This is a genomic window from [Clostridium] clostridioforme AGR2157 (assembly GCF_000424325.1).
Lineage (GTDB): Bacteria > Bacillota > Clostridia > Lachnospirales > Lachnospiraceae > Enterocloster > Enterocloster clostridioformis_A.
In genome coordinates, this window is record NZ_AUJR01000022.1 from 1 (window position 1) to 57,671 (window position 57,671).

The 57,671-nt window shown below is 48.7% G+C and carries 51 protein-coding genes, 1 pseudogene and 1 riboswitch; of the genes and pseudogenes, 18 read left to right on the forward strand and 34 right to left on the reverse strand.

Features of this window, described 5'->3' with window-relative positions; all coding sequences use genetic code 11:
- Window positions 1-399 precede the first annotated feature (399 nt).
- The 7 genes and pseudogenes from G614_RS0110950 to G614_RS27285 all read left to right on the forward strand — a co-directional run bounded on the left by G614_RS0110950 (window position 400) and on the right by G614_RS27285 (window position 4,092).
- Window positions 400-1,296, forward strand: a complete 897-nt coding sequence (locus tag G614_RS0110950) for a helix-turn-helix transcriptional regulator (protein ID WP_027641968.1) — start codon at window positions 400-402, stop codon at window positions 1,294-1,296.
- A 68-nt stretch (window positions 1,297-1,364) separates the two neighbouring features.
- Window positions 1,365-1,826: a GyrI-like domain-containing protein gene (locus G614_RS0110955; protein ID WP_027641969.1), complete on the forward strand. Its 462-nt coding sequence runs from the start codon at window positions 1,365-1,367 to the stop codon at window positions 1,824-1,826.
- A 35-nt stretch (window positions 1,827-1,861) separates the two neighbouring features.
- On the forward strand, window positions 1,862-2,404 hold the full coding sequence (locus tag G614_RS0110960) for a ClbS/DfsB family four-helix bundle protein (protein WP_002585575.1): 543 nt from the start codon (window positions 1,862-1,864) through the stop codon (window positions 2,402-2,404).
- A 12-nt stretch (window positions 2,405-2,416) separates the two neighbouring features.
- Entirely contained in the window at window positions 2,417-3,301 is an 885-nt protein-coding gene (locus G614_RS0110965; RefSeq protein ID WP_027641970.1) for an SPL family radical SAM protein, read from the forward strand.
- Between the two features lie 2 nt (window positions 3,302-3,303).
- A pseudogene (locus tag G614_RS29900) lies at window positions 3,304-3,402 on the forward strand (cysteine-rich KTR domain-containing protein); the annotation flags it as partial.
- A 243-nt stretch (window positions 3,403-3,645) separates the two neighbouring features.
- Window positions 3,646-3,879 (forward strand): tyrosine-protein phosphatase, encoded by a 234-nt coding sequence (locus G614_RS27280; protein ID WP_242828061.1) that lies wholly within the window; start codon window positions 3,646-3,648, stop codon window positions 3,877-3,879.
- Window positions 3,880-4,092, forward strand: coding sequence for a hypothetical protein (locus tag G614_RS27285; RefSeq protein ID WP_044917616.1), 213 nt, complete (start codon window positions 3,880-3,882; stop codon window positions 4,090-4,092). It begins immediately after the preceding gene.
- 70 nt (window positions 4,093-4,162) lie between these two features.
- On the opposite strand, the gene G614_RS0110980 is transcribed toward G614_RS27285, so the two are convergent.
- From G614_RS0110980 to metG, 14 genes are all read right to left on the reverse strand, one after another.
- Complete coding sequence (locus G614_RS0110980; protein ID WP_002595809.1) at window positions 4,163-5,014, reverse strand: Cof-type HAD-IIB family hydrolase; 852 nt, start codon at window positions 5,012-5,014, stop codon at window positions 4,163-4,165.
- A 28-nt stretch (window positions 5,015-5,042) separates the two neighbouring features.
- Entirely contained in the window at window positions 5,043-5,783 is a 741-nt protein-coding gene (locus G614_RS0110985) for a glycerophosphodiester phosphodiesterase (protein ID WP_027641971.1), read from the reverse strand.
- Window positions 5,784-5,811: 28 nt separating this feature from the next.
- Window positions 5,812-7,257, reverse strand: a complete 1,446-nt coding sequence (locus G614_RS0110990; protein ID WP_027641972.1) for an ABC transporter substrate-binding protein — start codon at window positions 7,255-7,257, stop codon at window positions 5,812-5,814.
- Between the two features lie 67 nt (window positions 7,258-7,324).
- Window positions 7,325-8,236 carry a carbohydrate ABC transporter permease gene (locus G614_RS0110995; RefSeq protein WP_002585570.1) on the reverse strand — a complete coding sequence of 304 codons (912 nt, stop codon included), beginning with the start codon at window positions 8,234-8,236 and terminating at the stop codon, window positions 7,325-7,327.
- Window positions 8,236-9,102: a carbohydrate ABC transporter permease gene (locus G614_RS0111000; protein ID WP_027641973.1), complete on the reverse strand. Its 867-nt coding sequence runs from the start codon at window positions 9,100-9,102 to the stop codon at window positions 8,236-8,238. The genes G614_RS0110995 and G614_RS0111000 overlap by 1 nt, the downstream gene beginning before the upstream one ends.
- 9 nt (window positions 9,103-9,111) lie before the next feature.
- Window positions 9,112-10,251 carry an ABC transporter ATP-binding protein gene (locus G614_RS0111005; RefSeq protein ID WP_027641974.1) on the reverse strand — a complete coding sequence of 380 codons (1,140 nt, stop codon included), beginning with the start codon at window positions 10,249-10,251 and terminating at the stop codon, window positions 9,112-9,114.
- Between the two features lie 277 nt (window positions 10,252-10,528).
- Window positions 10,529-11,014, reverse strand: a complete 486-nt coding sequence (locus tag G614_RS0111010; RefSeq protein WP_027641975.1) for a hypothetical protein — start codon at window positions 11,012-11,014, stop codon at window positions 10,529-10,531.
- Between the two features lie 270 nt (window positions 11,015-11,284).
- The gene (locus G614_RS0111015; protein ID WP_027641976.1) at window positions 11,285-11,683 is read right to left on the reverse strand and encodes a zinc-ribbon domain-containing protein; all 399 of its coding nucleotides are present in this window, start codon (window positions 11,681-11,683) and stop codon (window positions 11,285-11,287) included.
- Window positions 11,684-11,770: 87 nt separating this feature from the next.
- Window positions 11,771-13,555, reverse strand: coding sequence for an oleate hydratase (locus tag G614_RS0111020; RefSeq protein ID WP_027641977.1), 1,785 nt, complete (start codon window positions 13,553-13,555; stop codon window positions 11,771-11,773).
- Between the two features lie 137 nt (window positions 13,556-13,692).
- Complete coding sequence (rsmA, locus tag G614_RS0111025) at window positions 13,693-14,571, reverse strand: 16S rRNA (adenine(1518)-N(6)/adenine(1519)-N(6))-dimethyltransferase RsmA (RefSeq protein ID WP_027641978.1); 879 nt, start codon at window positions 14,569-14,571, stop codon at window positions 13,693-13,695.
- Window positions 14,572-14,742: 171 nt separating this feature from the next.
- Window positions 14,743-15,507: a TatD family hydrolase gene (locus G614_RS0111030; protein WP_027641979.1), complete on the reverse strand. Its 765-nt coding sequence runs from the start codon at window positions 15,505-15,507 to the stop codon at window positions 14,743-14,745.
- A gap of 4 nt (window positions 15,508-15,511) precedes the next feature.
- Window positions 15,512-16,285, reverse strand: a complete 774-nt coding sequence (locus tag G614_RS0111035) for a TraX family protein (protein WP_027641980.1) — start codon at window positions 16,283-16,285, stop codon at window positions 15,512-15,514.
- Window positions 16,286-16,440: 155 nt separating this feature from the next.
- Window positions 16,441-17,859 carry a glycosyltransferase family 4 protein gene (locus G614_RS0111040; protein ID WP_027641981.1) on the reverse strand — a complete coding sequence of 473 codons (1,419 nt, stop codon included), beginning with the start codon at window positions 17,857-17,859 and terminating at the stop codon, window positions 16,441-16,443.
- 239 nt (window positions 17,860-18,098) lie between these two features.
- The gene (gene metG / locus G614_RS0111045; RefSeq protein ID WP_027641982.1) at window positions 18,099-20,096 is read right to left on the reverse strand and encodes a methionine--tRNA ligase; all 1,998 of its coding nucleotides are present in this window, start codon (window positions 20,094-20,096) and stop codon (window positions 18,099-18,101) included.
- Window positions 20,097-20,371: 275 nt separating this feature from the next.
- Between metG and G614_RS27290 the strand changes: the two genes are divergently transcribed.
- Entirely contained in the window at window positions 20,372-22,270 is a 1,899-nt protein-coding gene (locus G614_RS27290) for a DUF885 domain-containing protein (RefSeq protein WP_044917601.1), read from the forward strand.
- Between the two features lie 78 nt (window positions 22,271-22,348).
- Here the strand turns inward: G614_RS27290 and spoVT are convergent, their stop codons facing one another.
- Both spoVT and hydE read right to left on the reverse strand, forming a co-directional pair.
- Entirely contained in the window at window positions 22,349-22,897 is a 549-nt protein-coding gene (gene spoVT, locus G614_RS0111055) for a stage V sporulation protein T (protein WP_027641983.1), read from the reverse strand.
- Between the two features lie 107 nt (window positions 22,898-23,004).
- A complete protein-coding gene (gene hydE / locus G614_RS0111060) occupies window positions 23,005-24,078 on the reverse strand; it encodes a [FeFe] hydrogenase H-cluster radical SAM maturase HydE (protein WP_027641984.1) in 1,074 nt (357 codons plus the stop codon).
- Between the two features lie 392 nt (window positions 24,079-24,470).
- Between hydE and G614_RS0111065 the strand changes: the two genes are divergently transcribed.
- Together G614_RS0111065 and G614_RS0111070 are read left to right on the forward strand one after the other, a co-directional pair.
- Window positions 24,471-24,722, forward strand: a complete 252-nt coding sequence (locus tag G614_RS0111065; RefSeq protein ID WP_027641985.1) for a TM1266 family iron-only hydrogenase system putative regulator — start codon at window positions 24,471-24,473, stop codon at window positions 24,720-24,722.
- Between the two features lie 17 nt (window positions 24,723-24,739).
- Entirely contained in the window at window positions 24,740-25,057 is a 318-nt protein-coding gene (locus G614_RS0111070) for a DUF1622 domain-containing protein (protein ID WP_027641986.1), read from the forward strand.
- A 22-nt stretch (window positions 25,058-25,079) separates the two neighbouring features.
- Here the strand turns inward: G614_RS0111070 and G614_RS27295 are convergent, their stop codons facing one another.
- The 4 genes from G614_RS27295 to G614_RS0111090 form a co-directional block, all read right to left on the reverse strand.
- On the reverse strand, window positions 25,080-25,940 hold the full coding sequence (locus G614_RS27295) for an MBL fold metallo-hydrolase (RefSeq protein ID WP_044917603.1): 861 nt from the start codon (window positions 25,938-25,940) through the stop codon (window positions 25,080-25,082).
- Window positions 25,941-27,446, reverse strand: coding sequence for a tripartite tricarboxylate transporter permease (locus G614_RS0111080; RefSeq protein ID WP_027641987.1), 1,506 nt, complete (start codon window positions 27,444-27,446; stop codon window positions 25,941-25,943).
- A 12-nt stretch (window positions 27,447-27,458) separates the two neighbouring features.
- Window positions 27,459-27,923: a tripartite tricarboxylate transporter TctB family protein gene (locus G614_RS29905; RefSeq protein WP_080664500.1), complete on the reverse strand. Its 465-nt coding sequence runs from the start codon at window positions 27,921-27,923 to the stop codon at window positions 27,459-27,461.
- 78 nt (window positions 27,924-28,001) lie between these two features.
- Window positions 28,002-28,994, reverse strand: coding sequence for a Bug family tripartite tricarboxylate transporter substrate binding protein (locus G614_RS0111090; RefSeq protein ID WP_027641988.1), 993 nt, complete (start codon window positions 28,992-28,994; stop codon window positions 28,002-28,004).
- Window positions 28,995-29,150: 156 nt separating this feature from the next.
- On the opposite strand from G614_RS0111090, the gene G614_RS0111095 reads away from it, so the two are divergent.
- Complete coding sequence (locus tag G614_RS0111095; protein WP_027641989.1) at window positions 29,151-30,065, forward strand: LysR family transcriptional regulator; 915 nt, start codon at window positions 29,151-29,153, stop codon at window positions 30,063-30,065.
- 145 nt (window positions 30,066-30,210) lie between these two features.
- Here the strand turns inward: G614_RS0111095 and mfd are convergent, their stop codons facing one another.
- The 3 genes from mfd to G614_RS0111110 form a co-directional block, all read right to left on the reverse strand.
- Complete coding sequence (gene mfd, locus G614_RS0111100) at window positions 30,211-33,813, reverse strand: transcription-repair coupling factor (RefSeq protein WP_027641990.1); 3,603 nt, start codon at window positions 33,811-33,813, stop codon at window positions 30,211-30,213.
- 19 nt (window positions 33,814-33,832) lie between these two features.
- Window positions 33,833-34,480 (reverse strand): aminoacyl-tRNA hydrolase, encoded by a 648-nt coding sequence (gene pth / locus G614_RS0111105; protein ID WP_027641991.1) that lies wholly within the window; start codon window positions 34,478-34,480, stop codon window positions 33,833-33,835.
- Between the two features lie 229 nt (window positions 34,481-34,709).
- Window positions 34,710-35,423, reverse strand: a complete 714-nt coding sequence (locus tag G614_RS0111110) for a biosynthetic peptidoglycan transglycosylase (protein ID WP_027641992.1) — start codon at window positions 35,421-35,423, stop codon at window positions 34,710-34,712.
- Between the two features lie 238 nt (window positions 35,424-35,661).
- A riboswitch (purine riboswitch) is annotated at window positions 35,662-35,757 on the forward strand.
- Between the two features lie 118 nt (window positions 35,758-35,875).
- Between G614_RS0111110 and G614_RS0111115 the strand changes: the two genes are divergently transcribed.
- Window positions 35,876-37,285, forward strand: coding sequence for an NAD(P)/FAD-dependent oxidoreductase (locus G614_RS0111115; protein ID WP_027641993.1), 1,410 nt, complete (start codon window positions 35,876-35,878; stop codon window positions 37,283-37,285).
- Window positions 37,286-37,474: 189 nt separating this feature from the next.
- Here G614_RS0111115 and spoVG read toward each other — a convergent pair whose 3' ends face one another.
- From spoVG to G614_RS0111130, 3 genes are all read right to left on the reverse strand, one after another.
- Entirely contained in the window at window positions 37,475-37,762 is a 288-nt protein-coding gene (gene spoVG, locus G614_RS0111120; RefSeq protein ID WP_027641994.1) for a septation regulator SpoVG, read from the reverse strand.
- A 77-nt stretch (window positions 37,763-37,839) separates the two neighbouring features.
- Window positions 37,840-38,961, reverse strand: coding sequence for a glucose-1-phosphate adenylyltransferase subunit GlgD (glgD, locus tag G614_RS0111125; RefSeq protein ID WP_027641995.1), 1,122 nt, complete (start codon window positions 38,959-38,961; stop codon window positions 37,840-37,842).
- Window positions 38,958-40,232, reverse strand: coding sequence for a glucose-1-phosphate adenylyltransferase (locus G614_RS0111130; protein WP_027641996.1), 1,275 nt, complete (start codon window positions 40,230-40,232; stop codon window positions 38,958-38,960). The genes glgD and G614_RS0111130 overlap by 4 nt, the downstream gene beginning before the upstream one ends.
- A 421-nt stretch (window positions 40,233-40,653) precedes the next feature.
- Here G614_RS0111130 and asnS point away from each other — a divergent pair, with 421 nt between their 5' ends.
- The 3 genes from asnS (at window position 40,654) to G614_RS0111145 (ending at window position 45,154) form a co-directional block, all read left to right on the forward strand.
- Complete coding sequence (gene asnS / locus G614_RS0111135) at window positions 40,654-42,045, forward strand: asparagine--tRNA ligase (RefSeq protein WP_027641997.1); 1,392 nt, start codon at window positions 40,654-40,656, stop codon at window positions 42,043-42,045.
- A 168-nt stretch (window positions 42,046-42,213) separates the two neighbouring features.
- Entirely contained in the window at window positions 42,214-43,284 is a 1,071-nt protein-coding gene (locus tag G614_RS0111140) for a metallophosphoesterase family protein (RefSeq protein ID WP_027641998.1), read from the forward strand.
- 4 nt (window positions 43,285-43,288) lie between these two features.
- Window positions 43,289-45,154: an ATP-binding protein gene (locus G614_RS0111145; RefSeq protein ID WP_027641999.1), complete on the forward strand. Its 1,866-nt coding sequence runs from the start codon at window positions 43,289-43,291 to the stop codon at window positions 45,152-45,154.
- Window positions 45,155-45,201: 47 nt separating this feature from the next.
- Here the strand turns inward: G614_RS0111145 and G614_RS0111150 are convergent, their stop codons facing one another.
- From G614_RS0111150 to G614_RS0111180, 6 genes are all read right to left on the reverse strand, one after another.
- Window positions 45,202-45,702, reverse strand: a complete 501-nt coding sequence (locus G614_RS0111150; RefSeq protein ID WP_027642000.1) for a TRAP transporter small permease — start codon at window positions 45,700-45,702, stop codon at window positions 45,202-45,204.
- A gap of 13 nt (window positions 45,703-45,715) precedes the next feature.
- Entirely contained in the window at window positions 45,716-46,282 is a 567-nt protein-coding gene (locus G614_RS27305) for a cyclase family protein (RefSeq protein ID WP_278245987.1), read from the reverse strand.
- 30 nt (window positions 46,283-46,312) lie between these two features.
- Window positions 46,313-47,341 carry a DctP family TRAP transporter solute-binding subunit gene (locus tag G614_RS0111160; protein WP_027642001.1) on the reverse strand — a complete coding sequence of 343 codons (1,029 nt, stop codon included), beginning with the start codon at window positions 47,339-47,341 and terminating at the stop codon, window positions 46,313-46,315.
- A 20-nt stretch (window positions 47,342-47,361) separates the two neighbouring features.
- Complete coding sequence (locus G614_RS0111165) at window positions 47,362-48,639, reverse strand: TRAP transporter large permease (protein ID WP_027642002.1); 1,278 nt, start codon at window positions 48,637-48,639, stop codon at window positions 47,362-47,364.
- Window positions 48,640-48,977: 338 nt separating this feature from the next.
- Window positions 48,978-50,918, reverse strand: a complete 1,941-nt coding sequence (locus tag G614_RS29910; RefSeq protein ID WP_080664501.1) for a sigma 54-interacting transcriptional regulator — start codon at window positions 50,916-50,918, stop codon at window positions 48,978-48,980.
- Between the two features lie 106 nt (window positions 50,919-51,024).
- A complete protein-coding gene (locus tag G614_RS0111180; RefSeq protein ID WP_027642003.1) occupies window positions 51,025-52,131 on the reverse strand; it encodes a hypothetical protein in 1,107 nt (368 codons plus the stop codon).
- A gap of 277 nt (window positions 52,132-52,408) precedes the next feature.
- On the opposite strand from G614_RS0111180, the gene G614_RS0111185 reads away from it, so the two are divergent.
- The 3 genes from G614_RS0111185 (at window position 52,409) to G614_RS0111195 (ending at window position 54,928) form a co-directional block, all read left to right on the forward strand.
- A complete protein-coding gene (locus G614_RS0111185; protein WP_027642004.1) occupies window positions 52,409-52,675 on the forward strand; it encodes a hypothetical protein in 267 nt (88 codons plus the stop codon).
- Window positions 52,676-52,690: 15 nt separating this feature from the next.
- Entirely contained in the window at window positions 52,691-53,518 is an 828-nt protein-coding gene (locus G614_RS0111190; protein ID WP_027642005.1) for a MerR family transcriptional regulator, read from the forward strand.
- A gap of 78 nt (window positions 53,519-53,596) precedes the next feature.
- Window positions 53,597-54,928, forward strand: a complete 1,332-nt coding sequence (locus tag G614_RS0111195) for an MATE family efflux transporter (RefSeq protein WP_027642006.1) — start codon at window positions 53,597-53,599, stop codon at window positions 54,926-54,928.
- Between the two features lie 210 nt (window positions 54,929-55,138).
- Here G614_RS0111195 and G614_RS0111200 read toward each other — a convergent pair whose 3' ends face one another.
- Together G614_RS0111200 and G614_RS0111205 are read right to left on the reverse strand one after the other, a co-directional pair.
- A complete protein-coding gene (locus tag G614_RS0111200) occupies window positions 55,139-56,488 on the reverse strand; it encodes a glucose-6-phosphate isomerase (protein ID WP_027642007.1) in 1,350 nt (449 codons plus the stop codon).
- Window positions 56,489-56,642: 154 nt separating this feature from the next.
- On the reverse strand, window positions 56,643-57,392 hold the full coding sequence (locus tag G614_RS0111205) for a hypothetical protein (RefSeq protein WP_002570480.1): 750 nt from the start codon (window positions 57,390-57,392) through the stop codon (window positions 56,643-56,645).
- Window positions 57,393-57,671 lie beyond the last annotated feature (279 nt).

The following is a 57,671-nucleotide window of genomic DNA, read 5'->3' on the forward strand; positions in this document are numbered from 1 at the left end:
CCATCGCTTTATCGGTGTCAAAGAGCCGGAGTTTTTGCCATGGTTCCCAGAGTTCTGAGTGCAGCCTGCCCCGTTCAGAAGAATCAAAACGGGCTTTGGAATTGTTGAGAAAGCATTGGTATTCGTGCATCGATTGCCAGTACTTGATCATAGTGCGGTACCTCCTTGTGATTAATGGGCGTGCTTCTTAATTACAAGGGCGCGTTTGCCAGCCCAAAATCGGGGCTGTCAAACGCGCCGCACAATTCAGCGTAAATGTCAATAGTTTTTTTAAAATTTAATAAAAAATTTCCCCCGAATTGGGAGGAAGAAAGAAAAGACAACAAACAAAAAAGAGCGGGAAATCGGGCTTTATCGAGTTTCCGAGACCGCTCTTATCATCAAAGGGAGGAACTGACAATGCAGGAAAGCAGATTATTTAAGATTGTGTATTATTTACTCGATAAAGGACAGGCTACCGCTCCAGAATTAGCAGAAAAATTTGAAGTATCTGTAAGGACAATTTACAGAGATATTGACGCTTTAAGCGGCGCGGGCATTCCCGTTTATGCAGAAGCAGGGCGAAACGGCGGCATTCATTTAATGAATGATTTTGTTTTAGATAAAGCGGTGCTGTCTGAAGAAGAAAAGCAGGAAATTCTAACAGCCCTGCAAAGTATCAATTCTATGAACAATATCGACAACAATCAGACATTGCAAAAACTTTCTGCAATATTTAATATGAGTTCGGAAAACTGGCTTGAAGTGGATTTTTCCAGATGGGGCAATCATGGAACGGACAATGGGAAATTTGAATTGCTAAAATCAGCGGTAATTCATCGAAAGTGCGTAAAAATAACCTATGCAAATTCCAGCGGAATAATTAACGAAAGAATTGTCCAGCCGTTAAAAATGTCATATAAGTCTATGTCATGGTACTTAAAAGCATATTGTATGGAAAAACAGGATTATCGTATTTTTAAGCTGACCCGTATGATAGATTTAGAAATGCTCACGGACGGTTTTTGCAAAAGCTCTTTTCCAGAATTAGATGAATCATTAGGGCAAGCCTACAATACAATCGTACTGCGTTTCCAGAAAAATATGTCATACCGTGTTTATGATGAATTTGATAAAACCCAAGTAAGTAAAAAAGAAAATGGGGATTTAATCGTATCCGCCCCAATGCCAGAAGATGAATGGCTAATCGGGTTTTTATTGTCATTTGGAACACAAGTAGATATTATAGAGCCTGCATATCTGAAAGACATTGTGGCAGAGCAGGCAAAGAAAATTTATGAGAAATATAAATCTTGACACAGGGCGTCAGTATATGTGTGATATAATTTGCCTGTAAATTCTATTTGAGAAAGCGGGGAGTGAAAGTGAAACATGAATGGAAAAATCAGGAGAAAGAAATATATGGTGTAAAAACAAAACCTTGTGTTGTTGATGTTTCTGCTCAAAAATATATCATTGTTTCTGGCAATGGAAATCCTAACGATGAAATCTTTTCAGATAAGGTTGCGGCTCTGTTTTCGATGGCATATAAAATTAAAATGGCATATAAAGCACTTGCCGAAAAAAGCAACGAAATAACAGATTATACGGTATATCCGTTAGAGGGAATATGGAGCATGGCTTCCGAAAAAGAATATTTGGTAAAAGAAGAATTGCACAAAGGAGCGTTTGATGATGAGCCTGCGTCATTTGAGATTATGGTGGAACATGGTTATAAGCGTATGGGGAAAGAACACCGTGAAATATATTTGAATAATGCTAACCGTACAGAAAAAGCCAACTTAAAAACAATCTTGAGATACAAGGTTACAGATATAGAAAAATAACAACATACTGTTATAAAAGAGAAAAGGAAATGAATATGGGCAGACCAACAGCAAAAACAGATTTACTAACAGCCGCTACCGCTAATTATGAAAAGTTAAATACTCTTGTTTCTGAGCTGACAGAAAAAGAATTATCAACTTCGTTTGATTTTTCAGGTGATGAAAAAAAGAAAGAAGCTCATTGGAAAAGAGATAAAAATCTTCGTGATATTTTCATTCATCTCTATGAATGGCATCAGCTTTTGTTAAACTGGGTATATTCCAATCAGAATGGCGATAATAAACCGTTTATTCCAGAGCCTTATAATTGGAAAACCTATGGAGATATGAATGTGGAGTTTTGGAAAAAACACCAGTCCACATCGTTAGAGGATGCAAAAATTATGTTCCAGCAATCCCATAACGAAGTAATGAAGCTGGCGGAAACCTTTTCAAATGAGGAATTATTTTCTAAAGGCGTTTATAAATGGGTAGGCGGAAGTACGCTTGGTTCTTATTTTGTCAGCGCTACTGCAAGTCATTATGATTGGGCAATGAAAAAATTGAAAGCACATAGGAAAAACTGCGCCAAAATGTAGGAAGGACATATCATGCACTTTGTGAAGGCAAAAGGAATATTATCTGCTAAATATGGAATTAATTTGTACCGGGGCTGCTCTCACGGGTGCATTTATTGTGACTCCAGAAGCAAATGCTATCACATGGAACACGCTTTTGAAGATATTGAAGTCAAAGAAAATGCGATTGACTTGTTAGAGTATGCTCTTACTCATAAACGCAAGAAATGTATGATAGGCACAGGCTCTATGACTGACCCGTATATTCCATTAGAATTGGAAATAGGAAATGTCAGAAAGGCTCTGAACTTAATATATGAGCATGGCTTTGGCTTTACGGTTATTACAAAATCAAGCCATATTTTGAGAGATTTAGACCTTTTACAGAAAATAAATGAAAAAACAAAGTGCGTTGTGCAAATGACTTTGACTACTTATAACGAAGATTTGTGCAAAAAGATTGAGCCAAATGTAAGTACGACGAGGGAACGCTTTGAAGTATTGAAAAAGCTGCGGGATGCAGGAATACCAACTGTTGTATGGCTTACGCCAATTTTGCCTTTTATTAACGATACAGAAGATATTATTTCAGGTATTTTGAATATGTGTATTGAAGCAAGGGTTTATGGTGTTATTTGCTTTGGAATGGGATTGACGCTTAGAGAAGGAAACCGAGAGTATTTCTATGAACAGTTAGACCGATTGTTTCCAGACCTGAAAGAGAAATACATTCATACATACGGAAATCAGTATATGATAGAGAGTAGCAATAATAAAAACTTAATGAGACTTTTTCATCGAAAATGCGAAGAAAATGGAATTGTGCATGATAATGAGCAGATATTTAACTATTTGCGTTTCTTTGAAGAAAAGAACGATAGTAGGCAATTAAGTATTTGGGATTGGGAAGTAAGATAAATATGAGTGCTGCTTATCAAACAGAATGGATACACTGTCCTGTTTGCAGCAATAAAACCCCTGACAAAATTAGAGAAGATACAATATTGAAAAACTATCCAGCAATCACGGTTTATTAGCTCTATTCCTTACCGAATAAAATATCTGTCCACAGGGCATACTAAAACATTTGCCCAAAATCCCCGTTAAAAGAAAATTCAAGACTGGAGGATTAAGAAAATTGAGCAGAGAAAAATCAGAAAAGAATGTGCGGAACATTCCTGTTACCGTCCGACTGAACGAAGAAGAAAGCCAAAAAATTATAGCAGTATGCTGCCGCTTGCGGTCTGTCCGTAGCGGAATTTATGCGGCAGTTATGCAAAGACAACGCCCCACAGCCAGAGCCGTCGGCGGAGTTCTGGCAGTTGCTAAATACGCTCTATGAGGTACACGCAGCGTTCAAAAAGTGCGTTCCTTACTATCCCACCGCCGCCGAAACCTGTAAAGAAATTGAAGATTTTATACTGGAATTACAGCATACTTTCACATCTCCGCAGCGTTTTGATGTGACCGAATTGATGGAAAAAGAGGTGGTGTGAATGGCGGCAACGAGCCTATGGCACATCGAAGGATGCTTAAAAGACCTCATAGATTATGTGGAAAATCCCGAAAAAACAACACCGAATGAAGCATTGCAGGACTTCTCTGATGTATTCTCCTGTGTGCGAAATCCAGAGAAAACAAATGATGGCGAGTATGTTACCGCAATCAACTGCCTAAAAGAAACCGCATTGCAGCATGAAGTTTCCTAGAAAGAAAAAAGAGCCTGCGGCTCTTTACTTATGACCGGTGAATTATTTTTACACCCGTCACTTAGAGGGCTTAATATGCCCTGGCCTCCCTGGTAAGGACCAGGGTCTCTATGGCATATGCCACACCGTCCTGTATATTGGAACGGGTCTGGCATTTGGCGGTGCGTTTAATACTCTCCATGGCATTTCCCATGGCAACTGTATATTTTATATCCATGGACAACATGGAATAGTCATTCTCGCTGTCTCCTATGGCCATGATTTCTTCCGGTCTCACGCCCCTGGAGGCTGCGTAAAAAGCCAGAGCCCGGCCCTTTTGGGCATAGCTGTGGGTCAGCTCCAGGTTGGTGGCAAAGGAGGACGCAACCGCCAGTTCCGCTATACCGGACAGGCGCTCCTTAATTCTGCCCAGAACCTCCTGCGATTCATGGATGACCGATATTTTATAAAATGCCAAACCCAGCTCAAAAAGCCGTTCTTCCTCCACAAAGGAGAACCGGTCTCTCACTCCCTCATAGGTAAACTCCGCCATGGGAAGCAGCACATTCCGTTCAAAACATGCCCTAAACTGTGCCTCCCCGGCTGTGGTATAGCTGCCTCTGTCCGTCATGAAATCAAAGATAATGTCCTCCTTTTGGCAGCAGTCCAGGATTCCCCTTACCTGTCTCTCGGAAAGCCGTATCTCGTCCATGAGCCTGCCGTCCCAATCATACACAGCGGCTCCGTTCATGCACACCACAGGCGCCCTGAGTCCGGCCTCCTGCAGGGGTTCCAATGCGTCTATATAGCTGCGTCCCGTACAAATCAAAAACTCGGCTCCCATAGCCTTAAGTCCCTTAAGCGCACGCACATTCCTCTCTGAAATATGCCCGTCAGGACGCAGGAGGGTACCGTCCATATCAATTGCAACCAGTCTTATCATATATGCCTGCTTTCTGTCAAATATTCTGTCATAGCTCTGTGTACCTGTCAACGATTCGCCTGCACAGGTCCGGCCGGTTGGTAATGATGGCGTCCACTTTCTGCCGCACCAGCATTTCCATATGCGGTTCTTCATTGACCGTCCATACATTCACTGCCAGTCCCTGCCTTCTGGCAGCCGGGATAAGCTCCGGATCCTGCATGTGGTACAGGGCCGGATGCAGGGCATCCACCCCTACTGTATGACGCCCATAGGCTGCCGCGTCAATCCAGCCGTCCGAGTACAGAAGCCCTGTCTTAAGGCCGCTGTCCAGTTCCTTAAGCCTTACCAGGCTGGGATGGCAGAAGGATGAATAAATCACCCTGTCCTCCATCCCCATGGAAGCAGTGAGAGCCAGTACCTTTTCCTCAATCTCAGGGTAGAGTATGATGCCGGTCTTAAGCTCCACATTCACCGTCAGTCCCCCGGGCTTTAACAGTTCATAGACTTCCTTAAGCGTAGGAATCCGGGCGTCCTTAAAGGCGGGAAACAGCCTGTTAAAGGACAGTTCCTTAAGCTGGGCCAGGGTATAATCTTTTATATACCCTGTGCCGTTGCTCACCCTGTCGATGGTCTCATCATGAGCCACCACAAGCTCACCGTCCCTGCTTAACTGGACATCCAGCTCCACCCCGTCGGCTCCCATTTCCGCTGCCAGCCGGAATGCCTCCAGTGTATTCTCCGGCGCGTAAGCCGATGCGCCTCTGTGGGCCCAAATCTGTGTCTTCATACTCAGTATACCCTCCAATCCATGATTATCATTCATTGAGCAGATTATATTCCTCGATTGCCTTATTAATCTGCTGCGCCATCTTAGACGCAGCCTCCTCCGGGCTGACTCCACTATTAAGCATGTTCTCTATCTCCGTTTCAACCACCTGCCTGGCCTCAGGAAATACGCTGAGCAGAGCGCCTGCTGACTGGGGAGTGGAATCATGAAGCTGGTCAATGGCAGTACCGAACTGGGGATATTTTTCCAGATTCTCCTTAAATACAGGTTCCTCGTGAGCCTTTACAGTCACAGGGAAATATCCTGTCTGAGCGTTCCAGTAAGCCTGGCTCTCCGGTGAAACAAGGAACTTAACGAACTCCCATGTGGCGGCCTTCTTAGCCTCATCCTCATTGTTCAGAGCCCAGAGAGAGGCGCCTCCAATGGACACTCCGCCTTTATCGCTGTCACTGACCATGGGGAAATAAGCGGTTCCCACCTCAAACTTGCCATTTACATCTTCCATAATCTGCTTTAAGGAAGCAGTGGAGCCAAGGGTCATGGCTGACTTGCCGGAGCTGAAATCTGCCAGTCCCGCGTCGCCGCCTCTGCCTACATTGGGCGCATAGCCCTTGTCGTACAGTTCCTTCCAGGCCGCCAGTGTCTTTGCTCCCGCTCCGTTCTGGTCAAATTCAACTGCTGTGGCAGCTGCCTTTCGTCCATTTCCGTTGTTTACATAATTCTGTCCCTGCTTGCAGGTAAACTGCTCAAAAAACCAACCGTAAATGCTCAGGGATATAGGTTCTCCGGCTCCGCCCTTGTTCACCAAATCACCGGCAATCCGGCCGATCTCCCCAAGGCTCTGAGGCGCCTGTGTGATGCCCGCCTTGTCAAACATATCCTTGTTGTAGTACAGCAAAGGTGTGGATGAGTTAAAGGGCATGGAATATAAGGTATCACCTACAGTATAATACGCAGCGATGTTAGGTTCAATCTGTGTTTTATCCCATCCGTCCGCGTCGATTAACTCCTGCATGGGGACCACCCACCCGGAATCAATCATGAACCTGGTTCCAATGTCGTAAATCTGCACCAAATCCGCACCCATATTGCCAATCTGAGCGCTTTTCAGTTTGTTGATGGCATCGTCATACTCTCCCTGATACTGGGCCTCCACCCGGATTCCCATGGTGTTTTCAGAATTAAACTTATTAACCAGATACTCCAATGCTTCTCCGTTCACTCCGCCCATGGAATGCCAGAAGGTGATGGACGCGCCCTCTGCGCCTGCATTTTGAAAGGCATCTGTCTGGGAACCATCTGCCTGAGATGTGCCTGCCTGAGAACCATCTGCCTGGGATGTACCCGGCTGGGATGCGCCCGACCGGGAGCCCGGGTCAGCGGCAGCGCCCGTGCCCGCCGCCGGCGCACCGCACCCTGCCAGCATGGATACTGCCAGTAAAGCTGCAGCATAACCGATTAATCTCTTTTTCATAATTGTTATTCCTCCGTTTATAATTTATTCTTATTTCATTTGATTCCATAAACTTTTCCGGGTGTGCCTAACCTTTTACTGCTCCTGAGAACATGCCCCGTATCAGCTGTTTCTGTCCCAATATAAAGATGGAAATGGACGGCAGGATTATCATAACCACGCCTGCAATCATCAAGGTAATGGACTGGGCGTCCACGCTGTTTAACATGCTGATACCAATTTGCACGGTTCTCATTTCGTTGGATCCGGTCACCAGCAAAGGCCACATATACATGTTCCAGGCATTGATAAAGGTATACACCGCCATGGCCCCAATGGCCGACTTTGTAAGCGGAAGCAGGATGCAAAAAATGAACCTGAGATTTCCGCAGCCGTCTATCTTTGCGGACTCGTACAGAGAGATGGGAAATGATTTATAAAACTGCCGGAACAGAAAGATTCCCATTGCCGACGTAAGATAGGGCACAATCAGCACCTGATAGGAATCCAGCCAGTTCCACTGACTCACCGTCAGATAATTTGATATGATGGTGGCCTCTCCCGGAATCATCATGGTGGCCATTACCAGCATGAAAAGTACGTTTTTGCCCTTAAACTCCAGGAAGGAGAAGGAAAACGCTGCCAGGGAACAGGAAATAATCTGTCCCACTGTTATCAGTCCGGCTGTGATAAAGGAGTTGCACACAAACCTCACCAGCGGTATTTTCACCAGGGCCTGCCTGAAATTGTCCAACGTGGGCTGCCTGGGCACCAGATTCATTTCCGTGGTGAACAGTTCGCCAGGCGGCATGAATGCTACGCTGACCGCATACAGCAGCGGCAGAAGAATGAAAAGGGATACCAGCACATTGGCAGCAATCAGGGCTCCGGTCCTGACTCTCCTTACAGTCATGGCTTTTCGGTTGGCTTCCTCCTGTATTTTAATGATTTCCTCGCGGCTGACCCTGCCGCGGCCCTTTATGGCCAGTGTCTGTTCCATTAATAGCTGACTCCTTTCTTCTCTGCCTTAAACATCAAAAGCGTCATGACCATGATGATGGCAAACAGTATGACGGACTGCGCCGCCGCGCTGCCAAACCTGTAGTTAAAAAACGCATCCCTGTAAATGGAGTACACAATCAGATTTGTGGATTCCCCCGGTCCGCCCTGGGTCAGTATCTTCACCTGACCAAAGGACTGGAATGCCTGTATGATATTCACTACGATGGTATAAAACATGATTGGGCTGAGGCCCGGCAGCGTCAGCCGGAGAAATTTCTGAATCCCGTTAGCCCCATCCACGGATGCCCTCTCGTAGATGGTCTCATCAATATTGCTGAGTCCGGCGCTGAAATACAGGAAGTTGATTCCACTGTTAAGCCAGGCTGTCAGCAGAGCCACACATACAAGCGCGTATTTGGGATCATTGATCCAATTGATATTGAGTCCCAGCAGCTTGTTCATAATGCCGATGGAAGGATGAAGCATGATTTTAAATATCATGGCCGCGGAACTGGACGCGATGGCCATGGGCAGCGCATACGCCGTGCTGAATATACGGATTCCCGGAAATGCCTTATTGCACAGTACAGCTGCCAGGAGTCCCAGGGCCATGCTTCCCACCACCACGATTGCCACGAACAGGAAGGTCACTGCCAGACTGTTATAAAAGGAAGCCGACTTGAACAGCTCCACATAGTTTCCCAGTCCCACAAACAGATTGGCCTGCCCCATTTTATTTGTCTTATAAAGACTCAGGTAAATGGTTTTGAAAAACGGGTAAAACAGGAATACGGCAAATACCAGGAGAGCCGGTAAAATATATCCATAAGGCCCTGCCTTTTTTAATAATGAATCTGATTTCATCACTGTCTCCTAATCAAATAAAATATTTTCTTCTGTCTGTATGTCAAAAAGCTTAATCTGAGGCATATCCACGTAAAGGCGGATGAATTCTCCCGGCTTCACCCGGCATGACGCCGGCATCCTGGCCGACAGCTGGCCCGTACCCCCTGTATTCCCGTGAAGAAGCACCTCGCTTCCCAGCATTTCCCTGACACTTATGTAAGCTCCAATCCACCCGCTGCCATTTCCGTTCAAACCATTGGAACCGTTTTTCTGGCTATATTCTTCCTGATGAAGGTCTTCCGGCCGGATCCCCAGGGTTACCCGTTTTCCCGTGTACCCTTTGTCTTTCAGTTTCCTGGCCTGATATCCTTCCAGAGGAAGCCGCCACCCCTGTCCCAGAAGCCAGACTGTTCCATCCTCTTCCAGCACATCCACATCCAGAAAGTTCATGGTGGGGGAACCTATGAATCCCGCCACGAATTTATTTACAGGATTCCGGTAAAGCTCTGCGGGAGGCGCTACCTGCTGTATCATTCCCCGGTTCATGACAACAATCCGGGTACCCAGAGTCATGGCCTCCACCTGGTCATGGGTCACATATATGATGGTGGCGTTAAGCTGTTTATGAAGCTTTGCTATTTCCACCCGCATCTGGGCCCTCAGCTTGGCATCCAGGTTGGACAGGGGTTCGTCCATAAGATAGGCCTTTGGCTTTCTCACAATAACGCTTCCGATTGCAACTCTCTGCTTCTGTCCTCCTGACAATGCAGCCGGCCTGCGGTCCAGCAGATGGCTGATTTCCAGGATTCGTGCTGCCTCCCTCACCCTGGCATCGATTTCTCCTGACGGAATCCTGCGTACCCTGAGTCCAAAGGCCATGTTCTCATACACCGTCATATGGGGATATAAGGCATAATTCTGAAATACCATGGACAGATTCCGGTTTTTAGGCTCGACCATGTTCATCAGGCAGTCATCCATCCATAATTCCCCTGAGGAAATATCCTCAAGTCCCGCAATCATTCTCAGCGTTGTGGATTTTCCGCAGCCCGATGGCCCTACAAAAATAATCAGCTCTCGGTCCTTGATATCCAAATTAAAATCCTTGACCGCATTTTGCCCGCCTTTATAGGTTTTACATACATTTACCAGTGAAATATCCGCCATTTCCGTTCCTTTCTCTCTTGCAAATCTATCTATAGATTCTAAATTATTCAGGTAAAATCCAAAAGCAGGTTCGCGTAAAATGGAGGTAAAAACAGGTAAAGTTTCCTGGTTATTCCCGTATGCGGCAATGGATATGGCTTATATGGAGGGCTGAACATGAAAAAAGGATTCTGCAATGCGGCGGCTGCCTGCCTTGCAAAATCCTCTGTTGTTTGCTGAAATTGTTATGATTTGAACCGTGAGGTTTGAACTACGGCATTCAATCCTGGTATCTGTTTTATGCCATATTCAAAATACGCTTCATCTTGGTGACCTCGCCGTCCAGGTGATTCACCTTTAAATGATACATGGTGTTAGGATGTAATTCCTTTAAAGCTTCATCCAGTTTACGGTCCAGGTTCAAATGCCCCTCCGCAACCAACTGGATATTCCTGTTTGTCTCATTTTCCAGGGTAATCTCTATGTTTGTTACCCTTTCTTTGAGCGACTGTACGTCCTCTTTAAGTGTCTGTACGTCCTCTTTAAGTGTCTGCACGTCCTCTTTGAGCGACTGCACGTCCTCTTTGAGCGACTGCACGTCCTCTTTGAGTGTCTGCACGTCCTCTTTGAGTGTCTGCACGTCCTCTTTGAGTGTCTGCACGTCCTCTTTGAGCGACTGTACGTCTCCTTGCAGCAACCGCACATCTTCTCCTACCGAGGCAAGGCCTCCCTCGATCCCTCCTAACTTCTGAAGGATCAAATCCATCTTCTGATTTTCCGTCATTTTCCCATCCTTTCTCTTATGCAATGGCTGCTAACCATTGCAGCATCCAACACCTCTCCAAATATCAGATGCCCGTAAAGGCTGATTCCATTATACTATACCGGAAGCTCAATGGCTAGGCCGAATTTTTAAAAATTACAGCAAGCTGTTTCAATCCGCGCCCGGTAATTTAACAGAGTACGGCCGCATCTTATACAGACGCGTGGTTTGGCCTCATATCAGTTGTGGATACCGTTTTTTCTCCTCCTGCCGTCTGCACGCAGCCGTCCGTCACAGTCTCCTGCCGCATTTAGGACAGTACTCAAAATCCTCTTCTGTCTCATATCCGCAATTGCCGCATTTTTTCCAGGTCTTATAGGTCCCGCTGTCATAATATACCCTGCGGTGCCCCTCCTGCACCAGAGTCAGGTCGGAACTTTTTATATCCACCTGCTGGCCGTGAAGCAGCGCCTTTCCCACCTCCGGGTCCAGCTCATAGACAGCCTCACAGCAGGACATCTTTACATAGAACCTCTTATTCCACTTAAACAGGGGAATGAAGAAAAAGCTGAAATACATATAGGTCATGTATACCTGGTAGCGCCCGTATCCGCCGCACCGGTCACATATGACAGTTTTCACATAATCCAGTATTTTCTGTCCCTGGCTGATTCCTCCTATAAATATCATTGGTGTTGTCTCCTATCCTGCATGTATTCCAAAAGTCCGGGCCGGCAAAAGCCGGCCCAATATTTAATCATATGATGGTTATGCCCACTACAGATATGATTTCTTAAGCGCCTTCAAAAGAATCTTAGGCTGCCTGTTGTAAGGCGTCACCGGGCAAATCTTTTTCTTTACATCCAAAAGGCCGTAAACCGCAATACGCGCGGCGCGCACGGAATATTCCTCGGTAAATACCATGTCCTCCGGAATCTCCACAAACTGGCTCACCATTGCAAAGTTGGTGGAACCTGCGGGAATCACCGGCGGCCTGTCGCTCATCTTGCGCGGCTCAAACTGTGCGTCCACATAAGGCATATAGCAGGGAATCACATTGATGACCGTCTTCATCAGCTCCGCAATCCTGTCCTCCGGAATATGCAGATGATGGAGATACTCATTTAACAGCTCCTGTCCGGTACAATCCTTCATAGGCTTCTTTACATAATCGCCTATGGCCTCTGTGTGCAGTCCATACCCCCAGAAAATGGTCTGGTCGGCAGGCTGGTTCACGAAATGAGGCTGCGCCGCAACCACGCTGCTCATAAGCCAGCTGGAATCCTTAAAGGTCATAAGAGCGCCGCTGCCAGGTACATTGCCGGTAAAGTTCTCAATGGTCTTTAAGATATCATCGCCTTTGCAGGTAACAGTAAAACTGAGCCAGTTAGTCTCCTCAGGCTTGGTAAAGAATGGATCGGGATTTCCCAGTCCCGGCTTCTTCCCGGCCACCTTGGCCCAGAGTTCGCCGCTGATTGGCTTCTTCTCAGGAGCGGGCGCTGGTTTGTAAAGGCTTCCCAGGGTAGCGCTGTCCGTCATGCACGCATTGGTCATGATACAGATATCGCTCTTGTTTAACTGGACTTCCTCCGTCACATAGGAAGTCTTGGCCGGAGCGTCTGCTTCCTCGCCTGAGTCATCTGCGCTCTCCACTTTCTTCTTCAGATACAGGGTCTTAGCCGTAATTCCGGGGCCGTCCGTGAAATCTATATCCGTCACTTCACAGTTTTCCCGGAAGTTGACGCCGGCCTTCCTCAGATAAGTCTCCAGAGGGCGAATCACGCTGTCGTACTGGTTTAACGGTGTTCTGGTAACTCCCTCCAGCGTTTCAATACGGCTGAACTCAAAAATCATGCGGTTCATATACCGTCTGAATTCAAACAGGCTGCTGTACTTCTGGAATGCAAAGGTGGTCTGCCACATATACCAGAAATTGGTCTCGAATATATGGGGCGTTTCCTTAAACCAGTCCTGAATGGTCAGGTTGTCCAGCTTTTTCTCATCTGTCATCAGCAGCTTCAGAAGGGCCATGCGGTCAGCCTGGTTAAATCCCATGGATTTCACATCCAGAATGTTGCCGTCCTTATCCACCAGCCTTGCCTTGGCGCAGGTAGGATGGGCATGGTCAAACTCCAGAATCTCTTCCGTGACGCTGTGTCCGGGCTGGCGCAGGGATGGAATGGATCCAAAGAGCTCCCAGAAGTTCTCATAGGTCTCCTCATTAAGCATACGTCCGCCGCGGCATACAAACCCCTGCTCCGGTGTACCGATACCGTCATTGCTTCCCCCAAGTATGTGCATGCCCTCGTAAACCGTTATCTGGTTGGCAGGGAACTTGCAGTCCCGGATCAGATACGCTGCAGCAGCCAGGGTGGCCAGGCCTCCGCCTACCAGATAAGCTTTCCTGTCACCGTAATCCCGGTTATTCATCACCGCTTCCTCAATGGCGGCAATCCTCTCATCTTCCTTTTCCTTCCGGCTGTCCTGCAGCTTTTTCACTGCCACGCCCACTGCTGCTCCTGCTGCCGCAGCTGTCAGGATTTTACCCACTTTCTTGTTCATCGACTTACCTTCCTTTCTGTTTTATATATAATTTCTCTGATGATTCAGATAATTGTCCTTCCAGGATTATTCCCCTTTATCCACGTGAAATACACCGCGGTCCCCGTTTTTGTATTCCCGGCATTACATTGCGAACCTCAGGCCCCGTTTCCCGCTGTCCGGGTAAAATAATTGGACAGGCTGGCGAACTGCTCCAGTGTCAATGCTTCCCCCCTGACAGAAGCAGGAACTCCCAGGCTCTCAATGGCAGCCGCAATCTGCTCCTTTGTATACGGAACCTCCGGCGAATTATTTAACCCGTTCTGCAGCGTCTTCCTGCGCTGATTAAAAGAAGCCCTTATAAGCCGGAACATGACACCTGGCTCGTCCACCTGCACCGGCGGCTCCTGATATCTTGTGAGGCGGATGACAGCGGAACCCACATTGGGGCGGGGAATGAAGCAGTTGGGCGGCACATTTGCCACAATATAAGGCTTTGCATAATACTGCACTGCCAGGGACAAGGCGCCGTAGTCCTTGGAGCCGGGCCCCACCTGCATCCGGTCCGCCACTTCCTTCTGCACCATGACAGTGATATTGTCAATGGGCACATTGCTCTCAAACAATCCCATGATGATGGGCGTGGTGATGTAATATGGAAGGTTGGCCACCACCTTGACGGGCCTTCCATCATTATACTCGTCCACCAGCTTATTCATGTCTAATTTCAAAATATCGCTGTTGATAACCGTCACATTGGAATAGCCCTTTAAAGTTTCGTCCAGAATGGGAAGAAGATTGGTGTCAATCTCCACTGCAACCACTTTTCCGGCATGTTCCGCCAGGTACTGGGTCATGGTGCCGATGCCCGGTCCTATTTCCAGCACACAGTCATCCCCCGTAATCCCTGCGGCACTTATGATTTTGTCCAGCACGTGGGTATCTATGAGAAAATTCTGGCCAAATTTCTTCTGGAATGCGAACTGATATTTCTGTATGATTTCAATGGTATTTTTCGGATTGCCCAAAGTCGCCATGTATTATAATTTCCTTTCTGCGGACCGGATTCGGCCCTCTTTTAAGAGTAATGGATTCCCGTCCAAAAGTCAATGCCCGGGCAAAAGTACAGGGAAAAAAGAAGCGCTGTATATCGTACATTACAGCGCTTTTTGTCTATTTATCGACTCTGTTTCCCATAACCGGCCAGCCTACAGCCGGCAGAGCTTTTTTCCATTTTCCCAGGTGACCTTCATGACGGTTTCCGGGTCCACTCCCTTTAGCTGGCTGACAGCCTCCACCACATAGGGAAGATTCAGGGATGAGTTTCTCTTTCCGCGGTTGGGGACCGGCGCCAGATAGGGACAGTCCGTCTCCAATACAATGGACTCCAGAGGTATATACTCCACCACCTCCTTCAGTTTCCTGGCGTTGTTGAAGGTAAGCACGCCTCCGATTCCAAGAAAGAATCCCATGTTCAGATACTCCCTGGCCATCTCCCTGGTGTATGAAAAGCAGTGGACGACGCCTCCGATATCCCCGGCCTTAGCCGCCTTCATCATATCCAGGGTATCCTTTGCGGCATCCCTGCTGTGAATGATTATGGGCAGCTTTACCTGCCTGGCCAAATCCATCTGTGCCTCAAACCACTTTTTCTGTATATCGTGGGCCGGTTCCTCCCAGTAGTAATCCAGGCCAATTTCGCCAACGGCCTTTACCTTGCGGTGGCCACACTGTTCCTTAATCCACTGAAGGCCCTCCTGGTCCAGCTCCCCCGTCTCACTGGGATGGACTCCCACGGCCCCGTATATCCAGTCATAGGCTTCGGCCAGTTTCAGGGTACTGCGGCAGCTCTCCAGGCTGGCGGCTACATTCATAACCGCACCGACGCCGGCTTCCTGCAAACGTCCCAGAAGTTCCGGCCGATCCTCGTCAAATGCCTCATCATCATAATGGGCATGTGTATCAAATATCATGATTCTAAACTCCTTTTGCAATCCACATGCTCACACCGTACAGCACCAGAAAATGCACCGGGTAAAACACGCAGAACATATATTTAAGCTGAAATGCCCCCCGTCTTCCATTATACAATACAATAGGCACAAAGGACAAGGCTGACACACAATAGCAGCTGATGCTTTCCACTGCGCAGATTCCCACTCCCGCAACCACCTGGGCCGTATCACTGCGGCGGAACCAGTACATGGCAGCTATGTACAGGACTCCCACCACATTATAATCAAACTGCAGCACCCATGACAGCGCGCATCCCGCTGCCAGGGCTCCTGCCTGCAAACCCAGGCTTTGGGTGGACTCCATGACAGCCATGACCAGTACCCCCGCAAACAGGGTAAACATCATATTCTGATAGTGGGGATAAAACATGGTGTGGTACACAGCCAAATCAAAGGGCACTTCGGATAACAGGGCAAACAGGAGCATCCTGACGGCGTACCACCGGCGGTTCCTGGTCCGCACGAATTCCTCTGTTGTGAGATATGCCAGGATAGGAAATCCCAGTCTCCCCACATAACGGCAGACCTGTCCTGCTATCACCCAGTAATGCCCGGAAGGCGTCAGCAGTACCCCATGATAAAGAGCACTGTCTGTTCCATGAAGAATCCCTCCCTGAATCACCACAGCGCCGATATTATCGATTAGAATTGCCACAATTCCCAGAATCTTCAGCTGGTTTCCCGTAAGCCCCTGTCGGCGGCCGCCGTATGGCCCGCGGCTGCGTCCTCTACCCATATCGTACCCTCTTTAGGGCTTTATAGCCCCCTCATGTTTTAATTTCCTTTCATCATACTCCAAAATTGCGAAAATTGCAAGTTTCTCCCACTTTAGGGCGATTTTTCCAGGATACAGGGTATGGTACTCCCATTTTCATCCAGATTTTGGGGGATTTATACAAAATTACAGGATTCTAATATTTTTTTGCTTATGCCTGCCCATATGCGGCTCATATCCGGCAGAGGGGATGCTAATGACGGGCCCGCAGCAGTCATATATTCCCTGCCCACAGTCCCCAGGGACATGCCGTCCGTCTCCAGTGCCCTGCCATCCGTCTCCAGTACCCCGCCATCCGTCTCCAGTACCCCGCCATCCGTCTCCAGTACCCCGCCATCCGTCCCCAAGCTGCTGCCATCAATCCCCAGGCTTCCGCCTATAGCCTCAGCCAGACGCCGTTCAAATTGCGGAAGCTCCTGTTCAACAGGTTCATCCGCATTCATAATCGCGGGCAGGGGCACGAATTTCACGGGACACGTTCCGATATTTTCCTCCAGCCAGGGCCTGACTCCCGGCAAGTCTGTGCAGACCACCTGTAAACCGCAGGCCAGGGCCTCTATCACCACAAGAGGAAGTCCCTCGTAAAAGGACGGAAGCACGAAAACATCCGCCTGATTCATCCGTTTTGCCAGCTGGGGCTGGTCCAGCCTTCCAAGGAATTTCACCGGGTAAGGTGACTGCTCTGCCAGCTTCTTAATGGTTTCATACTCCAACTGGTTTCCATACCCTCCAGCCAGCCATACCTCAATTTTCACCGGCTCCGGTGGCTGTCCTGTTTCCAGTCTCTGCTGCATTTCTCCCTGTTCCCACTGTCTTTGCAGCTGTTCCAGACACACAAGGCTCCGCAGCAGGCTCATGACCCCTTTTTTCTCAGACAGCTTTCCCGCGTAAATAAGGCGTTTAACCCCATCCTCCTTTTTAACCGGCATATACCGGAAAATAGAATCATCAAAACCGCTTCCAATTACTTCCAGCCGCTCCCCCGGCACGCCGTATACACGGCTGATTTCTTCCCTCTGTTCCCTGTGCAGGCAGAACACCTTATGAAGCTCCTTTATGTGGGCCAGGATATAGTCCCGCTCAAGGCTGTTTTTCTTTATCTGGCGCAGGCCTGTGCCATGGCATATGGCCGCTGTTTTATATTGGGGAAACGCCTCCCGTACCAAAGCAGTAAGCAGATACAGATGATGGCACAGAATCAAATCCGGCCGGAAGCACTCCACCGCCTCCCTGGTTTTCTCCAGAAACGCCTGTCTGAACGCATCCACCATATCCTCTGTCATCTGGCTGTATATGGTGCTCTCATAGGGCATCTCGTCCGACATGCCCGCTATGGGAAAGGGCAGGCTTTCTGTCCTGTAATATACCGGATAGACCCGGGTCCCTTCAGGAAAATGTATCTCGTCCTCCTTATAGACCCCTGCCACCACTGCCTGTTCATGCCCCAGTGTAGCAAAACCTTTTATCAGGCCGGTAAGATAAACACCGCTCCCCGTACTGTGGGGTTTCTGGGCTGTTATGCTCAGTATCCTCATAATCCCCTCCGTTTCTCCTGAAAATTTCTTCTGAAAACAAGCAGTATACTCTTGATTTAAAAACAGGAGCAGGTCATCACCGCCCGCTCCTGCCTTCCGGACAGCCATAAAAAGCATACGCTTTCCACGGTTCTGTCCGGTATCTATCATATTCTTTTTAACGTCTCACAGCTTCCCGAATCAGCGGCAGACATCCGGCTCCTGCCTGGCCAATATCCGCATCTCTATCCGCATTCCTATCAGCAGATTTCGGCTCCTGCCGGCATACTCTTCTCCGGCGTCATAAGGGCCAGGTTGCCCTCTGCATCCTCGGCGCAGAGAATCATACCCTCAGACACCATGCCTGCCAGCTTGGCCGGCTTTAAGTTGGTCACTACCATGACCTTCTTGCCCACCATCTCCTCAGGAGAATAGTAAGCCTTAATACCGCTTAAAATCTGGCGCACCTGGCTTCCAATCTTTACCTGGGAACAAAGGAGCTTCTTGGACTTTGGAACCGCCTCGCACTTGATGATTTCTCCCACCTGGAACTGAAGCTTCGCAAAATCATCATAGGTAATCTCCGCCTTGGCCTCCAAATCAATGCCGCTGTCCTCTGCGCTGCCGGACGCTCCTTCCTCACCGCCTGCCTGGTTCTGGTCCGCAGCGGCCTCTGCCCCATGCATGGCCTCCACCTTTTCCAGCACTTCCTTGATGTCCATGCGCGCAAAGAGAATCTCCGGCTTATCCGTCACCTTCTGTCCGCTTGGATACAGTCCAAAGGTATCCATCCGGGACAGCTCACGCTTGCCCGTATGAATCTGCGCCAGAATCTTTTCAGACGTCTCGGGCATAAAGGAATACAGTAAGGATGCCCCGATGGCAATGGCCTCTGTCAGGTTATAGAGCACGGTGGCAAGCCTGTCCTTCTGGCTCTCATCCTTGGCCAATGTCCAGGGTGTGGTCTCATCAATATATTTGTTGCATCTTCTGAAGATGTTAAAGATTTCCGTCATGGCATCTGCCACACGCAGCTGCTCCATCTTGGCATCAGCCTTCTTCACTTCCTCCAGTACTACCTTCTTAAGATCCTCGTCCACTTCCCCGCAGGCGCCCTTATCACTGACCACGCCGTCAAAATACTTGTTGCTCATGGAGATAGTGCGGTTCACCAGGTTGCCCAGTATATTAGCCAGGTCAGAGTTCATGCGCTCCACCATCAGCTCCCAGGAAATGACGCCGTCATTGTCAAACGGCATCTCGTGAAGCACGAAATAGCGCACCGCGTCCACGCCAAAAAAGTCAACCAGGGTATCTGCGTAGAGCACGTTGCCCTTGGACTTGCTCATCTTACCGTCGCCCTGCAGCAGCCATGGATGGCCAAATACCTGCTTGGGAAGGGGTAGGCCCAGGGCCATCAGGAAAATGGGCCAGTAAATGGTATGGAAACGGATGATATCCTTTCCAATCAGATGCAGGTCAGCGGGCCAGTACTTCTTAAACTGGTCTGTACTGCTGCCGCCGCAATCATATCCGATACCGGTGATATAGTTGGTCAGGGCATCCAGCCATACATAGGTCACATGCTTGGGATCAAAATCAACCGGTATGCCCCAGCTGAAGGTGGTCCTGGACACGCACAAATCCTGAAGTCCCGGAAGAAGGAAGTTGTTCATCATCTCATTCTTCCTGGATACGGGCTGGATGAACTCCGGATGCTCATTGATATACTCGATCAGCCTGGGGGCGTACTTGCTCATGCGGAAGAAATATGACTCCTCCTTGGCAGGTTTTACCTCACGTCCGCAGTCCGGACACTTGCCGTCCACCAGCTGGGATTCGGTGAAAAAGGACTCGCAGGGAGTGCAGTACAGCCCTTCGTAATAACCCTTATAGATATCGCCCTGGTCGTAAAGCTTCTTGAAAATCTTCTGCACCTGGGCCTCGTGGTCCTGGTCCGTGGTGCGGATGAATTTATCATAGGAAGTGTTCATCAAATCCCAAATCCGCTTAATCTCAGCGGCTGCCTTGTCCACGAATTCCTTGGGAGTCACACCGGATGCCTCAGCCTTTTCCTCAATCTTCTGTCCATGCTCGTCCGTACCTGTCTGGAAGAACACGTCATATCCCTGCTCCCTCTTATATCTGGCTATGCTGTCAGCCAGAATGATTTCATAGGTATTGCCGATATGTGGCTTTCCGGAAGCATAGGCAATGGCCGTGGTAATATAATATGTTTTTTTACAATCCTGACACATATGATTAATTCCCTCTTTTTCTGAGCGGAAGCTAAGGGCCGGGGCAGAGCAGTTCTTAAAAATGCTCCGGCGGCCCCAGCGCCCAATCCGCTTATTTTAATAGTTTTAAGTATAAGCGTTTCCCCCATGTTCGTCAAGACGTGCCCCCTGTTTTTTCCCTCCTTGGAAGGCCCTGCCAGTTTTTTCACTGCTCATAAGTTGTAATTTCCGCTCATATACTATATAATGTCGTAATACAAAACAGAACAGACACCCCAATGGAGGATTTGTTTAGAATGAGACAACGAAAAACCATATTTTTACAATATCTTTTATCCCTGCTCCTGGTTATCTGCCTGACAGCCGGATGCGTGGCACCTGCGCATCCTCAGGCTTCCGCTCCTCAGGCAAAGGAATCCGCTGCACAGGAAAGTACCCAGTCCTATGAACAATATGAGAAAAAGACCATTGATGCCCAGGCGTCCTTTGACCAGCTGACCAACGACCTGTTCCTGGACGAAGTTGACAATTCCCTTATCACGCTTCACTACACCCTGGCCAATCCCGCCGCCTACGGCATCACTGACTACGATAAAACCCTGGGGACCGTATCCCTGGAGGACAGTAAACAGGCTCTTAATGATGCCAAATCCCTGAAAGTACAATTAAATGATATTGACAGCCGCCTGCTCCGTGAGGACCAGCTGCTCACATACAACATCCTGTCATCCTATTTAAATACCATGCTGGACAGTGAAGGACTGGAGCTCTACGACCAGCCTCTTTCCTCTTCCCTGGGCATACAGGCGCAGCTTCCCATACTTCTGTCCGAGTATGTATTCTACAATAAACAGGACGTAGAGGATTATCTTTCCCTACTATCCTCCATTGACACCTACTATGACAGCATCATCGCCTTTGAAAAGGAAAAAGCCGATGCCGGACTGGGGCTGTGCGACACGGTCATCGACCGTATCCTCAAATCCTGCAACGCCTATCTTCTGGACGCGGACCACAGCTTCATGGCAGAAACATTTGCGGAGCGTCTGGAGCAGGTGGAGGGACTGACAAAGCAGGAAAAGGAGGATTTCATTGCCAGGAACCATACTGCCATTGACGAACACTTCGTGCCTGCATACCAGAAGCTGATTGAGGGGCTGACTCCCCTGAAAGGCACCGGAACCAACGATAAGGGGCTGTATTATTTCCCCCAGGGCAAGAAATATTACCAGTATTTGGTGAACGCGTATACCGGCACTTCCTATCAGGATATCCCGGCCCTGAAAAAAGCCATGAGCAGCCAGATGATGGATGACCTGACTGCCATGGATGAACTGCTGACTGAAAATCCCGCCCTGGCGAAAAAACTGTACTCCTACTCCTTCGCCCTCACCGATCCCAACCAGATTCTGGAGGACCTGAGGAAACAGTGCGCAAAGGATTTCCCGGCCATCGAGGATTACACATGCAGCATTAAAAATGTACCCGCTGCCCTGGAAGCCACCCTGAGCCCGGCCTTCTACCTGACCGTGCCCATTGACCGCCCCCAGGACAATTCCATCTACATCAACAACGGAAGCACCAACACTGCCAGGAACCTGTACTCCACCCTGGCCCACGAGGGTTATCCAGGCCACATGTACCAAACCCTCTATTTCAACAAACATAACACCTGCAACCTGCGTAAGCTCCTGAGCTTCAACAGCTATTCAGAAGGCTGGGCCACCTATGTGGAATACTATTCCTACAGCCTGAACAACGGACTGGACCCGGACCTGGGAGAGCTGCTCCGGCACAATGCCGCCTTCACCCTTGCCCTGTACGCCATCCTGGATGTAAATATCCACTATGAAGGCTGGGACATCACGCAGGTGGAGGATTACTTAAACCACTACTTCCGCATCAGCGATTCCTCTGTCATTACCACCATCTATTATGACATTGCGGAGAATCCGGCCAATTACCTGGAGTATTATGTGGGCTATCTGGAAATCCTGGGCATGCAGCGCGAGGCCAAAAAAAGCCTTGGCAGCCGCTATACCAACATGGAATTCAACCGCTTCCTCCTGGATATAGGCCCGGCTCCCTTCAGCGTCATTAAACCCTATTTCGCGGAGTGGCTGGCGCAGCAGAATACGACCAGTACACATTCCAAACCAGACGCGTATAATAATGTAACCAGAAAAAAAGCCTGAAAACAGAAACATCCCGGCACAGGGCTGCAATAACGCTTCCCCATGCCGGGATACCACTGAAAAATCCATATATAACGGTTAACCTTCCATCTGCCGTCCCAGAAACCCGGCAGCCGTGGATGCCAGCTTCATCTCAGCGTCCCCGAACTTGGCCCTTGGCTCACGGCTCATGAGAGCCACGGCTCCAATGGCATCGCCTTCGCAGATAATAGGCGCCACCACCTGGGTACTGATTCCCTCCAGCTCCTCGTCCACTAACTGGATGAATGCCTTATCTTCCCTGGCAGCGACGACAGTGCTGCGCTCATTGATTGCCTGTTCCAGCTGACGGCTGATATTCTTCTGGAGCAGGTCCTTCTTGGCCCCTCCTGCTACAGCTATGACCTGGTCCCTGTCCGTGATGCATACGAAAAGGCCGGTGGACTGTGCCATGGCCTCTGCATACTGCACGGCAAATGAGGTGAGCTCCATCATAGGCGAGTATTTCTTAAGGATGATTTCTCCTTCTCTGTCTGTGAATATCTCTAACGGCGTACCTTCCCTGAGCCTCAAGGTCCTTCGAATTTCTTTTGGAATTACCACACGGCCCAGATCATCAATTCTTCTGACTATTCCTGTAGCTTTCATAAACAAAATTCCTCCATTTTACTTTCTGTCATTTATCTTCTTTGTTGCCCGTAAATGTAGTATCTGTAAAACAGAGGAATTTATACTTAAAGTAACCTTCAAAGTAATTATGAGGTTTTAAGGTCAGGAACTGATTTTATTTTTTTGTGGTCGCCCCGGTCAGTGACTACCTCGTATCCTATGGACGCCATCCTGCGTTTTAATTCTTTAATATTGGCTGCCGCCTCCACGCCTGTGCTGATTTTATTGTCGTAAAGCATGTACTTTTTTCTCACTTCCAGGGGAGACAGATTTGGCATTACCACATTGGCCCCTGCCATCACGCCCTGTTCCCTTCCATCCGGCTCTATGGTCCCCAGGGCCGTGGTGGCAGGCAGGAGCACATCCGGCAGCATGAGCCGCACAATGGACAGCAGCAGAAGGGTCTGGCGCAGGGTGCCGGCCGGCCTGTCCTTAAAGGGGGTATCGTGATGGGGGATAAACGGACCGATTCCCACCATCTCCGGCTGAAGGCTGTGCATAAATTCCAGGTCCTCCGCAATATGGGCGGTGGTCTGATACGGCGAGCCTGCCATGATTCCGCAGCCGGTCTGATAGCCAATGGCTTTCAGGTTATGCAGACATTCCTTCCTGTGCTCAGAAGACATCTGAGGCGGATGGAGACTGGCATAATGACATGGGCTGGCTGTCTCGTGGCGAAGCAGATAACGGTCTGCCCCCGCATCAAACCAGCGCTTATAGGTATCGTACCCTTTTTCACCCACAGACAGTGTGACCGCACAGTCCGGGTACTGCTTTTTAATGCATTCCACCAGATAGGCAATCTTCTCATCCGTAAACCATGGGTCCTCGCCGCCCTGAAGCACAAAGGTCCGAAATCCCAGTCCATAGCCGATGCGGCAGCACTCCATAATCTGCTCCGGTGACAGCCTGTAGCGGGAAGCCTTCTGGTTGCTTCGCCGGATACCGCAATAGTAGCAGTCGTTTTTACAATAATTAGTAAATTCCATAAGTCCCCGGACATATATCCTGTTTCCGTAATTAGCCAAAGCAGCCTCCCTGGCTTTTCCATACAGATATGAGTCCTCCTCCCCTATGTTATCAAGCAGGAAAATGAATTCCTCCCTGGAAAGCATATGGGACTTGTCCAGTTTATCCACCAGCGTGATCACCCGCTCCATCATGCACCTCTTGTACACACAACTTTCACCCATTAGAGACGTGCGCCGCTAGGCGCACATACAAAAAACCTCTCTCTGATATTCAGAGAGAGGAAATAATCAGCGGCAAACCACACAAACCGGCTCCTGCACAGCCAGGACAATTCCGCTCTCTCTTTATCTCAGGGTTGCTTTGCATCAGAGAAAGGTTCTATTTAGTTACTACCATCATATCCCAGCCAGAAGGAAAAAGCAAGGGTTAAAAAATTATCTTGTCCTGTGCTTTGTTTGGGCTTTACGAAAGGTCAATGCCCGTGATATCATAACCACAGATAACTTCGGCTCGCGCAAAAGCATGTATCTGGCTATTGCAGAAGCCTGCCGGGTAGAAAACAATAAGGAGGACATACTTTATGGAAGACCGTCTGGCTGTCATCAGCTGCATCATCAGCAATCCTGATTCCGTGGCAACGGTAAATGAAAAATTCCACCTTCAGTCCAGTCTGATTATTGCCCGCCTGGGTGTTCCCTGCCGGGATTACGGGGTCTCCGTCATCAGCGTGGTCCTGCACGGAACCCAGAACCAAATCAGTTCCTTTGCCGGGGACCTGGGAAAGGTGGACGGTGTAAAGGTAAAATCAATTCAGGTGCCGGTCAACAAGTAAAAGAAAGGGAACAACCCATGGAACATTTGGAATGGCTGCTGTCTCTGGCAGCAAACACCGCAATCATTATTTTTGAATTTATCGGCGTGGGTATCATCATATACTCAGGTCTCACAAGCTTCCTTAAATTTCTCCGCAGGTCCCCCGACACCAAGATTTATCTGGCAAAGGGCCTGGCCATGGGGCTGGAATTCAAGATGGGAAGTGAAATCCTGCGCACGGTTGTGGTCCGTGAGTGGAAGGAAATAGGAATTGTGGCCGGAATCATTGCGCTGAGGTCCGCCCTTACCTTCCTGATTCACTGGGAAATCAAAGAAGAGGAACGGGCCGAATAAGCGCCAAAAACATCTCCCTTCCTCATGACTTGCAAATAAACCGCTCCCCTGCCATAAGGGCCTCCATGCGGTCCAGGCGCTCATGCATCAGCTCATGCCAGATGCTTTCGTCCACAAACGGATTATGGGTATCTGTAATCTCCCCAATCAGCGGGACGATTCCCACCTGATTGGTGTGGGAAGGAAGGCAGATGTCCACATGAAGCCGATCCATCATCCTCAGGCTTTCGCAGAATTCCTTCTGAAGGCTCAGGGGCAGTCCGTTCTGTTCCAGAAACTCCCTGGAGAGGGTGTTAAGCCCTACCCCGCCGTGTATCCCGCAGGTATAGCTCCTGCCGTCCTTATCCTTCACGTCAAATATCATGGAGGTACAGCCCGGGGTGTGTCCCGGCGTGGAAATGGTACGTACGGAAACATTTCCCTGCACAATAGGTTTGTCATCCGAATAAATCTCATCCGGTTCAATATCACCGCAGGTATATCCGTCGCTGCAAATCAGATCCTTACGCTCATGTATCATGAACAAATCCCGCTCTCCCAGATAAACTCTGGCTCCGGTCAGTTCCTTCATGGTCCTGGCTGCTCCTATATGATCTGCATGGGCATGGGTCAGAAGAATTTTCTTAATATCCATTGGGTCGTATCCCAGGCTTCGGATGCATTCTAACATCAGATAGCACGTCTCATGCATGGCCGTATCTATAAGAATCAGCCCGGCTCCTGTATCAATGAGATAGCAGGCCACCCAGTCATTGCCGGACACATAATAGACGCCCGGCGCCATCCGAAAGGGCGGCAGATAACTGACCCAGGGGGTGCGGCAGCACCGTTCCATCAGCTGCCGGGGAGGAAGGCTCGTGGTCGAAGTACTGTTAAGTGGCATTTAATTGGCCTCCTTTTGTTTATTATTTTTTGTTTTCCCAAGCAGTGCGCAAAACATTGGCGAAAATACACACCCTATCCCTATGAGCATCAGCACACAGGATATGGGTCTTGTGAAGAATGCGGCTGCACTGCCTGAATACTGAAATGCCTTCAGCATATTGCTCTCCAGGGTAGGTCCCAGGATAAAGGCCAGAATCAAAGGCGCTGTGGGCAGTCCTCCATAGCTCATCATCAGGCCGATGACAACAAACACCAGCATCATACCGCATTTGTATAAGCTGCTGGAATCCACGTATGCGCTCACAAAGGAAATAATGATAAGGGCCGGATACATATAGTGGTACGGAACCTTGAGAATCAGCGGAAATACCCGCATCCCCAGAGCCTGGAGAATCAGTATCAGCACAGCGCACACCATGACAGTGGCAAACATAAGGTAGACCACATTTCCGCTGTTCTTAAATACCATGGGCCCCATCTCCAGCCCGTGAATCGTAAGTGCCCCAATCAGCAGGGCTGTGGTGGAATCACCGGGAATGCCCAGGGCAGCCATGGGAATCATGGAGCCGCCGATGGCCGCGTTGTTGGATACCTCAGAAGCCCAGATACCGTCAGGACATCCTTTGCCGAACATCTCAGGCGTCCTGGAACCATTCCTGGCGCTGGAGTAGGCCACAAGATTGGACAGTCCCGACCCCATGCCGGGAAGGAAACCGATTCCCAGGCCAATGCCAAAGGAGCGGACAATGTTCACAAACTGAGCCTTTATTTCCTTTAACGTGATTCCCAGGCCCTTGATTGATTTTGTATCCACGTCCGGCAGGGCGCCGAATCCCTTGCCGTATTCCTCAACGATTCGGGCCACCCCAAAAATACCAATCAGTACAATGGTCATCCCCAGACCGCTCATAAGGTACATGTTGCCGAACACAAACCTGGGCTCTGCATCAATGGGGGAATATCCCACAGAGGCAAACAGCAGGCCGATGGACGCGGAAGCAAGTCCCTTAAACATATTACCCTTGGAAATGGCCAAGACCATGGTTATAGCAACGAAGCAGAGTGAAAAATACTCCCACGGACCCAGGGCAAAGGCAATATCTGCTATTTTCTGGCTTAACAGGGCTCCCAGTATGGCGCTGAAAAAGGTTCCCAGGAAGGACGCCACCATGCCGATGGCCAGGGCCTTGCCCGCCTTGCCTGCCTGGGCCATGGGATAGCCGTCAAAACAGGTTGCCACCGCGGAAGCGGAGCCGGGTATTCCCAGAAGTACGGATCCGATAAATGCCCCTGAACAGCCGCCCACCCATAGGGCTATGAGGAATACCACTGCGCTTCCAGCATTCATGGTATATGTAAGCGGCATGAAAAGCATGACGGCCAAGGTTCCGGAAAGTCCGGGAATGGCCCCGAATATAAGACCGATGACCGTTGCCCCAAACATCAGAACCAGATTGAAGGGCTGGGTAATCTGCCCGGCGATATAAGGTAAAAATTCTATCATACGTGCCCCCTCCTATTCAAACAGCATGCCTGATGGCAGTGTGAGCCCGAAGGCGTATACATAAATCACATAAATGATCACTGCCACTGCCACGGAAAACAGTATCCTTCCTTTAAGGGTGGATGAACCGCCTCCTGCAAACATGGTTGTGAGCACATACAGGGCTGCTGGTGTGGCAATCAGATAACCTGCCGCTGTCATGGCCGCTATGTAAGCCGCTATTATAATAAGGGACGCCCCCATTCTCCCCCATCCTGCTTTTACCATATATGCCTTCTCTTCTTTTTTGCTCAAGGTACTCTCCGCCAATATACCCAGACCGCATACAGTGAAACCGAAAGCCGCAATGGAGGGCAGCATCCTGGGCCCTGGATAGGCAGCTGTAATGGGGGTGGAAAAGGTAGTGGTCATCAGGAACACCACGGCTCCCAACAGAATTAACACAGCGCCTGTTATCTGGTCTCTTTTTATTCTCACGGCATCTCGCCCCTTTCCTGATATTGCTTATACCTGCTTTTCTTCATCATGCGCCTTATGCGCATGTCTTCATTCCTGTTATTTCTTAAGCCCCAGTTCCTCCACCACGGCGTCAATCTGTCCCTGCATTTCCTTTAAGGTGCTCCGACCTTCCTCCAGGCTTAAAAATTCCATCTCCATTCCAGCAGGCGCCAGAGTCTTTACCACCTCCGCGTCATTGGCAGCGGATGCATAGTAATCGTGAATCCTGGATGCCAGTTCCGAATCCATGTCCTTTGGCCCTACCAGGACCACATTTAGCATCTTGAAGCTGAAATCCACGCCCTGCTCAATAAAGTCAGGCACTTCGGGAAGCACGCTGCTGCGTCCGCCCTCATCGGAATTGGAGATGGCTCCCAGAGCTCTGGCCTTACCGGATTCCACATACTGCTTTGCCTGGTTGGCATTTACAAAACAGGCGTCAATGCTGTTTCCCACCAGGGCAGTCAGCTTCTCTGTATCGGATCCTGCCTCCACATATTTGACTTCGATTCCCGCCGCCTTTGCAAACAGCCCTGTCTGGATATGTACCGTACCGCCGGTTTCCACGCCGAACATGACCTCACCCGGTCTTTCCTTTGCAGCCCCAATCAAATCGTCCAGGGTCTGATAAGAAGAATCGCCGGATACCACCAGCACATTGTTGGCCTTATCCTTGGGCACCGCCACTCCAATGACCGTAAAGTCCTCTGTGGCCGATTTATCGTACAGTCCCGCTGCTGTTTTAATCAGCATGGTCAGATGCCACTGTGTCAGGGTGGAACCGTCCTTTTTTCCGGCCGCTGCTTTCTCACACGCGACCACTCCGCCGCCGTCCGTATTATTCACAATGGTGATGGCGGAACCGGATTCTGCTGATACCTTGTTGGCCAATGCCCTTGCCATCACATCGGTTCCGCCGCCGGCTTTGGCCGGCACCTGAATCTCCACATTCTTGGCCCATTCACCGTCCTTTGCGGCACTGCCTCCGCATCCTGTCATTGAAACCGCCATGATTCCTGCCAATATCATCCCTAATACGCTTCTCTTCATGCTCCTGTCTCCTTTTTTTATTGTGAGAATTCAACATAATTTTCTCGTTTCCATTGAACTCTTTATTGGTTTTGATTATAATAGCTGTAATGACTTATTTCAACTTATTGATTTTTATATAATCTCTTAATATAATTAAGCTTAAAAGGAGCCCCCATGGATTTACGTCAGATTGAATATATCGTTGCCATCGAACAGGAACAGAGTATATCCAAGGCAGCTGAAAAGCTGTATCTCACCCAGTCGGCCCTGAACCAGCAGCTGCTGCGTCTGGAAAAGGAGCTGGGTACTCCGCTGTTTGAGCGCAGAAAACACAGCATGATTCCCACCCTTGCGGGCCGCATTTACCTGGCCACGGCCCACCGCATGGTGGACATGAAACGGGAGACTTATAAAATCATCAGCGACATCACAGAAGAAAACGCCGGTGAGATATCCATAGCCTATACTCCGGAACAGGGTTCCCTCATGTTCTCCTGCATATATCCGTATTTTCGCGAAAAATACCCCAATATCACATTCAGCATCAGGGAAGCCAGGGTAAAAAAGATGGAACAGATGATACTTCAGAAAGAAGTCACCATGGCCAGCCTCACCTATTTTGGAAATCAGAAGAACCCATCCCTGGAATATGTGGACATGGGTGAAGAGCTGATGGTGCTGGGCCTTCCTGTCTCCCACCCTCTTGCCCATCTAGCGGGAGATGAAAGCTTCCGGACCTTTCCGGAGATAGATTTAAAGCTCCTGCGGGAGGACAGCTTCACCCTGATATCCAGAGAGACCAGAATGAGGGACATGATTGACCGTGCTTTTGAGGAAGCAGGCTTCCGCCCCAGGATACTGTTTGAATCTGTCAGCACCAGGACCGTGGTGAACATGGTGCGGCAGCAGATATGTCCTGCCTTTTTCCCACAGTCCTACGTGGATCCGGAAGCCCCCATCGCCTACTTTTCCGTCCGTCCGCGGCAGACATGGATGCGCTGCATGGCCTACCTGAAGGGGTGCTATCTGACCAAACCGGAAAAGTATTACATTGAGCTGGCAACCCGGTATGTACAGGGATGTCTGTAGGACGGGCCATGGTCATGCCGGTGCTGCGCGGCGTAAACGGTATTCGTAAATAACCGCAAACAGTCTGATTTTCCAAAATAAAAGCAGCCAGAACTGTGATATGAGCATATCAATATCACAGTCCTGGCTGCTTTTTTATGGTCCTCTATATGCGTATCCCGTATATATCTTTCAGAATCTCTTCCGCCTTCCCCATCATCTCAAGGCTGTCCTGGTTCTTATTCCTCCTGTCAATATAGTGGAAGGAAGGCACATCCCCGGGCACCAGTTTTAAATCCCCCTTGTAGGACCTCACCAGGTCCGGAATCTTCTCCACCCGGAGTCTGGCCTTCTGATACATGGTAAGCCTTACCTCCTGTCGGTTAATAACCACCTCTGTCACATATGCCCGGTGGGCCAGAGCCCTGATAGCCGCTATCTTAAGCAGGTTCTCCACACTGTGCGGTATATCCCCAAAGCGGTCCATAAGCTCATCCTGCATATCCATGTACTCCTCCTCTGTCTCAATGGCGGAGATACGTTTATAGATATCCAGCTTCTGGTATTCATTCTTGATATAACTTACGGGAATGTATGCATCAATGTCGCATTCCACAACGGTCTCGTAGGAATCCTCCTCCAATGTCTCTCCCTTAAGGGCCAGCACGGCCTGGTTCAGCATTTTGCAGTACAAATCATACCCCACGGCTTCCATATGGCCGTGCTGTTCTGCCCCCAGCACATTGCCCGCGCCCCGGATTTCCAGGTCCCGCATGGCAATCTTGATGCCGGATCCCAGTTCCGTAAATTCCCGGATGGCCTGGAGGCGCTTCTCAGCCTCCTCCCTCAAAAGCTTATCCCTCTTATACATGAGAAAGGCATAGGAGGTCCTGTTGGAACGGCCCACCCTGCCTCTCAGCTGATACAGCTGGGACAGTCCCATGCGGTCCGCATCGTGGATAATCATGGTATTGGCATTGGGTATATCCAGGCCGGTCTCAATGATGGTGGTGGATACCAGCACGTCGATTTCCCCGTTGATGAAATCCGCCATAATCCGTTCCAGCTCATGCTCCCGCATCTGGCCATGGGCAAATGTGACCACTGCATCCGGCACAAGGGCCTGAACACGGCCAGCCACCTCATCAATATCCGTCACACGATTGTATACATAATACACCTGACCATTTCTTGCCAGCTCACGGTTGATTGCCTCACGCACCATCTCCTCATTGTATTCCATCACATAGGTCTGAATGGGCATCCTGTCCACCGGAGGCTCCTCCAGCACACTCATGTCGCGTATGCCTGCCAGACTCATATGAAGGGTCCTGGGAATCGGCGTGGCTGTCAGGGTGAGCACATCTACATTTTCCTTCAGATGCTTGATTTTTTCCTTATGGGCAACGCCAAACCGCTGCTCCTCGTCAATAATCAGCAGTCCCAGGTCCTTAAACTGTATATCCTTGGACAGAACCCGGTGGGTGCCGATTACGATGTCCACCATTCCCTTGCGGAGGTCCTCCAGAGTCCTTTTCTGCCTGGCCGGCGTACAGAATCTGCTCAGCATATCCACCCGCACCGGAAAATCCTTCATCCGCTGCACGAACGTATTATAATGCTGCTGGGCCAGAATCGTGGTTGGCACCAGGTACACCACCTGCTTGCTGTCCTGGACTGCCTTAAATGCCGCCCTCAGGGCCACTTCTGTCTTGCCGTACCCCACATCACCGCAAATCAGGCGGTCCATGATTCTCCTGCTCTCCATATCCTTCTTCACCGCGTCAATGGCATCCATCTGGTCATCGGTCTCATCATAGGGGAACAATTCTTCAAACTCTCTCTGCCACACCGTATCCGTCCCATACTGGAATCCGGCCTTTTCCTGGCGCGCTGCATAAAGCTTCACCAAATCCTTGGCAATCTCCTGGACAGCTCCCCGAACCTTGGTCTTGGTTTTATTCCACTCAGCCCCTCCCAGCTTGTTGAGCTTAGGTCTCTTGGCCTCTGCCCCTGCGTATTTCTGGATACTTTCCAGACGTGTGGCCGGCAGATACAGATTGCCTCCGTCCCCATACTCAATCTTGATATAGTCCTTAATGACCCTATCCCGCTCAACCTTCTCGATGCCCTTATATATACCCAGACCGTGCTCCTCGTGGACCACATAATCACCCACCGACAGCTCTGTGAAACTCTGTATGGCCTTGCCCTGGTAATTTGTCTTTTTACGGCGCTTTCTTTTTTTCTCCACGCCGAACATATCGCCCTCTGTGATGAATACAAACTTCAAAAGAGGATATTCAAATCCCCGGTGGAGATTGCCGTAGGTAACCAGTATCTCTCCCGGCTGGACCTTGCGGACAGCGGTATTAACAGAAACCGTATTCCCGGAATCCGGGCTGACAGTACCGTCTCCTCCTGCATTCCCGCTTTCCGCTTCCCACACATCCGGGCAATAGGCCCTCAGGTCATATTCCCTCAAGTCGCTGGCAAGCCTGCTGGCTCTGGTCCTGGAAGCAGACAGCAGGATAACCCTGTATCCTTCCTTTTTCCACCTTGTCAGGTCCTTAATGAGAATCTCGAAGCTGTTCTGGTATGAGTTCACATTTTTAACATCTATGCTGAATTTCTGATTCACCTTCATGCCCGGAAGCTTCTGGTCAAGCCCCGTAAGCATGACCGCAAACGGTTTCTGCATCCTGGCCAGGACCTCGGCCGCAGGATAGAGAAGCTCGGTCTGGCCAGGAAGCAGATAGCCCTTCTCCAGCCTGTGCACCATGCTTTCCCTGAATTCCAGCTCCACGGTCTCGCCCTTTTCCTTTAATCTGGCAGGCTCATCCAGATAAATCACGCTCTCACCCTGGGGGAAATATTCCAGGAAGGAAACCGTATCCGGGCAGAAATACCGGATATAGGCGTCCAGCCCGCCAATCCTCCACCCCTCATCCAGTCCGTTTCTCAGTTCCTCGATGATGGTGTGGATTCTGTGGGCCTCCTCCGGCTTATGCTGCTCCCTTAACGCCTTCCCATATGTCTTTTCTTCCTTTTCCAGCCTTCCGATTCCGGCTGCCAGCTGGTCCCCTGAGAGTACCACCTCCGCTGCCGGATAAATGGTGATGCTCTCTAACTGCTCCACCGATCGCTGGCTTTCCAGGTCAAAGGTACGGATGGAGTCCACCTCATCATCCCACAGTTCAATGCGCACCGGCACTTCCTCGGTCAGCGGGAATATATCCACGATTCCGCCCCTGATGGAGAACTGGCCCATGCCGTCTACCTGGGCCATCCTCTCATAGCCCATGGCAATCAGACGTTCCTTCCAGGCATCCAAATCAATAATCTGTCCGCTCTCCACCGTGATGGACTGCTCCCTCAGATATTTAATGGGCATTAGATGGTCCATAAGACCATCCATGGTAGTGACCACCACGCCCTCTCTGTCCTCCATGAGGTGGCGCAGCACAGCAATCCTCTGTCTGGTCATCAGGTTTCCGTGAATGTCCGCGCTGTAAAACAGTAGGTCTTTGGCAGGATACAGCCACACCTGACTGGTAAAGCTGCGGAAATCATCGTAGATTTCCTTGGCCCTGGTGTCGTCATAAGTGACCACCAGCTTCCAGGCAAATGCGCTTGCCTCTCCCAGCTCGTACATCAGATGTACCTTCTGTGAATCCAGGGTCCCTGTTACCTGCAGCGGTCCCTTTCCGGATTTCAGTGCCTTAACCAGATTATCATACTCCTGTAATTCCAATAATGGATTTTCCATTCTATCCCTGCACCCCTTATCAGCCCTTATGGCCGTTAAACTGATTCATTGCCGCGTCAGCGCCCTGAGTAATCATCATCTCCACTGCCCCGGCCGCTTCCCTGAACGCATCCTCCATGACAGCCCTGTCCTCCCTGGAGAACCGGCTTAGTACATAGTCAGCCAGGTCCATTTTCTTAGGTTTATCGCCCACTCCCACCTTAATGCGCGGGAACTCCTGGGTCCCCAAGTGGGCAATTATGTTTTTAATCCCATTATGTCCTCCTGCGCTTCCCTTTTTCCGGATTCGCAGCTGTCCCACATCCAGGCTGATATCATCATATACAATAATAATATGTTCCGGGTCCACTTTATAGAAATCAGCCGCTGCCCTTACGCTCTCGCCGCTCAGGTTCATGAAGGTCTGGGGCTTTAAAAGCAGCACCTTCTGTCCGCCGATGATTCCTTTTCCATAACATCCCTTAAACTTTTTCTCCTCCACGGTGGCGCCCAGACGGTCTGCCAGCACATCTATGACCTCAAATCCCACATTATGTCTTGTCTTTTCATACTCCTTGGTGGGATTGCCCAAACCTGCAATGATGTACATCACCTTGTCATCCTCCTTATCGCCTGCCTTCCTGCCAAATCCCAGCCGCTCTTTTATTCTCTCCCATATTCCGCTCATTTTCCCGTCACTTTGCCTTCCAGTTTTATGATTTGTCCGCATTTTCCAATATCTTCCTAATATTAACAACACGCCTTAAAGCGTTAGATACAAACCACACGGGGTATCTAACGCTTTTTTCCGTTCCATCATTCTATCAGATTACGCTTAAAATGTAAAGCAGATAAAGGGTTCTTTCCTCCATCTGCCAGCCGGACGTAAACCGTTTCTGTAAATCATATTCCCGCCATCACCGGCTGCTTCCAACCGCCATGGTTTCCAAAGCCCGTTCCTCTGTAAAATATCCGCATTTCACCAGACGGTCCAGTACCTGCTGCTGGCGCCTGGCTGCCAGTTCCCGGCTCACAGTGGGCGCATAACAGGAGGGTGCATTGGGAATCCCGGCCAGCAATGTGCTTTCATAATCCGTCATATCCTCAGGTTCCTTGCCGAAGTAGCCCATGCTGGCATCCTTCACACAGTAATATCCGTTCCCATAATAAATGGTATTCACATACAGCTCCAGAATCTCATTCTTGCTGTAGTCCCTCTCTAAATCAAATGCCACCAGGACCTCTGCCACCTTGCGGACCAGCTCCTTTTCCTGGCTGAAATACATGTTCTTGGCCAGCTGCTGTGTCACAGTGCTTCCGCCTTCCACAAAGGCCCCTGCCTTTATATCATTGAATACAGCCCTTCCTATGGCTATCACATCGATTCCCGGATGGTTATAGAACCTGTGGTCCTCCACGGACAGCACCGCATTCACATAAATCTCAGGAAGCTGGTCAAAGGTGGTATAGTTTTCCTTGGCACGTATGGACGCCACCTTATCTTCAAGGCTCACGCTGTCCATGGCCTCCCTGTACATTCCGTAGCCCTTCACAGCCACTGTCACGCTGAAACACAGAACCACCATAAGCATTACGGCTGCCACCCGCTTGATACCTGTACGCACCTTCATTCTTTCACCCGCTTTCTCTTCTGAATCATGTATTGTGGAATCATCTTATCTCATATATGTATCATATCATAAGAGAATGCAATAATGTTTGAATTTGCCTTAATATACCGTGACTATTCTCTGACTATTTATGAAATTTTTTCTAAAGGTCTGATTGGTTTTTCTTAAGGATTCCGGCCCTTATTCCATAATGGATTTTAGGGTGTTCCGCCCTTGCATAATGCCACATACTATGCTAAACTATAACCGTTGTGATGCCTGTATAAGTTCATGATTGGATGAACGTTTCTACCAGTTACCGGGATAGTTGACTATATGCTTCTATTTTGCATACTGGTTTTTTTTGTGCCCTGCGCTTTGGAGAGTATCAGGGAGTCCGCACCGGTGAATCCGTATCTTAAGGATTCCCATGAAACCAGGCAAATCAGGCAGTGAAAGAAAGGAGTTTCCCTATGAATCCAACTACAAATTACGACGTAATCATTATTGGCGCAGGTCCCTCCGGCATCTTCTGCGCGTATGAATTAATCCAGAAGAAACCTGACATGAAAATCCTCATGGTGGAAAAAGGACGCCCCATCGAAAAGAGAGTTTGTCCAAAACGTACCACCAAGATATGTGTGGGCTGCAAACCCTGCTCCATCACCACCGGCTTCGCAGGCGCAGGCGCATTTTCCGACGGCAAGCTGTCCCTGTCTCCTGATGTGGGCGGCAACCTTCCGGAAATCCTGGGGTATGATAAAACTGTTGAACTCTTAAAGGAATCTGATAACATCTACTTAAAATTCGGCGCTGATACCAATATATACGGCGTGGACAAACAGAAAGAAATAGAGGAAATCCGCCGCAAGGCCATCGGCGCTAACTTAAAGCTGATTGAATGCCCCATCCGCCATCTCGGAACAGAGGAAGGGTATAAGATTTATACCCGGCTTCAGGAGCACCTTCTGGCCCAGGGCATTACCATGGAATTCAACACCATGGTAAAGGACGTCATCATTGAAGGCGATACCGTAAAGGGTATCATAACGGACAAGGACGAAGCTTACTATGCCCCTGAGGTGGTTTCCGCCATTGGGCGGGAGGGTTCTGACTGGTTCTCACACATCTGCGGAAACCATGGAATCCAGACCCAGGTAGGCACTGTGGACATAGGCGTACGTGTGGAAGTCCGGGATGAAGTCATGAAGTTCTTAAACGAGAACCTGTATGAAGCCAAGCTGGTATACTATACCCCCACCTTCGACGACAAGGTCCGCACCTTCTGTACCAACCCTTCCGGAGAGGTGGCCACAGAATACTACGAGAACGGCCTTGCAGTGGTAAACGGCCATGCATACAAGTCCAGGGAGTATAAGACAAATAATACCAACTTTGCCCTCCTGGTGAGCAAGAACTTTACCAAGCCCTTCAACGAGCCCATTGAATACGGCAAGCATATTGCCCAGCTGTCCAACATGCTATGCGGTGGAAGAATCATGGTTCAGACCTTCGGTGATTTCCAGAGAGGACGCCGGACCACAGAGGAACGTCTCTGCCGCAACAACCTGATTCCCACCCTGAAGGATGCAGTACCCGGAGACCTGTCCCTGGTATTTCCCCACCGCATCATGACGGATATCAAGGAAATGCTTCTGGCCCTGGACAAGGTAACTCCCGGCATTGCCAGCGACGAGACCCTTCTCTACGGAGTCGAGGTCAAGTTCTACTCCAATAAAGTGGTGGTCAACGCTGACTTTGAAACCAGCATCAGGGGTCTGCGGGCAATCGGAGATGGCGCTTCCGTCACCAGAGGACTGCAGCAGGCTTCTGCAAATGGCATAAGCGTGGCCAGAAGTATCTTGAAGAAGATGGAAGCATAAAACAGACAGCGGCCTGAAACAGATAGCGGCCCGGCATGCACTGTATGCGCGCCATAAAAATCCTGTAATGTCAAAATCCTGGTTTCGATCACTAACTTATCTAGCACATGCAAACATAAAAAACAAGAGCTGTCCCGGTTCACATTCGTTATCCGGAAGACAGCTCCCATACATTATTCTGTGTGTATCTTATGCCATTCCATCCTCTGCCGCCTCATTCTCCAGCAAGGTTGTCTCATACTTATTCAGAATCATGGTCTGAATCATATCCCTTGTGTTGGAGTTAATAGGATGAGCAATATCGCGGTACTCTCCGTCCGCTGCCTTACGGCTTGGCATGGCTATGAATAACCCCTTCTCCCCCTCAATTACCTTGATGTCATGAATGACGAATTCGTTGTCCAGAGTGATGGAAACAATTGCTTTCATCTTGCCTTCCTTTTCAACCCGTCTCACTCTCACGTCTGTAACCTGCATGTTTTCTACCCCTTCCGTCTTATCCCGCCGGTCCCCCGCTCTGCGCTCCCCGTGCGTTCCGCGGGGCTGTGTGCGTATTATAATGTATACCTTTCGTTTTTCTCCACAACGATTTTGATGTTCTCCGGTGTGCCGATGTGTGTGGTGTTGGCACGGATGGTATCCCTGCTCTCTACGATGCAGTTCTCAATCACTGTGTTGTCACCAATATAAACATCATTTAAAATAATAGAATTCTTTATTACACAATTATTGCCCACGTATGCCTTTTTAAAGAGAATGGAGTTTTCAACTGTACCATTCAGGATACATCCGCTGGTTATCAGGCTGTTTCTGACCAGAGCACCAGGGTTGTACTTGGCAGGAGGAAGATCATCGATCTTAGTGTATACATCAGGATACTGCTTAAAGAAGTAATCCCTCACCTCAGGTTTGAGGAAATCCATATTTGTCTTATAATAGGAGTCCACGGAAGCAATGTTGCTCCAGTAGCCGTCCAGCTTATAAGCATAAATTCTCTTAAGGTTCTTGTAGCGTACCAGAATATCATTGACCAGGTCATACCTGTCTTCTGCCGCGCAGCGCTCCAGCAGTTCAATGAGCTGCCTTCTGCGGATGACATAAATACCGCAGGAAATGGTGGTTGCGTCAGATGCCATGGGCTTCTCCTCGAAGTCCGTGATACGGCCGTCATCATTCAGCTTCACACAGCCGAACCGTGTCACATCAGTGCCCTCTTCCATGTCCTTGCAGACAACGGTGATATCTGCCTTTTTCTCAATGTGATACTCCAGAACCTTATTATAATCCAGCTTGTATACGCCGTCGCCTGCCGCTATGACCACATATGGCTCATGGCTGTTCTTCAGGAATGTAAGGTTCTGGTATAATGCGTCCGCTGTTCCCCTGTACCAGTCGCCGTTCTCCGGTGTGATGGATGGGGTGAATACAAAGAGTCCGCCCTGTTTACGTCCGAAATCCCACCACTTGGAGGAACTTAAGTGCAGGTTTAAGGACCTGGAATTATACTGTGTAAATACTGCCACGTTCTGGATGTGGGAGTTTGTCATGTTGCTGAGTGCAAAGTCAATGCTGCGGTAGCTTCCTGCAACCGGCATGGCAGCCACTGCCCTCTTATTAGAAAGTTCCCGCATCCTCTTGCTGTTACCGCCTGCTAATACGATACCGATTGCTCTCATTTTACGCCACCTGCCTTTATAATGTAATTTCCGCCAGCCAGTAATCCGTCAGGATAATCGCTTACGGTTGTCTCGCCTGCTATGGCAGTGTTCTTGCCTATCTTTACCCCGTCAGGAATCACAGAATTCTCACCAATGGTCACCAGATCGAACTGGTATACCTTGGGGTCATATGTACTGGGCGCATACTCTCCTGTTCCCAGTTCCACACCAGAGCCAATCCTTACATTCTCAGCAATGATTGACTTGTTCACAACGGTTCCCGCTCCGATAACGGTTCCCTGCATTATAATGGAATCCTTCACCACAGCTCCCTTGGCAATGGTAACGCCTGCTCCGATGACGGAGTTCATTACCTCGCCGTAAATCTCAGTTCCCTCACCGATAATGCTTCGCTCAATATTTGCCTCATTGGAAATAAACTGGGGCGGAATCACATCATTCTTGGTGTAAATCTTCCAGTATTCCTCATACAGGTTGAACTCAGGAATGATATCAATGAGTTCCATGTTGGCCTCCCAGTAAGAGCCCAGCGTACCTACATCCTTCCAGTAACCATTATATTCATATGCGAATATCCTGTCACCTTTTGCGTGGCAGTATGGAATGATGTGTTTGCCGAAGTCGCACCCCGGCTCTTCCTTCATCTTAATCAGAGCTTCCTTTAACACAGGCCAGCTGAATATGTAGATACCCATGGATGCTAAGTTGCTTCTGGGAACAGGAGGTTTCTCCTCGAATTCCGTGATGCGGTTAGACTCGTCCGTAATCAGGATGCCAAAACGGCTGGCCTCCTCGATGGGTACTGGCATGGCAGCAATGGTGATATCTGCATTATTGGCTTTGTGATAATCCAGCATTACCTCGTAATCCATCTTGTAAATGTGGTCACCGGATAAAATCAGAACATATTCCGGGTTATATGATTCCATATACTCCAGATTCTGGTAAATGGCATTGGCAGTTCCTGTGTACCAATCGCTGCCCTTGCTGCGCTCATATGGAGGTAAAATGGTTACACCACCAACGTTCCGGTCTAAATCCCACGGTACTCCAATTCCAATATGAGAATTTAAACGTAATGGCTGATACTGTGTCAATACTCCGACTGTGTCAACGCCGGAATTGATACAGTTGCTCAGCGGAAAATCAATGATTCGGTACTTCCCCCCAAAAGATACGGCCGGCTTGGCTACTTTTTGTGTTAGCACGCCAAGGCGGCTTCCCTGTCCGCCTGCTAATAGCATAGCTATCATTTCTTTTTTAATCACGTTATCACCTCTTGCTGTTAAATTTTTTGTAATTTTAATTATACCACAAACTTCGTAAATAGTACATAAATATTTAAATTTATTTCATCGTTTTTGTGCATTTTTCCGACATTTTTTCCGTTTTTAACCATTTGATAATCTGTACCCGATGCATTCCAATTTCTGGAACGCCCAGTCCCGCGGACATATGACATAATCCGCTACAGTTAAGTAACGTCCCTTATGCGAACTTTTCCCCATTCATACATCATGATAATGTAATCATATTGAAAATACAGGCTGCGTACCTGGACCCAGGGGAAAGTTAAGCCTTGAAACATGGCGTGAAATATCATATAATCACGTATATGTAGTTACCGTCCATTTCCAGGGGAATTGGGGATACTGAATATATAGATAAGAGAAAAGGAGAATATCAGTCATGGATCTGATTACCGTAAGAGAACTTTACAAACATCCGGAGGAACATCTTGGCAAGGAGATAAATGTCGGAGGGTGGGTTCGCAGCCTGCGTGATTCCAAAGCATTTGGCTTCATTGTTGTCAGTGACGGAAGTTTTTTTGAAACATTGCAGATTGTCTATCACGATACCCTTCCCAACTTTGCGGAAGTGTCTAAATTAAATGTGGGAACAGCCATTCTTGTCAGGGGAACCCTGGTGGCCACGCCCCAGGCCAAGCAGCCATTTGAGATTCAGGCCGCCGAGGTCACTGTGGAGGGAACCTCCTCACCGGATTATCCTCTTCAGAAGAAGCGCCACTCCCTGGAATACCTGCGCACCATCTCCCACCTGCGTGCCAGAACCAATACCTTCCAGGCTGTATTCCGCGTGCGCTCCTTAATTGCATACGCCATTCACCAGTATTTCCAGGAAAGGGATTTTGTCTATGTTCACACGCCCCTGATTACCGGCAGTGACTGTGAGGGAGCCGGGGAAATGTTCCAGGTAACCACCATGGACTTAAACAATATCCCAAAGACAGAGGACGGCAAGGTGGATTTCAGCCAGGACTTCTTCGGCAAGGCCACCAATCTGACCGTAAGCGGACAGCTGAACGCTGAGACCTATGCCATGGCTTTCCGCAACGTATATACCTTCGGCCCTACCTTCCGTGCCGAGAATTCCAATACCACCCGCCATGCGGCTGAGTTCTGGATGATTGAACCGGAGATGGCCTTTGCGGACCTGGATGATAACATGTGCCTTGCAGAGGGCATGCTTAAATATATCATCCGGTTTGTTCTGGAGCATGCGCCGGAGGAGATGAACTTCTTCAACCAGTTTGTGGACAGGGGTCTTCTGGACCGTCTCCACAATGTGTTAAATTCCGAGTTTGGCCGGGTTACCTACACCGAGGCCGTGAAAATACTGGAAGAACACAACGATGAATTTGAATACAAGGTATCCTGGGGCTGCGATCTGCAGACAGAGCATGAGCGCTATCTGACAGAGCAGGTATTTAAGAAGCCTGTATTCGTAACCGATTATCCGAAGGAAATCAAAGCCTTCTATATGAAGATGAATCCTGACAACAAAACCGTGGCAGCCGTAGACTGCCTGGTTCCCGGTATCGGTGAAATCATCGGCGGCAGCCAGAGGGAGGACGATTACAGCAGGCTGGTAGCCAGAATGGACGAACTGGGCCTTAAGAAGGAGGACTACGGCTTCTATCTGGATTTAAGGAAATACGGATCCACACGCCACGCAGGCTTCGGCCTTGGTTTTGAGCGCTGCGTCATGTACCTGACCGGAATGTCCAACATCCGCGACGTAATCCCATTCCCAAGAACAGTAAACAACTGCGAATTATAAAGAATCTCTGCCCGCCCCGTAGAAGCGGGCAGAGATTCGCTACCCGGACGTAGCAGCGCGGAGTTCGGGGAACCCGTCTCTGCCCGCCCCGTAGAAGCGGGCAGAGATTCGCTACCCGGACGTAGCAGCGCGGAGTTCGGGGAACCCAACATTTGACAGGAGGCAGACATGAAATTCATCCACACCGGGGATATCCACTGGGGTATGTGTCCCGATGCAAACAAGCCCTGGGGCAAGGAACGCGCCCAGGCCATCAAAGATACCTTCCGGATAATAATAGAAAAGACAAAAGAGATGGATGTGGACTGCTTATTCATCAGCGGAGACCTGTTTCACAGGCAGCCGCTGATGAAAGACCTTAAGGAGGTCAATTATCTCTTCTCCACCATTCCTGCTGTAAAGGTCATCCTGATAGCAGGCAACCATGACCGCATCAGGGAGAACTCTGCCCTGTTAAGCTTTACCTGGAGTCCCAACGTGACCTTCATTATGGATGAAGCTCTGACCTCTGTCTACTTTGAGGACATCAATACGGAAGTTCATGGATTCAGCTATCACACGGCTGAAATCAAGACGCCCCTGCTGGAGGATATACAGGTTCCTTTAAACAGCCGCATTCAAATTCTCATGGCCCACGGCGGCGACGCCGCCCACCTGCCGATTAATTTCAACAGCCTGGAGCTTTCCCCATTTTCCTACATCGCCCTGGGACATATCCACAAACCTCATGTCCTGGCGGACGGAAAGATTGCTTACTGCGGCTCCCCCGAACCCCTGGACCTGACTGAGACCGGTTCCCATGGCTTCTATGCGGGAGAGATTCATCCTGTCACCAGAAAACTGATAAACCTTCAGTTTATTCCTTCCGCCAGCCTCCAGTACATACCACTGGCCGTGAATGTGTCCAGGGACACCACCAACGGAGAACTGTGTGACCGCATATCAAATGAGATTGAAAACCGGGGTTCCAAACATATTTACCGGTTCCGCATCAGGGGCATGAGGGACCCTGACATTGAATTTGACCTGGAGCAGCTCACGGCCAGATACAGGATTGCCGAAATCATTGATGATTCTGAGCCTCAGTATGATTTTTCAGCACTGTTTGCCGAGCATTCCAGCGATATGATTGGATTCTATATCCAGGCCCTTCAAAAAGAAGAGATGAGCCCGGTGGAGAAGAAAGCCCTGTATTACGGGGTAAATGCCCTTCTTCATACCACCGATGAAAGGAGCTGAACCCATGAAGATATTAAGTCTGCACATCGAGGGATTCGGTAAATTCCACGACCTGGATATCTCCTTTAAGGACGGGCTGAATGTAGTGTACGGCAAAAACGAGGCCGGCAAATCCACCCTTCACACCTTTATCAGGGGAATGCTCTTTGGTATTGAGAAACAGAGGGGCCGGGCAGCCAGGAATGACATCTACAGCAAATACGAGCCCTGGAAGGGAAGCGGCACCTACGAGGGATGGATGCGGCTGGAGAGCGAAGGCCAGATATACCGTATCCAGAGAAGGTTTCAGAAGCAGAACAAGGATCTGACCATTGTCAATGAAACTCAGGGCAGAGAGGTTGAACCCACCAGAGCCCTCCTGGACCAGCTGCGCTGCGGCCTGTCAGAAACAGCCTACGACAACACCATCAGCATCGGCCAGTTAAAATGCGCCACGGACGGAGGCATGGTGGCTGAGCTGCGCAATTACATCGCCAACCTCAATACCTCCGGCAGCATTGCCCTGAATATAACCAAGGCCACTGCATACTTAAAAAGCCAGAGGCGGGAGCTGGAGAATCAGATGGTTCCTGAGGCTGCACGCAGTTATACCGCCCTTTTGGGGGATATACGCAAGACGGAGCAGGAAATATCCGCGCCCCAGTATGCCAACCAGTTAATTGAGTACCGCAACAAGAAGAATGAAATCAAGAAACAGCTGGACAGCTGTCAAAAGGAAAAGGAAGGTCTGCTTGAAAAGTCCGCCAAAGGACGGCAGATTCTTTTAAACAGCCAGTTTACAGATCAGGAATCCGTGCAGAAATACATGGAGGACACCAGGAAGCTTTACGGTGAATACCAGAACACCCTGGCTGCATGCAGTAAGAAATCCAGGACTGTCTGCGCCGTATTCATGTTCCTAATCACCCTGGCCTTCGCAGGAGCCGCCGGGCTGTGCCTGGCGGCGCCGGACCTGGTGCGCTCCCTTGTGCTTCTTCCATTTCCCCTTACGGCCGCAGCAGGGATATCAGGCGCCATTGCCCTGGCTGCCTGTATAACCGGCATCCTTAAGCTGGGCAAGAACCGCCGGTTCCGAAAGGAGCTGGACACCAGCACCCGCCTTCTCCAGGAAATATTCGCCCGTCACCTGGGTGACTCCAGCATTTCCCAGGATGCCATGAACGCATTGGAGGGGAGGATGGCGGAGTTTCTCCGGCTCAGCAAGGCCGTGGAACAGTCTGAACAGACCCTGGTGCAGTTATCAGAGGAGATTGGAAAGCTCCAGTCCAGCGAGGACCAGTTTTCCGAGGAGATAGAGCAGCAGCAGCGTATCCAGTGGGAGCTGGAACAGAAGCTGGAACATCTGGCTGACTGCAAGACCAGGGCCGAAGCCCTGAAACATGTGCTGACGGAAAACGAGCGCATTCAGGAGGAACTGGACGCCATCGACCTGGCCCAGGACACCATGACCACCCTGTCCACCTCTATCCGCGACTCCTTCGGATTATACCTGAACAGGGAGGCTTCTGACCTCATATCCGGTATCACCGGTGGAATTTACACCAGCATGAGCATTGACGAGAACCTGGATGTATACATGAACACGCCTTCCAAGCTGGTTCCCATAGAGCAGGTCAGCAGCGGCACCATGGATCAGATTTATCTGGCCCTGCGCCTGGCTGCCGCCAAGCTGGTCCAGAACGGCAAAAGGGATACCATGCCCCTGATTTTTGACGACAGCTTTGTGCTGTATGATGATGAGCGCCTGAAGACAGCGTTAAAATGGCTTGTGAAGGCATATGATAATCAGATTATTGTGTTTACCTGCCATCAGAGGGAGGCGCAGCTGCTGACGGCGAATCAGGTGAAGTATCATTTAGTCCGGATATAGAGCAGAAAAACGGGCAGCCTTTGCCGGCTGCCCGTTTTCCATCCGCCTTATTCTGTTTTAGCGGTATTATCCTTTAAGTACTTCCTGCAATCGTATATTTTCCATAAGGCAAATATAACCAGCAGTACGCTTCCTATCAGAAAACCCATGTTAATTACCCATAAAGGATATTTAACTACAGCTGTTTTTTCATTTGTAGAAAGCTGCATCAAAATGATATTAAGACCCCAGTTAGTCGTCAGGACTTCAAACACCAGCCCAAGGGCATATTGAAGGATTTTTAAACCTCCATAGGCCTTTCTGTTATCAGATATTTTCTCCTGAATAAGATCCAGACCGATTAACTCATCGCCTATAAAAGCCAGACTGGAACAAACAAATATAGACCATACAAACAGCATTTTCAGCGTTTCATCCGTCCATGGCGCCGGCGCCTTCAGAACATTGCGGGCAAAGACAGCATACGTCTCAATTAAAATCATTATAATCCCCGCATAACCAAATATGCTCTTTACCCCTGAATCAAGCTTTGAAACAAAACCCTTCATGTCCATTCCTCCTTTAGGGTTGTTCTGTCACTGCGAGCACTCTTATCTGGGATCCATCCGCGTTTTTTGTGTTAAGCGGCAGCGCAATCAACTGACAAGTCGGCTGTCCTACCTCCCATAAATTAGTGAGGTATTCAATCATTAATATTCCTCCCTCTTTCAGAACGAAATTATGTACCGGCTGCACGATAGGATCCTCTGGTTTTGCAGTACGGATTTTGCGTATTTCATAATCTTGCGGAAAGTCAAATCCAACCACTTTAGGATTATAGTCCCTAATCCACTTTCCTCCGTCAGCGCTGACCCAGCAGGAATTATCCCAAAATTCCACGGACTCCCAAGATACCCTTCGTCCACGGTCAGAACGGATTATAATCGTATCATAGTGTTTATCCTTAAAGGGTTCGTTTGCCCTTTCCAGCATCTGGGCGGTAATCGCCTCATTATCACCCACAAATGATAAATCCAGAATCAGACAATCCGAAATACACCAATCGCTGATTGGATATGCGTCCAGATTCTTACCGTCTGGGTCATGATGGACAGGTGCGTCAATATGGGTAAACCAATGTGGGGTCAGTTATTTTTCTCATATTCTGTAGTTCCCCCTTTAATTCTTCTGGATGATATCAAGAAGCTCTGTACCATTTTCATCTGTGAATACCTTCCAGGCGCTCACTGCAATCTCTTTAAATGCTTCTTTATCAGGATTTTCCACAATCTCACATCCCTTGTCCAGCAGCACCTGTTTTGCCTCTATTGTCTTTTCCTCGTTGGCTTTCCTCTGGGCCTCTTTACCTACATTGGCTGCGTCCATGACAACCTGCTTCTGTTGGTCACTTAATTTATCCCATGTTTTTTGGCTGATTCCCATCATGAACGGGGTATAAACATGGTCTGTCAGTGTTATATACTGCTGGACCTCGTAAAACTTTCTTGATACAATTTCATGAAGCGGATTCTCTTCCGCACTGACAGTGCCCTGCTGCAATGCCGTATATAACTCAGATGCGTCTATGGTTGTGGGCAGAGCTCCCAAAGCCTTCCATGTCTCTACCTGTACGGTTGCAGGCAGTGTCCTCATCTTAATACCATTTAAATCCGCCGGTGTCGTGACCGGCCTCACATTATTGCTGAGTTCACGGAAACCGTTCTCCCAGAAAGCCAATCCCACGATTCCCTTTTCGGCAAACTTCTCAAATATTTTTTCCGAAGCAGCTCCATCTACAGCTGCTCTGGCCTCTTCCAGATTATCAAACAGGAACGGAAGCTGGAATACTTCTACCTCCGGAACCAAGCCTGAAAAATAGGCGGTACCAGATACCCCAATATCAATTGTTCCCTGCTGAAGTCCCTGCACCATGGATGTGGCATCGCCCAAAGCCGTATCATAATAATCCGTCGCTTTCAGGGGACCGCCGCCAATCTCATTGATATAGTCTACCATAGCCTTTAACCCGGTGCCGGTGGGCGTGTTCTCCGCCACAGAACCAGCAAATACACTGAGTTCAATTGATGCTTCTGCTGTTTTTGCCTCTGTTCCTCCATTATCAGCGGAAGCTGGTTGATTTGCTTTGCCGCAGCCACCCATACTTAATACAGCTGATGCCAATAACATATACAGTGCAGTCTTTCTCATAATAAAATCCTCCTTATGTTTTATTTCATTAACGCCGGCAGTAATGTTGAGATGCCAGGTATTAATACAATCGCTATGGTCCCTGCTATAATTGAAGCAATAAGTACCGGTAAATGCGGTATGATTTTATGAATGGGCTGTCCGCCTACTGAAGATGCCACAAACAGGTTTATTCCCACCGGAGGCGTCGCCAGGCCAATACATAAGGTAACCACCATAACCACCCCGAAGTGAATCAAAGAAATTCCATACTGGGTTGCTGTAGGAATCAATATGGGAGCAAAAATCAGAAGTGCCGGTACTGCATCTATGAAACACCCCGCAACAATCAGAATGAATACAACAGCAAACATAAACACTGTTGGGCTTGATATTACAGAAGTAAATCCTTCTGCCACCATCTGGGGTATTCCTGCCCTTGTCAGGACCCATCCAAATGCCTGGGTGGCTGCTACTATCAGCATGATACCCGCTGCTGTCTTGACTGATTTGAATACCACCCTGCCCAGGGATTTAAAATTAAGTTCCCTGTAAACGAACAATCCTATGATAAGGCAATAGAAACAAGTAACGGCAGAAGCCTCTGTTGGCGTAAACAGGCCGGAATAAATGCCGCCTAAAATAATGGCAGGCGCAAGTATCGCCCATATAGCGTCTAAAAATGATTTTGCCGCCCGTTTCAGGTTAAAATGACCTACCCCCTTGTATCCTTTTTTAATACATTGCCATACTACTACCGCTATGACAATTACCCCAAGAAAAAGTCCCGGTACGAGTCCTGCCAGCAGCATATCCCCCACAGATTCCCCGGATGCAACTCCATATAGAACCATAAGTATACTTGGCGGAATAAGAGGTCCAAATATTCCTCCCACAGCTTGGACTGCACTGGCGTAGCCGCCGTCATACCCTTCCTCCTGCATGGATGGAATCATGATTCCCCCAACTGCCGCGGTAGTCGCTGCTCCGGCGCCTGTCATGGCTGCAAAAATCATACTCGCCACTACCGTAACAATAGCAAGACCTCCCGGCAAATGACCTACCACTGTTCTGGCAAAGTTCACAATCCGTTTTGAAATACCGCCGGATTCCATGAGTCCGCCTGCGATTACAAAAAACGGTATGGCCATTAGTGTAAATGAGTCCACCCCTTTCAGCATCTGCTGTCCTATGATTATCATAGGTACATCCATAAAAAGTGCCATATAAAGCACTGCAGACAGACACAACGAATATGCAATCGGAACTCCCAGAAAAAGTAATACAAAAAATACTCCCATTAAAACTGCAATATTCAAGAATCTCTCCTCCTGTCTCATATTTATATCATTCTTATATTTTTCAAAGCAATAATCGTGCCAAATTATATATTCTTTCCAAATTTTTCCTCGGTTTTTTTTCAAACGTATAAACAATACACAATAACGCTAATTTACAACAATTTTTTGTATTATTATGTTGTACACCCGTTTCAAAATGTTTCTATTGGATTTCATCCATGTCTCAACGCCAATTACCAGATAACATGAAAAAAGATGCTCATATCAATCAAAATGAGCATCTTTTCCGCTTTTTGTTAATTTTTTCCCAATTGTGGTAATAATTCGTTGCTTATGATGATTTTTGCAACGCAACATTACTGCAACCCATATTTTTTCATTTTTCTCCATAAAGTAGAACGGTCAATTCCCATGGCTCCTGCTGTCTCGCTCCTATTATATCCGTGTTCACTTAACAGGCGCTGAATGTATTGTTTCTCCTGCTCCCTTTTGCCTTCTGCATACATCATATAGGAGTGACCGGTTGTCACCGGCCGCTCTGAATACTCAGTTATTTCTATATCATCCTGCCCCAGTGCTGCCGCCATTTCTTCTTCTGTTATCATAAATCCGCTATGAACCACGCTCAACCGCTCAGCTATATTCCTAAGTTCCCTGATATTGCCTGTGAAGGCATATCGTTTAATGAGCTCCTCCGCTCCTTGGGACAGAATCGGCATTTCATAACCGAACTGATTACTGTAATATTGAAGATAGTAATGGAAGAGAAGCGGGATATCCTCACTCCGTTTCCGCAGCGGAGGGATGTATAATCTAAGAACATTCAAACGATAAAGAAGATCCTGCCGGAATTTCCCCTCGCTCACCTGTCTCTGCAGATTTTTATTGGTAGCCGCAATAATCCGTACATCCACGGATATAACTGAATTACCGCCCACACGGCGCACTTCCCGTTCCTGCAGCACACGAAGCAGTTTACTCTGAAATGTCAAAGGAATTTCTGCTATTTCATCCAAAAACAGTGTGCCTTTATGGGCCATCTCAAACAATCCCATCTTTCCGCCCTTTTTTGAACCTGTAAAAGCCCCCTCTACATAACCGAATAATTCACTTTCCAACAGGCTTTCCGGCAATGCCGCGCAATTAACTGCCACAAAAGCATTTCCCGCTCTCCTGCTGGCATTATGTATGCTCTGTGCAAAAAGCTCCTTTCCGGTTCCGGTTTCCCCTACCAGCAGGACATTGGAGGATACTCCCGCATATTTTCCGGCATTTTCAATGGTCTTATCTATAATATCACTTTTATGAATAATGTCCTGAAATGTATACCGCGCAGCCAATCCTTTATCGCTCATCTGACGGCGTATCTGATTCTCCATCTGTTGTATTCTTGAGGCATTCATAAAACTGACCACCAGCCCCGGCATGGAATTTCCTATTTTTACGGGAAGGAAATCAGTGGAAAGAGAAGTGCCTTCCCTTAGGTATACTCTGTCCACTATGCTTTCACCAGACTCAAAACAGCGTTCCGCTTCCTCCTGCATAAACGGAGCAATTTGCCTCAGATAAGCCCCCCCCCCCCCTATTCCCAGTAATGTCTGCACAGTTGGGAACAGCTTTCTTGCTTCTCTGTTTGCTATCTCAATCTGTCCCTTATCATTAACATAAAAAATTCCTGCATTCGAAATTTGGGTAATGATTCTAAAAAGCTCAGACTTTTCTTTTTCCTTCTTCACCCCTTCCGCAATATGAACCGCTTCTTCCAACACATTGAAAATGGTTTCACGGCTGACCTTTATAGTCACTACCGGAATAGGGCCGTTCTTGAGATACAGATATGCGGAATAGCCGCCAATAATACAGTCACACCCCTGGCTCACTGCCTCGGCAACACAGTATTCCAAATCATGTCCCCGCTCAACCGGATGATATGAAGTTTCCACTCCGGTAATTTCTTCCATGTGTTCATATTGATACATATGAAAAAACCGCCCCACAATTCCCACCTTCCTGCAGCGATACATCTTCTTGGCCTCGTAGAGAGCCTGAACTATATCGTAACCTGTAATTGGGATATTAATAACGGGTTTAGTGGGATACTGGCGTTTCAGCTCTTCAAGAGTAAAGTTACGCCCCACAAGAACATCATATTCCCTCTCCATTTTGTACTGACGAACCATATCAACCGTCATCACTTTAAACTCCACAGTGACCTTGTTCTTTTCAGGATATTCCTTGTATACCTCCTGTACTACCGGTTCTAATTCCGGATATGGCACTACGAATAGTATATTCAACCTGGTGCGCCCTCCTCTGTTTATTATAATTACATCTGCCGCGCCATAAATTACACAGGTCCTGCAATCTACAGGACCTGTTTACATAGCTGTTATATTTAAAATTTTATGACCGTCCCTCATCCTGCCCCGCATCCTGATACATCCTAATGGCCTCCGTAATATTAGACGCCGAACCAGCCTGTATGATTCTGGAAAGCTGGGCCAGTTTTTCCGGCTGCAGGAATTCCCTCCCCAGGTATGGACCGTATATGTCTGCTATACGTATATTCTGTTCCCTGATACTGCTCTCAAGACTGCGAAGATTCGCGGACACTTCGTCCAGCTCCTGCCTGAGCCTGTCCAGCTTATCCTTATGACTGGCTATGATTTCATCTGTAATGATGGTTTTTGTCACATTCTCAAAGGTACTCAGAGCGTCCTTTTTCCTGGAAGCAATCTCCGACAGCTCCTGCTCAACACAGGCAATCTCATCGTCATATTTTTCAAGGTCATATAAATCCTCACTGCCGTCCTTCTGAATGGTTCTGGTAATGACCTTTATTTTCTTCTGGTTCGACCTCAGGTGGTTGCGTATATCCCTTCCCCTCTTAAGTGTATCCTGATGACGGAGTCTGGTCTTATTGCCGATCATCACATAAAGCCCGCCAAACAGGATGACATCCACAAAATACACAGCCGCCAGATACCAGATAACCCTCTGGGGAATCAGAAAATAGACACCGCACGGAATTCCCAAAAAGCAGATTACCAGGGTAAGCAGGAAAATCATAATTTCCCTAACCCCTCTGGGATAGTACAGAGCATAATAAAATGTGGTCCCGCACCAGGCGGGTACCCGGTTCTTCTGGAACAATGTCCTCATCTGGACCTTCAGGTCACGGTTGTGTTCCCGCAGCTCGCTGGTCTCCTCGGCAATCCGTTCCTTTACCCCCTGGCTCTTGGCCTTCTCCCGTTTTGCCCTGGCCTTCTTGAGACGTTCCTGCCCTTTTCCAATCTCCTGGTCATAGCTGGAATTAATCTCATCCAAACGCTTCTTAATAGTCTGGTTCACGGAGTCAGACACAGCCTTCCTGGCAGTCTCAAGCTCCCGCTCTTTCATCTCTTCCTCGTCCGCCAGCTGGCCGGCCGTATTCTGGTCACAGTTAAGACGGTACACCGCATCCCTGGCATCTGCCAGGAACTTTACATAATCCGTAATTGCCTGTCCCACCTGCATTTCCTCCTTATGGGAACGTTTATCATTACGTATAGCTTACTACAAATAATCCCCACGGGCAAGGGATGTTACAAAAAATTCAAATATGGCCGAAGAATGTACTGTTATTTACATTCCCTTTTTGAACGGGTATTTAACCAGTACACCCAGACCTCGCCTTCCAGGTATTGTAAACAATACAAAAAATGACTTTTAAAACACCGGATTAGATGTTATACTAAAACATCAGAAACCTATATGTCCGCCAATAGTTTGCGAAAGGAGAAGCTTTATGTTCAGAATGTGGGGAAAATTAATGAAAGACAACCATCTGCTAAAAGATACTGTGGTCTGCATATCTGACCATTCCTTATCCAGAACTCAGATGGTCTTTGATTCCCTGGATTCTATTTGTTATGAATTTGATCTGGAAAAACCCATCTGGCTGGACTCTACTGTAAAGGAATTTAAGTATCATGACAAAGCCAGATTCACGCAGGATAATTTCATTGAATCCGTAGATTTTGATTTCCTGGAGATTCAGGTAATTGAAGAATAAAGTGGAGAATAAAACGTGAAAAACCTTTTCACAATCGGAGAAATGGCCGAACTGTTCGGCATCAACATACGCACCCTGCGATATTACGACGAAATTGGCATCCTGCACCCTGAGACAGCGGACCCGGAGACCGGATACCGCTATTACTCCACCCGTCAGTTTGAACGCCTGAATACCATCAAGTATCTCCGGGCCCTGGGTGTATCCCTTAAGAAAATCGCATTGTTCTTTGAAAACAGGGACGTGGATATCATGCTGGGCCTGTTAAAAGAGCAGAAGGACGAAACCCAGGCAAAAATCAGCGAACTGATGCAGATTGAACAGAAGCTGGAATACCGTCTCAAAGCCCTGGAGGATGCCATTCATACACAATGCGGTGAAATCAGGACCCTCCATTTTGACAAAAGACAGATTGCGTACCTGAGGAAGGATATCAAGCTGGGAGAGGACCTGGAATTCTCACTTCGCGAGCTGGAAAGAGCCAATACCCTGGAACCTGTGATGTTTCTGGGCAAGGTAGGCGTTTCCCTGTCCTCTGCCAATCTGAAGGCCCGCAAATTTGAATCATTTTCAGGTATCTTCGTACTTCTTGAGAAGGAGGACCACTATCAGGGGGAGGAACAATATCTGCAGGCCGGGGATTATGTAAGCGTGAGATTCTCCGGCACCCATCAGGAAGCGTCACAGTACTATGTACTGCTTTTGGAGTATATGAATCAGATGGGATATTCCTGCTGCGGGGATTCCGTGGAAATCACTCTGATTGATGCGGGTTTTACCAATGATACGTCCCGGTATGTAACGGAAATACAGATTCCATTCTCAAAAAATACGATAAAATAAATATTTCATATTGACCCTCCAGTTACTGGAGGGTTTATTTTTATTCTTATCAAATGTTATATTGAGGAGAGATTCATCATGAAAAACGACAATCTGCTGACCGAGGGCAATGTATTTCACGTGCTGCTGGCATTCTCCGTCCCATTTCTGATTGCCAATGTCATACAGGCCCTTTATGGTGCCGTGGACCTGATGGTCATCGGGTGGTACTGTACGCCGGAGAGCGTGGCCGCGGTGTCCACCGGAACCCAGGTAACCCAAATCATCACCAGCATGGTATCCGGCCTGACTCTGGGCGGCACGATTCTGGTGGGAAAATATACCGGCATGAAGGATGATGAAAGGACCTGCCGCACCATCGGGACCACCCTGTCCGTATTTGCAATTGCGGCATTGGTGCTGACCATTGGGATGCTGATTTTCAGGGACGCCATACTCGCTGCCTTAAAGACACCGGCCGCCTCCATGGATGAGGCCAGGCAGTATGTGACCATATGCTTCTGCGGCATATTTTTCATCTGCGGCTACAATGCCATAAGTGCCATACTGAGGGGATACGGCGACTCCCGCAGGCCCATGTATTTTGTGGCCCTGTCATGTGTTCTCAACATTGCGGGCGATATCATCTTTGTAAAGTATATGGGATTAGGTGTAGCCGGCACAGCCCTGGCAACCGTCCTCTCCCAATCCATCAGCATGATATGCTCCGTTGTATACCTTAACAGGAGGAAGTTCATATTTACCTTTAGCCTTAAGAACATGCGCATTGACAGGGACAGGCTGAAGGAGCTGGCAGTGGTAGGAATTCCCATCTCCTCTCAGGAATGCATGGTGCGGCTGTCCTTCCTTTATCTGACCTCGGTCACCAACCGTCTGGGGGTAAATGCAGCAGCCGCAGTTGGCATTGCCAGCAAATATGACGTGTTCGCCATGCTCCCTGCCACTTCCATTGCCAGCGCCCTGGCAGCTATCACGGCCCAGAACTACGGCGCAGGGAAGCCGGAACGGGCAAGGCAGTCCCTGGCAGCCGGCATTGGATTTGCGGTACTGGCATCCTCTGTCTTCTTCCTGTGGGCCCAACTGTCTCCCCAGACCATGATTGGTCTCTTTAACACCAATCCTGATATCATAGAGGCGGGAATTCCCTTCTTCCATTCCTGCAGCTTTGATTATCTGGCTGTTTCCTTCGTATTCTGTCTCAACGGCTTCATGAATGGCCGTTCCAAGACAGTATTTACCATGGTCAGCTGCTGTTTCGGCGCCCTGGCCCTCAGAATGCCTCTCATATGGCTGGCTTACACCTATTGTCCGGATAACCTGTTTGTCATCGGATTGATAGCGCCTGCTGTGTCAGGCTTCATGGCCGTATATACCTTGCTTTTTGTGATACGGCAGTTAAGACAGGACTAAAGTGAGCGCAGGAAGGAGCTTAAGCTTCGCAGGGTCTGACACGGGCTGGCCCAAACCTAGCGCTCCCAAACATCCGGGGATCGAAAAGCCGCCCTGCTGACTCACCCCATCAGCAGGACGGCCTTTTCTCTGCGCCGTATTTTTATATAGCTTTCATCCGACTAAGATTATATGGTATGACTGACCAGCCCTCGCGGGCCCGTCCCATCATTACAGCCTCTTAAGCAGTTCCTCTCTCTGAGCCTCATATCCAGGCTTACCCAGCAATGCGAACATGTTCTTCTTATAGCTCTCCACGCCTGGCTGGTTAAATGGATTCACGCCCAGGATATATCCGCTGACGCCGCAGGCGAACTCGAAGAAGTAGAACAGCTCTCCCAGATAGAACTCGTTCTGCTCAGGAATCTTAACCATCAGGTTGGGTACATTGCCATCGGTGTGAGCCAGGATAGTTCCGTTCATAGCGCTCTTATTTACAAAATCCACACTCTTCCCTGCCAGGTAATTCATGCCGTCGGTATCCACGTCTTCTTTATTCAGAAGAATCTCAGCAGGAGATTCCTCAACATTGAGAACTGTCTCAAACATGATACGTGCTCCGTCCTGAATGAACTGTCCCATGGAGTGGAGATCTGTGGTCAGATCCACTGCCGCCGGGAAAATGCCCCTCTGGTCCTTGCCCTCGCTCTCGCCATAGAGCTGCTTCCACCACTCGGACACATAGTGAAGGCTTGGCTCATAATTGGCTACGATTTCAACTGCCTTGCCCTTGCGGTGCAGGATGTTGCGCACAGCCGCATACTGAAGGGCTGCGTTGGATTCATAAGGTGCATCTAAGGCTTTCTGCCTGCCTGAAGCAGCACCTTCCATCAACTTATCAATATCCGCTCCACTTACTGCAATTGGAAGAAGGCCTACAGCCGTCAATACGGAGAAACGTCCGCCCACGTCATCCGGCACGACGAATTCCTCGTATCCCTCTTCGTCTGCCAGGTTCTTAAGGGCGCCTTTAGCCTTGTCAGTGGTTGCGTAGATGCGCTTGTTGGCTTCTTCCTTGCCATATTTTTCAATGAGCATTTCCTTAAATACACGGAATGCGATTGCAGGTTCTGTGGTAGTGCCTGACTTGGAAATGATGTTGACGGAGAAATCCTTGCCGTCCAGTACCTGCTTTAAGTCATGGATATATTTGCTGCTGATGCTGTTTCCTACAAAATAAATCTCAGGTGTCTTGCGAACGCTCTTGGGTAACACATTATAAAAGCTGTGTGACAGAAATTCAATGGCTGCCCTTGCTCCCAGATAGGAGCCGCCGATACCTACCACCAGCAGGACGTCAGAATCATTCTGAATCTTTTCTGCCGCCTTCTTAATCCTTGCAAATTCGGCCTTATCATAATCTACCGGCAAATCGATCCATCCCAGAAAATCATTACCGGCACCAGTCCTCTCCAGCAAGGTCTCCTTTGCACTCATGACTGTGGTCTTAAAGTTGGCCATCTCTTCCGCAGAAACGAATCCTGCTGCCTTGGAATAATCAAACATAACTTCCTTTCCCATAACTCGCGCTCTCCTTTTCTTATGTCCATGGACCATATGCCCATGATTCTATCAGTGCTGCGGTAAAGCCGCTTATCTCTTAAATTATAACATAATTTCCCTTATAATACCATTTCTTTCTGACCATGGAAATAAATTCCTGATGTCAGCATATTTAGGAAATGAATTCTTTCAGCAATTCCCCCAACATTCTTTTTTGTTCCGGATTTAAATCCTGAAGCCAATTATCCTTTGACTTCTCTTCCTGTTTTTCCCTGCTGGCAGCAGTCTGCTCCAGCCCCCTTCTGTTATTACTATTTGAACGGCGGTCTCTTCCTATGGAACGCAGATTAGCCGGCTCCCTGCGGTCCTCCTCGGCTGTAACGGCAGGCACATGCTCCGCTGTGCCTTCCCGGTTCATTCGCGGCCACATAACATTTTCCAGATAGTCCTGGAGGCAGGTAAGAAGCTGCTGTCTCCTGGATTCCAGGTTAACTCCGTAATCCACCAGCATGGTAAACATGCCGGCCAGGATGCCTGTGGTACCGTACAATACAATATAGTAGTTATCACTTCTAAACCAATAAGAGAGAAATGCTGCTCCGCCGCCTGCCAGGAAGCAGAGAAGTGTCAGCTGCCCTGACAGGTTGTCCAGTCCCTTGACGGACATACCAAAGGTCCGCAGGCTGTACATCTGGCGTTCCAGATAAACGCGTGTGTTATTCATTCCCTGATTCATACGATATGTATCCTCTGCATTCTGTTTCAATCCGCGCAGATATTTGTTCTTGGTCAATGCCATATTGGTGCTCTCTTTAATTAATCGTTTGTAGAAGCTTCCCGCCATCAGCCTGGTAAATACTCCAGCCAGGCAGATTGCTGCCAGCACGTACAGTGCCTTTCCTGTTTGTAAAAAGCTCATCATAGTAAAAGCTCCCCTTTCTTACCGGATTCCATCCCGTTTCTATATTATTTTTTGGCCCGTGCTGCTGGTTGCAGCCGCTGCCTGGTTTGGGAAACGCCCCTGCAGTCAGGCGTTTCCCGGTAAAGTCTATTATAGCAACGGATTTTGATTTGGGAAGTTGAGAGTCCCTAGAATCGTTCGCCAAATTCTCCTAAAAAACGATTCTGATAGGTGAGATTTTTCTTTATACAGTTAAGGTATACGCCAGGATTCTCCCTCTGTATCCGGATGCTTTCCCTG

Coding starts and splice junctions, on each gene's coding strand:
- G614_RS0111145 (WP_027641999.1), top strand. CDS start 43,289: ATGAAGATATTAAGTCTGCACATCGAGGGATTCGGTAAATTCCACGAC.
- G614_RS0111150 (WP_027642000.1), bottom strand. CDS start 45,702: ATGAAGGGTTTTGTTTCAAAGCTTGATTCAGGGGTAAAGAGCATATTT.
- G614_RS0111005 (WP_027641974.1), bottom strand. CDS start 10,251: ATGGCGGATATTTCACTGGTAAATGTATGTAAAACCTATAAAGGCGGG.
- mfd (WP_027641990.1), bottom strand. CDS start 33,813: ATGGAAAATCCATTATTGGAATTACAGGAGTATGATAATCTGGTTAAG.
- glgD (WP_027641995.1), bottom strand. CDS start 38,961: ATGAGAGCAATCGGTATCGTATTAGCAGGCGGTAACAGCAAGAGGATG.
- spoVT (WP_027641983.1), bottom strand. CDS start 22,897: ATGAAAGCTACAGGAATAGTCAGAAGAATTGATGATCTGGGCCGTGTG.
- G614_RS0111185 (WP_027642004.1), top strand. CDS start 52,409: ATGTTCAGAATGTGGGGAAAATTAATGAAAGACAACCATCTGCTAAAA.
- G614_RS0111035 (WP_027641980.1), bottom strand. CDS start 16,285: ATGGGTAGAGGACGCAGCCGCGGGCCATACGGCGGCCGCCGACAGGGG.
- G614_RS0110950 (WP_027641968.1), top strand. CDS start 400: ATGCAGGAAAGCAGATTATTTAAGATTGTGTATTATTTACTCGATAAA.
- G614_RS0110980 (WP_002595809.1), bottom strand. CDS start 5,014: ATGATAAGACTGGTTGCAATTGATATGGACGGTACCCTCCTGCGTCCT.
- G614_RS0111195 (WP_027642006.1), top strand. CDS start 53,597: ATGAAAAACGACAATCTGCTGACCGAGGGCAATGTATTTCACGTGCTG.
- hydE (WP_027641984.1), bottom strand. CDS start 24,078: ATGGAGCGGGTGATCACGCTGGTGGATAAACTGGACAAGTCCCATATG.
- asnS (WP_027641997.1), top strand. CDS start 40,654: ATGGATCTGATTACCGTAAGAGAACTTTACAAACATCCGGAGGAACAT.
- G614_RS0110990 (WP_027641972.1), bottom strand. CDS start 7,257: ATGAAAAAGAGATTAATCGGTTATGCTGCAGCTTTACTGGCAGTATCC.
- G614_RS0111160 (WP_027642001.1), bottom strand. CDS start 47,341: ATGAGAAAGACTGCACTGTATATGTTATTGGCATCAGCTGTATTAAGT.
- rsmA (WP_027641978.1), bottom strand. CDS start 14,571: ATGGCGACTTTGGGCAATCCGAAAAATACCATTGAAATCATACAGAAA.
- G614_RS0111015 (WP_027641976.1), bottom strand. CDS start 11,683: ATGATATTTATAGGAGGAATCAGCCAGGGACAGAAAATACTGGATTAT.
- metG (WP_027641982.1), bottom strand. CDS start 20,096: ATGTGTCAGGATTGTAAAAAAACATATTATATTACCACGGCCATTGCC.
- G614_RS0110965 (WP_027641970.1), top strand. CDS start 2,417: ATGCACTTTGTGAAGGCAAAAGGAATATTATCTGCTAAATATGGAATT.
- G614_RS0111140 (WP_027641998.1), top strand. CDS start 42,214: ATGAAATTCATCCACACCGGGGATATCCACTGGGGTATGTGTCCCGAT.
- G614_RS0111020 (WP_027641977.1), bottom strand. CDS start 13,555: ATGAACAAGAAAGTGGGTAAAATCCTGACAGCTGCGGCAGCAGGAGCA.
- spoVG (WP_027641994.1), bottom strand. CDS start 37,762: ATGCAGGTTACAGACGTGAGAGTGAGACGGGTTGAAAAGGAAGGCAAG.
- G614_RS0111010 (WP_027641975.1), bottom strand. CDS start 11,014: ATGACGGAAAATCAGAAGATGGATTTGATCCTTCAGAAGTTAGGAGGG.
- G614_RS0111090 (WP_027641988.1), bottom strand. CDS start 28,994: ATGAAGAGAAGCGTATTAGGGATGATATTGGCAGGAATCATGGCGGTT.
- G614_RS27290 (WP_044917601.1), top strand. CDS start 20,372: ATGAGACAACGAAAAACCATATTTTTACAATATCTTTTATCCCTGCTC.
- G614_RS0111080 (WP_027641987.1), bottom strand. CDS start 27,446: ATGATAGAATTTTTACCTTATATCGCCGGGCAGATTACCCAGCCCTTC.
- G614_RS27295 (WP_044917603.1), bottom strand. CDS start 25,940: ATGCCACTTAACAGTACTTCGACCACGAGCCTTCCTCCCCGGCAGCTG.
- G614_RS0111070 (WP_027641986.1), top strand. CDS start 24,740: ATGGAACATTTGGAATGGCTGCTGTCTCTGGCAGCAAACACCGCAATC.
- G614_RS27285 (WP_044917616.1), top strand. CDS start 3,880: ATGGCGGCAACGAGCCTATGGCACATCGAAGGATGCTTAAAAGACCTC.
- G614_RS0111205 (WP_002570480.1), bottom strand. CDS start 57,392: ATGATGAGCTTTTTACAAACAGGAAAGGCACTGTACGTGCTGGCAGCA.
- G614_RS0111200 (WP_027642007.1), bottom strand. CDS start 56,488: ATGGGAAAGGAAGTTATGTTTGATTATTCCAAGGCAGCAGGATTCGTT.
- G614_RS0111115 (WP_027641993.1), top strand. CDS start 35,876: ATGAATCCAACTACAAATTACGACGTAATCATTATTGGCGCAGGTCCC.
- G614_RS27280 (WP_242828061.1), top strand. CDS start 3,646: ATGCGGCAGTTATGCAAAGACAACGCCCCACAGCCAGAGCCGTCGGCG.
- G614_RS0111000 (WP_027641973.1), bottom strand. CDS start 9,102: ATGAAATCAGATTCATTATTAAAAAAGGCAGGGCCTTATGGATATATT.
- G614_RS0111095 (WP_027641989.1), top strand. CDS start 29,151: ATGGATTTACGTCAGATTGAATATATCGTTGCCATCGAACAGGAACAG.
- G614_RS0110995 (WP_002585570.1), bottom strand. CDS start 8,236: ATGGAACAGACACTGGCCATAAAGGGCCGCGGCAGGGTCAGCCGCGAG.
- G614_RS0111040 (WP_027641981.1), bottom strand. CDS start 17,859: ATGAGGATACTGAGCATAACAGCCCAGAAACCCCACAGTACGGGGAGC.
- G614_RS0111030 (WP_027641979.1), bottom strand. CDS start 15,507: ATGATATTTGATACACATGCCCATTATGATGATGAGGCATTTGACGAG.
- pth (WP_027641991.1), bottom strand. CDS start 34,480: ATGAGCGGAATATGGGAGAGAATAAAAGAGCGGCTGGGATTTGGCAGG.
- G614_RS0110985 (WP_027641971.1), bottom strand. CDS start 5,783: ATGAAGACACAGATTTGGGCCCACAGAGGCGCATCGGCTTACGCGCCG.
- G614_RS0110960 (WP_002585575.1), top strand. CDS start 1,862: ATGGGCAGACCAACAGCAAAAACAGATTTACTAACAGCCGCTACCGCT.
- G614_RS0111110 (WP_027641992.1), bottom strand. CDS start 35,423: ATGAAGGTGCGTACAGGTATCAAGCGGGTGGCAGCCGTAATGCTTATG.
- G614_RS0111065 (WP_027641985.1), top strand. CDS start 24,471: ATGGAAGACCGTCTGGCTGTCATCAGCTGCATCATCAGCAATCCTGAT.